General features: G+C 32.5%; 35 protein-coding genes (1 of these 35 running past the window's edge). 3 read left to right on the top strand and 32 right to left on the bottom strand.

The annotated features are described in order from the left end of the window. Both BLT70_RS00175 and BLT70_RS00170 read right to left on the bottom strand, forming a co-directional pair. On the bottom strand, nt 1–290 hold the 5' portion of the coding sequence (locus BLT70_RS00175) for a sulfatase (protein ID WP_091889873.1). 1,135 nt of this gene lie to the left of the window's left edge; 290 of the gene's 1,425 nt are visible here — the first part of the coding sequence; it begins with the start codon at nt 288–290; the stop codon falls past the left edge of the window. Nucleotide 291: 1 nt separating this feature from the next. Further along, the gene (locus BLT70_RS00170; RefSeq protein ID WP_197678377.1) at nt 292–1,698 is read right to left on the bottom strand and encodes a sulfatase; all 1,407 of its coding nucleotides are present in this window, start codon (nt 1,696–1,698) and stop codon (nt 292–294) included. A gap of 456 nt (nt 1,699–2,154) precedes the next feature. On the opposite strand from BLT70_RS00170, the gene BLT70_RS00165 reads away from it, so the two are divergent. Together BLT70_RS00165 and BLT70_RS00160 are read left to right on the top strand one after the other, a co-directional pair. Then, complete coding sequence (locus tag BLT70_RS00165; protein WP_172824367.1) at nt 2,155–3,099, top strand: LamG-like jellyroll fold domain-containing protein; 945 nt, start codon at nt 2,155–2,157, stop codon at nt 3,097–3,099. A 528-nt stretch (nt 3,100–3,627) separates the two neighbouring features. Then, nucleotides 3,628–4,629 (top strand): leucine-rich repeat domain-containing protein, encoded by a 1,002-nt coding sequence (locus BLT70_RS00160; protein ID WP_091889866.1) that lies wholly within the window; start codon nt 3,628–3,630, stop codon nt 4,627–4,629. Between the two features lie 600 nt (nt 4,630–5,229). Here BLT70_RS00160 and BLT70_RS00155 read toward each other — a convergent pair. From BLT70_RS00155 to BLT70_RS00060, 20 genes are all read right to left on the bottom strand, one after another. Continuing rightward, nucleotides 5,230–6,348, bottom strand: a complete 1,119-nt coding sequence (locus BLT70_RS00155; RefSeq protein ID WP_157691804.1) for a glycoside hydrolase family protein — start codon at nt 6,346–6,348, stop codon at nt 5,230–5,232. A 55-nt stretch (nt 6,349–6,403) separates the two neighbouring features. After that, complete coding sequence (locus BLT70_RS00150) at nt 6,404–8,062, bottom strand: hypothetical protein (RefSeq protein WP_157691803.1); 1,659 nt, start codon at nt 8,060–8,062, stop codon at nt 6,404–6,406. A 195-nt stretch (nt 8,063–8,257) separates the two neighbouring features. Next, on the bottom strand, nt 8,258–10,597 hold the full coding sequence (locus tag BLT70_RS00145; protein ID WP_091889858.1) for a glycoside hydrolase N-terminal domain-containing protein: 2,340 nt from the start codon (nt 10,595–10,597) through the stop codon (nt 8,258–8,260). A gap of 47 nt (nt 10,598–10,644) precedes the next feature. Beyond that, on the bottom strand, nt 10,645–12,231 hold the full coding sequence (locus tag BLT70_RS00140; protein ID WP_091889855.1) for a ThuA domain-containing protein: 1,587 nt from the start codon (nt 12,229–12,231) through the stop codon (nt 10,645–10,647). Nucleotides 12,232–12,249: 18 nt separating this feature from the next. Further along, complete coding sequence (locus tag BLT70_RS00135; RefSeq protein WP_091889852.1) at nt 12,250–13,758, bottom strand: sulfatase-like hydrolase/transferase; 1,509 nt, start codon at nt 13,756–13,758, stop codon at nt 12,250–12,252. 785 nt (nt 13,759–14,543) lie between these two features. After that, the gene (locus BLT70_RS00130) at nt 14,544–16,211 is read right to left on the bottom strand and encodes a glycoside hydrolase 43 family protein (protein WP_091889849.1); all 1,668 of its coding nucleotides are present in this window, start codon (nt 16,209–16,211) and stop codon (nt 14,544–14,546) included. Nucleotides 16,212–16,297: 86 nt separating this feature from the next. Then, nucleotides 16,298–17,368: a glycoside hydrolase family protein gene (locus BLT70_RS00125; RefSeq protein WP_197678376.1), complete on the bottom strand. Its 1,071-nt coding sequence runs from the start codon at nt 17,366–17,368 to the stop codon at nt 16,298–16,300. A 25-nt stretch (nt 17,369–17,393) separates the two neighbouring features. Then, nucleotides 17,394–18,218, bottom strand: coding sequence for an alpha/beta hydrolase-fold protein (locus BLT70_RS00120; RefSeq protein ID WP_091889843.1), 825 nt, complete (start codon nt 18,216–18,218; stop codon nt 17,394–17,396). Nucleotides 18,219–18,224: 6 nt separating this feature from the next. Beyond that, complete coding sequence (locus tag BLT70_RS00115; protein ID WP_091889840.1) at nt 18,225–19,679, bottom strand: sialate O-acetylesterase; 1,455 nt, start codon at nt 19,677–19,679, stop codon at nt 18,225–18,227. A gap of 38 nt (nt 19,680–19,717) precedes the next feature. After that, a complete protein-coding gene (locus BLT70_RS00110; protein ID WP_157691802.1) occupies nt 19,718–22,252 on the bottom strand; it encodes a hypothetical protein in 2,535 nt (844 codons plus the stop codon). Between the two features lie 171 nt (nt 22,253–22,423). Beyond that, nucleotides 22,424–23,890: a GDSL-type esterase/lipase family protein gene (locus tag BLT70_RS00105; protein WP_091889833.1), complete on the bottom strand. Its 1,467-nt coding sequence runs from the start codon at nt 23,888–23,890 to the stop codon at nt 22,424–22,426. Between the two features lie 12 nt (nt 23,891–23,902). After that, nucleotides 23,903–25,159, bottom strand: a complete 1,257-nt coding sequence (locus tag BLT70_RS00100) for a DUF6786 family protein (RefSeq protein ID WP_197678375.1) — start codon at nt 25,157–25,159, stop codon at nt 23,903–23,905. A gap of 10 nt (nt 25,160–25,169) precedes the next feature. Further along, on the bottom strand, nt 25,170–26,750 hold the full coding sequence (locus BLT70_RS00095) for a sialate O-acetylesterase (protein WP_197678374.1): 1,581 nt from the start codon (nt 26,748–26,750) through the stop codon (nt 25,170–25,172). Between the two features lie 9 nt (nt 26,751–26,759). Then, nucleotides 26,760–29,339 (bottom strand): GH116 family glycosyl-hydrolase, encoded by a 2,580-nt coding sequence (locus BLT70_RS00090; RefSeq protein ID WP_197678373.1) that lies wholly within the window; start codon nt 29,337–29,339, stop codon nt 26,760–26,762. Nucleotides 29,340–29,456: 117 nt separating this feature from the next. Then, nucleotides 29,457–30,509 carry a family 43 glycosylhydrolase gene (locus BLT70_RS00085; protein ID WP_091889830.1) on the bottom strand — a complete coding sequence of 351 codons (1,053 nt, stop codon included), beginning with the start codon at nt 30,507–30,509 and terminating at the stop codon, nt 29,457–29,459. Nucleotides 30,510–30,622: 113 nt separating this feature from the next. After that, nucleotides 30,623–33,088 carry a glycoside hydrolase N-terminal domain-containing protein gene (locus BLT70_RS00080; RefSeq protein WP_091889827.1) on the bottom strand — a complete coding sequence of 822 codons (2,466 nt, stop codon included), beginning with the start codon at nt 33,086–33,088 and terminating at the stop codon, nt 30,623–30,625. 4 nt (nt 33,089–33,092) lie between these two features. Then, nucleotides 33,093–34,943, bottom strand: coding sequence for an alpha-L-fucosidase (locus BLT70_RS00075; protein ID WP_091889824.1), 1,851 nt, complete (start codon nt 34,941–34,943; stop codon nt 33,093–33,095). A 112-nt stretch (nt 34,944–35,055) separates the two neighbouring features. Next, nucleotides 35,056–36,543, bottom strand: coding sequence for a hypothetical protein (locus BLT70_RS00070; RefSeq protein WP_157691801.1), 1,488 nt, complete (start codon nt 36,541–36,543; stop codon nt 35,056–35,058). A gap of 133 nt (nt 36,544–36,676) precedes the next feature. Beyond that, the gene (locus BLT70_RS00065; protein WP_091889818.1) at nt 36,677–38,761 is read right to left on the bottom strand and encodes a Sip1-related alpha-galactosidase; all 2,085 of its coding nucleotides are present in this window, start codon (nt 38,759–38,761) and stop codon (nt 36,677–36,679) included. A gap of 69 nt (nt 38,762–38,830) precedes the next feature. Continuing rightward, entirely contained in the window at nt 38,831–39,916 is a 1,086-nt protein-coding gene (locus BLT70_RS00060; RefSeq protein ID WP_091889815.1) for a glycoside hydrolase family protein, read from the bottom strand. A gap of 512 nt (nt 39,917–40,428) precedes the next feature. On the opposite strand from BLT70_RS00060, the gene BLT70_RS00055 reads away from it, so the two are divergent. Beyond that, nucleotides 40,429–41,736 carry an NAD(P)/FAD-dependent oxidoreductase gene (locus BLT70_RS00055; RefSeq protein ID WP_091889812.1) on the top strand — a complete coding sequence of 436 codons (1,308 nt, stop codon included), beginning with the start codon at nt 40,429–40,431 and terminating at the stop codon, nt 41,734–41,736. A 105-nt stretch (nt 41,737–41,841) separates the two neighbouring features. Here BLT70_RS00055 and BLT70_RS00050 read toward each other — a convergent pair whose 3' ends face one another. The 10 genes from BLT70_RS00050 to BLT70_RS17205 form a co-directional block, all read right to left on the bottom strand. Then, nucleotides 41,842–43,212, bottom strand: coding sequence for an alpha-L-fucosidase (locus BLT70_RS00050; RefSeq protein ID WP_091889809.1), 1,371 nt, complete (start codon nt 43,210–43,212; stop codon nt 41,842–41,844). 19 nt (nt 43,213–43,231) lie between these two features. Further along, nucleotides 43,232–44,776 (bottom strand): sulfatase-like hydrolase/transferase, encoded by a 1,545-nt coding sequence (locus BLT70_RS00045; RefSeq protein WP_231962761.1) that lies wholly within the window; start codon nt 44,774–44,776, stop codon nt 43,232–43,234. Nucleotides 44,777–45,170: 394 nt separating this feature from the next. Then, nucleotides 45,171–47,141 (bottom strand): sulfatase, encoded by a 1,971-nt coding sequence (locus tag BLT70_RS00040; RefSeq protein WP_091889802.1) that lies wholly within the window; start codon nt 47,139–47,141, stop codon nt 45,171–45,173. A 255-nt stretch (nt 47,142–47,396) separates the two neighbouring features. Then, entirely contained in the window at nt 47,397–48,419 is a 1,023-nt protein-coding gene (locus BLT70_RS00035) for a family 43 glycosylhydrolase (RefSeq protein WP_172824366.1), read from the bottom strand. 20 nt (nt 48,420–48,439) lie between these two features. Next, complete coding sequence (locus BLT70_RS00030) at nt 48,440–49,513, bottom strand: hypothetical protein (RefSeq protein ID WP_091889796.1); 1,074 nt, start codon at nt 49,511–49,513, stop codon at nt 48,440–48,442. A 41-nt stretch (nt 49,514–49,554) separates the two neighbouring features. Further along, nucleotides 49,555–51,327, bottom strand: a complete 1,773-nt coding sequence (locus BLT70_RS00025; protein ID WP_231962759.1) for an FAD-dependent oxidoreductase — start codon at nt 51,325–51,327, stop codon at nt 49,555–49,557. Between the two features lie 139 nt (nt 51,328–51,466). Continuing rightward, a complete protein-coding gene (locus BLT70_RS00020) occupies nt 51,467–52,447 on the bottom strand; it encodes a family 43 glycosylhydrolase (protein WP_197678372.1) in 981 nt (326 codons plus the stop codon). An 18-nt stretch (nt 52,448–52,465) separates the two neighbouring features. Then, complete coding sequence (locus BLT70_RS00015) at nt 52,466–54,832, bottom strand: PDZ domain-containing protein (RefSeq protein ID WP_091889790.1); 2,367 nt, start codon at nt 54,830–54,832, stop codon at nt 52,466–52,468. Nucleotides 54,833–54,865: 33 nt separating this feature from the next. After that, nucleotides 54,866–56,461: a sulfatase gene (locus BLT70_RS00010; RefSeq protein WP_091889787.1), complete on the bottom strand. Its 1,596-nt coding sequence runs from the start codon at nt 56,459–56,461 to the stop codon at nt 54,866–54,868. Nucleotides 56,462–56,471: 10 nt separating this feature from the next. Then, the gene (locus BLT70_RS17205) at nt 56,472–57,614 is read right to left on the bottom strand and encodes a glycoside hydrolase family 97 catalytic domain-containing protein (protein WP_302847816.1); all 1,143 of its coding nucleotides are present in this window, start codon (nt 57,612–57,614) and stop codon (nt 56,472–56,474) included. Nucleotides 57,615–57,671: the final 57 nt, after the last annotated feature.

Here is a 57,671-nt window from a genome sequence, read left to right as displayed (position 1 = left end):
CTAACGGTATAAATACCGTGTCTAGGCGTATTTTGCCCACTAATTAAACACGCTCTACTAGGCGCACAATTTGCTGCGGAAGCATACCCATTTGTAAATTTCAATCCACTTTCTGCAAGTTTATTAATGTTGGGTGTTTCGTAAAAAGTACTTCCATAAGTTTCGGTATCCATCCAACCTAAATCATCTACATTAATATAAATGATGTTTGGTTTACTTTCTGATTTCTCCAAATTTTGAGCATTGCAAGACAATAGCCCCCCTAATAATAATACATATAAATACTTCATTTTATTGTTTTTTTTCTTTATTTAAAACTTGTTTCATTTTAGCAGGATCTGAATACAAAACTTCTTTATTTTCCATTAATCTTTGATGAATATGATAGGTAACATCCATCCAATTTCTTGGTTCTCCCCATAGCGGCTCCATCATTTCAGATTCCCAGTTTTTTAAAGCTTTGTCTAGTTGATTAAATTCTTTTGTATTCGAATTTTGTAGGTCTTTCATTTCACCTAAATCTTCTTCAACATTATACAAAGTTGCTCCGTAATCTTGCAAACGAACCATTTTATAATCGCCAACTCTTGCTCCTGCCTCTTCTAGTTTTCTCCAGAATAATTGCGTATGCGGATCTCCCTTTTTTTCTCCTTTTAAGTACGGCAAAAGATTAACACCATCTAAAAGTAAACCTTCCTTTTTTTCGATATTTGCTGCCGCCATAGAAGTTGTAAAAATATCTAAAGAAGAAGACAAACCATTAAAAGTTTGACCTCCTTTTATCTGAGCTGGCCAACTTATCACAAACGGAACTCTATGTCCGCCTTCAAATTTGTTTCCTTTCCATCCCTTTAATGGACCACCAGAAGAAGTATTATTTGCTGCGCCACCATTATCACTTAAAAAATAAATAATTGTGTTATCTGCAATGCCTAACTCTTCTAATTTATTTTGAAGTTTTCCAACGTTTTCATCTAAAGACCAAGTCATGGCTGCTAAATACTGTCTAGGATGATTTTTATATTTCTCTAAATCTTCCTTTTTAGCTTCCATTGGTGTATGAACCGCATTGTAAGCTAAGTACATAAAAAAAGGATTGTCTTTATTTTCTTCTATATATTTTACAGATTGATCTCCTAAAACATCTGTTAAATACCCATCAAATTTTACACGTTTTCCGTTATGTTGTAACATCTTTGCTTTACTCGGATTTTCATATTGAAAATACGATCTACTTCCGGTTTCAAAACCATAAAACTCATCAAAACCTCTTTGGTTTGGATGATCAGAATTGTCTTTTCCTAAATGCCATTTACCCAAAGCCATGGTTTTATAACCGTTTTCTTTAAAAACATCTGCAATAGTTACAACATCATCCGAAAGACCAATATCTCCAGAAGATTTATCACCAGTATCATTGGCTTCAAAACCAAAACGTTGTTGGTATTTTCCGGTAATTAAACCCGCTCTACTTGGTGCACAAACTGTTGCGCTTACATGTGCATCCGTAAAAATAACACCACTTTTTGCTAATCTGTCTATATTAGGTGTTTCTAGATCTTTACTTCCCATAAAACCAAAATCTGCATAACCAGCATCATCAATTAAGATGACAATTACATTTGGTTTTTGCTCTTTTTGCACTGCATTATTTGTATTGCAAGACACTAAAAATCCGCATAATAATAGTATAAACAAGGTCCTCATTTTAAAAAAAATTTAATAATTCTGTATAAACAAGATAAAAGTTATTGGCTTTCTTACTCAAAGCTAATCTAGCTTAAAATAGCATAAAAACAGTCTTAGATTGTTACAACAAAGGAGTAAGAATGTTACAATTCTATTAAAGAGATTAATAAAATTCATATAATAAGACCATCAAGTATTTATACATAGAAAAATGAAGACGAAAATGTCTGCCAAAAAGATTCTGTAATGTTATTAAAAATAACTTTATATAAAACTTAAAAGAATAAAACTTTTTAAAAAAAACTTAAAAAAATATAGAAGTAAGAACTTAAAAAAGTCTTTAATTTTGATACAAATGCAACATTTACGCCCCTTTTCCGAACCATTATTCTCTATAATTAACATAGATTTTAAAGAACTTAGCAATGTAAATTAATTACTAAATTATTTAAATCTTAAATGAATATGAAACAAAAAACTACTTTTTTTAAATTAGCACTTATAATAGCTCTATTCTGTATTACAAGACATAATATAAATGCACAAACATTAGAAGCACATTACAAATTTGATAGCAGTATTACTGATGAAACTGGTAATTGGAATTTAACAGCTACAGATGAAGATAATTCTATTACGTATGAAATGGGACAAGATGGAACTGCCAATGGTGCTATAACAGGATTTGATCGAGGAGATCTTTTATCAACCGTAACTAATTTTCCCATTAGTGGAGATGCGAGTAGAACAATGACTGCTTGGATTAAATTAATAGCATTAACCCCACAAACTGCAGTTGTAGGAGGTGGAGAAAATTCACCTGGTAAAAAATGGACTTTTGGTCACCAAGGTGCAAAAGTTAGAGCAGAAATTAATGGTAAAGGAATGGGAGTAGGTACCCTTGAAGTTGATGTTTGGCATCATATTGCTGTTGTTTGGGATAAAGATAACTCAACAGTTCGTATTTATCAAAATGGAGAGCTAAAAGGTTCTAATACCACTTGGTCTACAAATACAACAGAAGCTCCATTATTAATTGGTAATGATTACAATGCCGATCCTAAAAATAGAGGTTTTAACGGTGCTATGGATGATGTTCGTATTTATACAGGTGCAGGAGATGATGCTTTTATTAAAAGCATCTATGATGCAACATTACTTAGTGTTAATGATAATATAGTTAAAACTTCATTAAATGCTTTCCCTAATCCAGTAGTTGATTACTTATCTTTTTCTTCTGATAAAATTTCATCTGTTGAAATTTACAACATATTAGGAGCTAAAGTAAAATCTCAAAAAGTTAATAACAAAAGTATAGACATGAGTTATTTATCTAAAGGAGTTTATATGATTAAATGTAAAGATGCTAACCATCAAAATATTGGAACTATAAAAGCTATAAAAGAATAGTATACATAGAACAACACATATAAAGGGAGTGATCAATTTTAATTTTTTACTCCTTTTTTTCATTTAGTAATTTTTCATAAAAAAAAGAAAAATAATTCTTTTAAAAATTTTTTACTCTTAATCTCTATAGTTTCTTATTCGCAAACAGGTGTTATAATTATAAAGCCTAAAGAAGCAAATCAAAATGTAATTTTTGGTGGTGATAATAAACTAACATTTAAAGCCTGGGCAGAAGGCAATACCAATAGTGTATCTAGTAAATTATTTAAGGATATGTACTTTAAAATATTAAGAGCTCCCATATTTACTTTACAAGACATATCAGATTAAAAGGTTCTAAAAACGTTTTAAATTTCTAATAAAATTTATCAAAAATCTTTAACAAAAATAAACAGTATACCTATTACCGATAGATTCAAAGAGAAATGCAACATTTTTACCCACAAACCGAAACCTTTGTACTCTAAGAATAGTATAGTTATTTGTAAATTTAAATCATAATATTATTAATTTAAAATTAAATAAATCATGAAAAAAACATTACTATTATTTGTTACGTTATTAACCGTAACGTTAACAAACGCACAACTTGTGTTAGGAGACACTTTTGAACAGGGTATTTTTAAGTACCAAGTTACTACTGCTGAAGAAGCTGGATCACCAAATACAGTTAGTCTTACAGGAACGGTTGATGGAGCTACAATACCTGACGCTTTAGTTATACCTGCAACTGTAACTGAAGGAGGAATAGAATACGCTATTACGTTAATTGGTAATCGCGCATTTTGGAAAGCTACAATGACATCTTTAGTTATAGAAGGAAATGCTACATTAGATTCACAATCATTTAGAGCTTGTCCAAATTTAAAAACAGTAGATTTACCTCTTGTTGCTAATATTGGAATTCCTCCTGCTATAGAAGGTGGTAATGAAATTGGTTTAGTATTTTGGCAAAGTACAGCTCTTGAAACAATAAATATGCCTCAAATGGAAAACATCTATGTTGGAGCTTTTAACGGTTGTTCTTCTCTAAAAGAAATAACTTTTCCTTCAACTGTAACTTATATTTCTAGTGCTAACCAAAACATGTTTAAGGGATGTAATAACTTAGCAAAAGTAAAGGTAGAATACACGACATTTATAGAGCTAATTAAAATAGAAGATGGTAATATATCAATATTTAATGATCCAATAAATAATGCAAATGCTACTTTATCTGTACCAGAAGGTACATTAAGTACTTATCAAGCAGCAGATGTTTGGAAAGATTTTAATAGTATTACATTAGGTGTAAATTCTCCAGAAAAAATAACTTTAGGTTCTTATCCAAACCCAGTTGTAGATTTCTTACATTTTTCATCAAACGATGTTTATTCTGTAGATATTTATAATATTTTAGGAGCTAGAGTAAGTTCTCAAAAAGTTGTTAATGACGTAGACATGACCAACCTTAAAAAAGGAGTTTATATTGTAAAAGCTAAAAACGATAAAGGTTTAAATATCTCTTCAATTAAAGTTATTAAACAATAAATTAATATTCTTTTTATAAAAAAGGGAGTAACTTTCTAAAAGTTACTCCCTTTTTTATTTTTCTACATCTAGTCCTCAATAAAAAAATTATAAATTATTTTAATTCATCATTTTAGAGACAATAGGTACAAGAGCCAAATAATTTCCGTTGTTTTTTTGGAGTAAAATTAAGCTCCCAAATTTCATATTTATATCCTCTCTTGGTTTTATTTACTCGTAATTGGATAACTCAAACACATCCTAAAACCAAAGTGCTTTCATCTTATTTACTGAAGCTTTGACTTCAGAAAAAAGCAGTAATACATTCCGTTTTTATGTGCTGGTAATTTTAAAACAATATCAGTAATAATTCCATTCTTAATTGGAGTTAGCTCTTGTTTTTCAAGTCTAAAACACTTAGGATTTCGACTAAAATATCACTCACATTTTTCTTAATTTGTTCTTTTTTATCGCATCCAATAATTAAAAAAATACCAAAAAGTAAGAGGAATGTAAATAAAATTTGTGTTATTTAAATTTTCATGATTATAATTACTACTTAAAAAAGAAACACTCTATCTCATAATGAAATAAAGCACCTAAATTCTTTATTCTACATTTTTATTTCTGATATTTTAACACATAACTGTTTGATCCATTACTACCATCTAAGGCAACACCACTAGGACAATATAGATATTCAGGTTCATTATTAGCATCCATTAACAACTGGGGTCTTTCAAATTTCACATTTTTACCTCCATATCGGATATTAGCTCCTTCTGGGAACACTCCATTAAGATAAAATTTCTGGTAATTGTGAAATCCAGATAATGGTTCTGCATCAAATTTAAGTCCGTCTTCTGATGTCCAAAGTAAACCACCACCTTTTTCTAATATTCCATGATTGTCTGTGGTCATCAAACATATTTTATTTCTCCATAAAAAAGCATTACCATCCTCTATTCTAACATTGTTGGTGGTAATTGGGTTTGGTTGAATAACATAAGGACCTTCTAAAGTATTAGAAATTGCAACTCCCATGCTTACTTTTGCACCTGTTCCTTTAGGTCCTGCCATGGCTTTAAAATACAAAAGAAATTTTCCGTTAGGATGTTTTATCAAACTAGGATTATTTACCCCTAAACCACTATTAGCACACCAAATGCTTTCATCTTTTGGCGGACTTAATAAAGGGTTATTTTTATTAGGAACTTCTGTCCAAGGTCCATTTAAATCATCACTAACAAGCATCCCTATTCTTTGGCTAGCTCCATGATTTTTAGCACCATCATTGGCAATAAAAATCAATACATATTTATTATCAATCTTTTTTATACTTGGATTATGAAAACCTACAGCATTCCAACTTCTATCATTTTTTCCTTTTCTAACGGTTTCTACAAACTCAAAAGGACCTTCTGGTTTCTTAGCTACATAATGTGCTATTTCACTGTTATATCTCCAAGCTTTTTTAAATGGTGTTGCTGATGACCATCTTGCAGAAAAAAGGTGTACGTTTCCGTCTTTATCTCTAATAGGGGAACTTCCCCAAACATCATAACCTGGTTCATTTACCGCTTCTCCAATAAACTTCCAGTGGTCTGACATGGCAGTTGGAGTTTGTATTTCTTTTTGAAAAATCTCTTTATTTTCAGATTCTTGGTTCTTAGTTTTTTTCACTTGACAAGAAATCATCAACATTGAAAGTATGATGATGCTTACTATTATTTTTTTCATTATTGATTTCATTAAAAAAGTATAAGTATATAATTTGAAATAAATGGTTCCGCATTTATTCTGTTATTTTAAATGAAACATGGGTAAATGAACCTGTTGTGATGTCTATAAGAAATTGATTTTCTTCTACAGGTTCTATAACAAAAGATTCTCCTTCAGGTTGATCATCGTCATCCCATTGTGTTACACTTATATTACCATCAATTTTAAAACCATCTAAAATACCTACAGGATATTCTTCGTAAAAAGGTGGTATAAAAGTTTTACATGGACTCACAGTGTTAATAAAAAACACATTTACTTCATTACCTCTTATATAGGCTCTACTATGAAGTTTCTCTCTACTCAGTACTTCTTCTCCATCATGATCTAGCATTCTTATCGGCTGTGAACCAATCAATGCTTCGTTATATGCTCTGGTAATATAATGCCTAGGTGCATTACCACCAGATAAAGGATAATCCCACCAGCTTACTAAATCTAAACCAAGATCTGTCCAATCAAACATACAGCCAATAGCAAGTTCAGAAGTCCAAATTTCTCTATCTTTTTCGTAATCAGAACTACATCTAAGGGCATCCCAATGCGCTTCAGTAGCCCACGCCTCACGATGTTTATCACTTTGAGACAAATTATACTCGTATACTAGATCTGAATGATTATTTTGATTATGGTGATTCAAATAATAGTGATTTCCAAATACGTCATAGCTATCTTCTCCATTAATGTTATATAAATCATCAAAAGATCCAGATTCACCTAATGGTTTATAGAATTCTGGAGCCACAACTTGTGGAACCACATAACCAAGTCTTGCAGTTCTTGCTCTTAAAGTATCTACAGCTATCGTAAAATCTGTAACATCCATCCTAGCAGCTTCTTTATCAAAAGCAACATAATTTATTTCGTGTCCATGTTTATGCATAAACTCAATATAATCAACAATCAATTGTGCATACTTTTCAGGATTAGGCACAGTTGGTGCTTCTGTTGTTACCCAATCAGGAAAATACTCAGCTTTATCGTTTGTTAGAACTTTTAAACCTAAAAAAATCATAAAAGGTTCAGTACCGTAATAAGATGCTTTCGCATTTTCTATAGATTTTAAAAGAGTTGCGTAAACACTTTCTACCACCTTTCCTTCTTCAGGATGTCCTCCATAAGCATCACCACAATATAATGGAACTCTAAGTCCATTCATTTTAGCTTGACCTTCACCTTGACCAAAAGCTCTTTCTGCATTACTGATATTACCTAAAGTTCCAGCATTATGATTTAGATCTAACATATGATATTTTGTAACCCTACCAAATTTTTCAAGTGGAGATATGGTTGCTTTATTTGTATACGCCGTCTCTTGATAATCTGTAATTTCTACTGCATACTCTTTAAAATCTTCACCTGCATGAAGTCTAAATTTTTCTAGAACCTCCCATTTACCAATTCTTGTTTCTGGTTTAGGGGTTATCATAGAAACATCTTCTGAATATTGATAATTTACAGATGAAATTTCTAAAGGATCTGAAATATTGGGTAAAGAGATGCGTTTATTTTCATTATCAATCACTCCAATAGATTTTCCTCCGGATGTAAGTGTAACATCAAATTGAATAAAATTCAATTCAACATCGTTTATGATTTCATTGTCAGAATCAGAATTACTACAACTTACATATAGTAAAACGGTCATTAGTAAAAAAGTAAAGTTTTTCATAGTTAGTTTTAAATAGTTGATTAGTATTTTATGCAATTTACCTAAAACCCCCACAACAAATAGGGTACCATTGTAACAACAAAGGGTTGAAAATGTTACAATTAATCTAACATTAAAATAAAACACCCGATAAAACATTTTAATGATTAATCAGGTGTTTTTATAATCTAAAGAGAAAAATATGTATCGAGTGTATTAATAATTAAACTCTAAAACTTCTCCTTTTGTAGTTTCAATTTCCTTTACATCATCTTGATAACGTAGCTTTAAGGTGTTTCCTAAATTCGATTTTATCACTAAAGTTTTTAGCTTTCCTAAATCCCAAGTGATATCAATTTCAAAACCTTTTTTAGCCACGATTCCCTTAATACTTCCAGACGCCCAAGCAGTTGGTAAAGCAGGCAATATATGAACCTCATCATTATGACTTTGCATCAACATTTCTGTTATTCCAGAAACAACACCAAAATTTCCGTCAATCTGAAAAGGAGGATGCACATCTAAAAGATTAGGTAACGTAGACTTTCTTTGTAAGGCTAAAACATTTTCATATGCTTTGTTCCCTTCTAATAAACGTGCATAAAAATTAATAACCCAAGCCCTGCTCCAACCTGTATGACCGCCTCCGTGAGACAATCTTCCTGCTAGTGTTTTTTTAGCTGCTTCAAATAATTCTGGGGTTTTAGATTTTGATATTTGGTTTGATGGATGCAACGCATATAAATGAGAAATATGTCTGTGTCCTGGTTCTGCTTCTTCTAATTCTTCTACCCATTCCATCAATCTACCATCACTACCAATTTTAAGTGGTGGCATTTGTTGTATTTTACTTTTTAAGATGTCACTAAATTCTTTATCAATATTTAAAATTTCTGCTGCTTTTATACAATTACGAAACAATTCAAAAACAATGGCACGATCCATTGTTGGTCCCATATTCAATGTTGCCTTTTTACCCTCTTTGGTTAGAAAGTTATTTTCTGGAGAAATAGAAGGACCTGTTACTAAAAGTCCTGTTTTAGGATCTTTCACCATAAAATCAACAAAAAACAACGCAGCTTCTTTCATAATAGGATACGCTTGTTTTTTTAGATATGCTGTATCTTCTGTGTACTCATAATGTGTAAACAAATGCTGACAAGCCCACGCAGCTCCCATAGGCCACATTCCATATCTTGCTTTTCCAAAAGCAGCAGTTGTAAACCAAGGATCACTAGTATGGTGCGCTACAAAACCACGTGCATTGTAGGTTTTTTTAGCGGTAATGCGTCCCATTTCTCTTAAATTACCAATGTATTCTAAAAATGGTTCATGACATTCTGCAAGATTAGCCATTTCTGCCATCCAATAATTCATTTGAACATTGATGTTGGTATGATAATCAGAATTCCATGGTGGCTTAAATCCAGTTACCCAAATTCCTTGTAAATTAGCGGGTAAATTACCAGGTCTAGAACTACTTATTAATAAATAGCGTCCAAATTGATATTGTAACTGCGTAAGATAATTATCCTCTGCACCTTCTTTTACTTTTTGTAATCGAACATCTGTCGGATACTCATCTCCTTTGCTATCTGATAACTTAAAAGAAAGTCTATTGAACAAAGCTTTATAATCAGCAACATGTCTATCTAACAAGTCATCATACGAAATTTTTGCAATGTTCTTTAAAATGTTCTTTGTCATTTCTTGAGGATTATCCCCTCGATAATTACTTGCAGCTACAACTTTAACAAGAACCTCATCAGCATTACTGATTACTAATTTCCCCTCTTTTACTTCTGATGTTCCTCCTTTTGTTTTAAAACTAACAATAGCGTTAAATTTAACTCCATGACCATTTCCTGCATGTTCAGAAAACTCAATAGTATTTTCTGATACAGTAATTTTAGTTTGCTTATTACGTTTTACCCAAGAAGAGATGTTTATTTTTCCTTTTTGATCTGCCGTAAATTTATAGACCATTGCTTTATCAGGAAAACTAGAAAAATAGGTTCTTTTAAAGTTAGTTCCCTCACTTGTAAAAGTTGTGGTTGCTATCGATTTTTGAATATCAAGTTCTCGTTTGTAATTGCTTACTGAATCTAAATTTGCTGTTTCAACAAATAAATTAGCCAACATTTGATAGGTGTTTTTTCCTGAGGGTAACCTGTTGGTTAAAATTTTATCTTGCACCATTGCTTCTGCCTCCAGATATTTCTCCTCAAAAAGCAGTTTTTGAATAGCAGCAATATGTTTACCAGCATCTTTTTTATCTCTATTGTAGTCTTTTCCACCTGTCCAAATAGTTTCTTCGTTCAAACAAATAATTTCTTTTTTAGGTGTACCGTAAATCATGGCTCCTAAATTTCCGTTACCAATTGGTAGACCTTGATTCCATTTAGTAGTTGGTTGATTGAACCAAATTTTTAAAGGAGACGCTTCTTCTACTTCCTTTTTTTGAGTACAGCTAAAAAAAGTAAAACCAATTAAGATTATGTAAGCAAACTTCTTTAATAATTTATTGTGGATATATATCCAGGGTCTTTTCATCATGTTTCTTTGTTTAGTTGAGGTGTGTTTTAATTTATAAAGTTGATTAATTAGTTGATATTATACTTGTTTTTTAAATGATCTGAGAGTGTCTTTAATTCTTCATTGGAAAGCGGTCTTTCAAAAATTAAAAAACGAGCAACCTCGCCATCAAAAGATTCTGCTCCAGGATGATTGGTTGCATCTCGTTCTTGACCAATAACCATCTTAGATGGATTAGCTTTAGTATTAACAGGAAATGATTTTTCTACCAATGCCTTGGTTGTGTTTACAAACAATTCCATTTTTACGGTTCCTTCTCCTGCTCCCATTCGTCCCATAACCAAATAATACTTTTCTTTTATTAACGTGTCATTATCTATTAACAACGGACTATCATCATTCCATGTTCCTTTTTGTAGGCCATTTCTAGAAGACATCCAAACTTGGTTTTTTATATTTACACCAGCCCAAAAACCTTCATATTGCCCTTGCTTATTAAGGTTCGTATTACGTAAGTTGCCAAAAAATGAATTCACTCCTGGTTTTCCTTTTACTTGTTTAAAAACAGACATCACAGAAAACCAAGTATAGCCACTTCCTTGGATTAAATGATCGAAAGCATCTTCTTGATGATTTACCAATTCTTGTCTGTGAAAAACTACCGAATTATGTCCATTTAATTTTGGTACATTTAGCTTTAACTGAGGTCGTCCAGAGCCTTTCACTTTTCTACCAATATCTTGTTTTATAAATTTCTGAACCTTATTAGCAACGGAATTACTCCAAGAGCTTACTTTATCTCCATCTTCAACTAACACTTGCTCATCTGCATTTAAATCTAGCAAAAGTCCTTCAGATAAAGGCAAACTTGCAGTATTATTAGAAGCATCGGCAGCCCATTTAATACCTTCCTCTACCAATTTCCGAAAATTGAAATCAGCATATATTTCTTTTGTATGTCCTAAAGAAGTAAAAAAAGAACGTCCGCCATCATAATTTTGATACCACGTAAAAGGATGATCTCCTCCCATTTTTTGAGCTCCTTGGTAAGAATTTTCATCTACAGATAAAAGAACTTTTACATCATTACGAGGATTGTAAGAAAAACGGTGCCATTCGTCTTTTACTACCCATCCTTTATCTAAGTGTTTTGTTATGGTGTTTATTGAATCTTCTACAACCAATCTAGCCGATTGCACTTTTGGGTGATCTAGCAATTTAGTTCCTATAAATCCTTCATACCAATTTTGAAATTCGCCACCTTCATTCCAAATAGCTCCAGCGCAATGTATTCCTACAAAACCACCACCATTTCTAATATATTTTTGAAGTGCCAATTGATTTTCTTTGGATAAAATACGTCCTTTATTCCCGCAATTATTATTAAAGATAATCACATCAATAGATCTTAAATCTTTTCCATTAAAAATAGATGCATCAGCAGTAGAAACTATTTCCCAAGTATTTTTTATTCCTAAATCTTCAATTAATTTTAAACCTGCCTCTTTTGAGGGATGCACAAAACCATTATCTCCATAAAAATTAAGAACCTTTATATTATTTGGAGTTAAATCCATTGTTTTATGCTGAGAAATCAACGAAAGATTTGCAGTTAAAAAGAATACAAAAACGAACAGTTGTTTGTGCCTTATCATTACAATACATCTTTTAATTTAATGTTTACTATTCTCTGAAGTCTCTTTGTTTACTATAGGCATTGGAGCTACATCATTCATAAAATTATGAAAGGATTCTTTTATATCTTCAGGATCATTCATATGTTTTTGTAATCTCCTATATTCCTTAAATAATTTCTTTAACACCTTTTTATACTGCTGTTTATTCTCCGCTAAATCATACTTTTCTAAGGAATCGTTCTTCATGTCATACAATCGAACTTTATTCGCCTTTGGATACAAAATCATTTTATAATCTTCTGTTCTGTACATTCTTTGCGTACCAAAATAGGCGCCATAAACAACTGGATAAGTACTTTTATTTACCTTTCCTGTTGCCAAAGGGATTAAGCTATTAAAATCAATTTCTTTCGATTTTTTTACACCAGCAAGTTCTAATGTAGTTGGCATAATATCTTGTAAATACACAAAGGCATCTACTTCTTTTCCTTTTTCAAGATTGGGACCTGCAATAATCATAGGCACTCGCATGCTACTTTCATACATGTTTTGTTTTCCCATAAAACCATGATCTCCTACTGCAAGTCCATGATCTGCTGTAAATATGATATACGTTTCTTCTGCTTTTCCTGACTTTTCTAGTGCCTCTAGAATACGACCTATTTGTGCATCCATATGGCTAATTGAAGCATAATACTCTTGTCTATTTACTTTTATTGAATATTTCGTCCTAGGAAAAGGAGCAAGTCTTTCATCTCGTAACTTACGTCCTGCACCAGCGTATTCATTATAAGGATATTCAGAAATAAAATTCTCAGGAACTTTTATGTCACTTAACGGATACATATCCACAAATTCTTTAGGAGCTTGCCTTGGATCATGCGGTGCATTAAATGCTAGATACATAAAAAATGGCTTTTCACTAGCTTTTGATTGATTTAAAAAAGCAACACCATTATCTGCCAATACTTCACTCCAATGTTTTCCTCCTTTCCAAAAACCGCCTAGTTTTTTATCATACGGAGACCAAGTGTCTGGTTTGTCTTGCTCAAAACTACGCGCATATCTCAGATTGGTTTGACTCGCCATACCTCCTCTAATATCTTTCGCATAATCAAAAATATGCTTAGGGTTTACTTGATTTACATGCCATTTACCAGATATATACGTATCGTAACCAACCTCTTTTAAATATTGTGGCCAATACTTTTCTGGTTTTTTAACGGCATCTCCTTTTTTAGATTTAGAATAAGTAGCCGCTTTCCAAAGATTTGCTCCAGTAACCAACATGGTTCTACTAGCAATACATACTGCCTGACTGTAAGAACCTTGATTATAGGTTCTAGTAAAAGAAACACCATTGTCCATAAGACGATCTAAATTGGGTGTTTTAACCGCACAATTATCCAAATTCCCAATGCTATTGAACATTAGGTCATCTGCAAAAATAAAAAGAATATTAGGTTGCTTTTTTTGTTGCGCTTTAACAGTGAAGCATGCAAGTAAAAAGAATAAAACTCCTACAAACGAATGTTTTTTTACCATATGATGATTTTTACTCAAAAATAGACAAAAGTAGTTATGTCTAAGAAGCTAAACCGTATCATACTTAGTATAAAAATGTTGCATTTAGCAAAAAACAAACGATAATCGTCCTTTATCAACTATTCAGTTACTATCAAAGAAATAGATTAAAATAAAAATTGCAAGTACACTATTTTCCTATAAAGTCTACTGACCATATTTAAATATCCTCATCAATAGGTATAAAAATAATATCAGAATTATCTTTTTTTTATGGTAAGATAGAGAACCATTGGTTGATTATTTTCTAAATAAACAAACAGGCGTTCCATGCGATTGGAAATTAGAAAACCTCCATCTTCTAATTTTAATTTCTTAAGACTGAATTCATAATTTTCTGCTTTTCTCCAATACAAACAATCTTTAGAAGTCATTAACCCAATATAAGAATGCGGATTAAAAACAGCATAAAAAGTAACTTATTGTTCATCATACCACATAGAAACATCTTCGGTATCTAAATTTCCTATCACATTTCAAAAGGGCCTGTTGGTGATGTGTAAATCGCAATGACCATGTTTCTAATAACATGTACACCACTTTCGATAATAATCTTATGATTTTTTATTCATGTTGTATAGTTTAAGTTATGTTTCTAGATATCTGTGTCGCTAAGTTAAGATGTATCCTTATTCTCGAGACCAATTTCAATTAGTAAATATCTCAAAACCACTTTTAGATCGTAAATCAGCAGTTAAGCCATTACCAGCTTTCAAGTTCTTTACATTTACAATCCAATCCTAAATTTATTCATACTCATACTCAAACCAATCGATATCCACGTATCCTGAATCTTCTATATCGTTCCAGCAAAAGACGCCTAATCGATCACCAGACCAACGTCCAAAGACCAGCTCGAATTCAGGACCAAAGCGCTCAAAATTCTTGTTATCATAGCTATATTCGAAAGAGGCGCTATTACCACTATTGGTAGATTTAAAATAAATAATAGCTTTCTCAATGCTAGGGCCGTCTATCTCAGTTCCCTTATCATCCATAAAAAAGAGATTTCTATTTCCTTCGGCATCCATTTTAACACCAATGAGATGGCTTACTCCTGCAAAACGAGCATATCCAGCGCGTTGTCCTTGTGTCATTCCTGATACATCAAATTTGGCACTGCTAATACCTGCTTTCGTGCCCATAATACGCTGACTTAAGGTATTAGAAGCCCTCCAAAATGATGACGCCCCTTTGTGATAATAATAGTTGCTCAATGGTACCAAAGTGCTAGCTTTAAGTCTCAACCAGCCCGTACGTTCGGTAAAAGACCAATGTGAGTCACGTGGGTTATGGTTCCATTCCCACTGATGTCCTAGTTCGGAGGAAGAAAAATCGTCTGAGGTTTGTATTTTTAATTTTTCAGGTGCTATTATATTAGGCATTTTGTACCTTCTTAAAGGTTCTCCAATGCCATCCTTGTCCATATCCTCTCCTATGATAGGCCAGCCATTTACCCATTCTACAGGTTGTAGACATTGTGGTCTTCCCTGAAAAGGGGCATCTATGTTCTGAATTAACTGATGAAAGTACCACCACGAGCCATCTGGCGCCTGGTTTAAAGATCCCTGGCTGCAACTGCGCTCAAAGCCATTTCCTCTTTCAAGCAACACTTTTTTGTCGTAAGGACCATAAATGCTATTGGTTTTTGAGCGTAAGGCTATTTGTTTACGGTCTTCTTTATCTCCATCAGGTGTCATAGACCATTCCGATAAGAAGATAAACCACTGATCATTAATTCTATATATTTTAGAGGCTTCAGCTCCTGGACCTTTATAGAAGACGGTGCCTTCATCTTCTAAGCTCAATCCGTCCCAACTCATTTTAAAGATGGCATTCTTATACAGGTATTTATCTTTGTCTTCTTTCGTTCTGCTTCGACCTATATTGGCGACTAGCCAAGCTTCTTTGTTTTCATCATCCCAGAACACACTGGGGTCATCTGCCACCTTCTTTTGAGATATCATCTTTGTGGGTGTAGTCCATTGGCCGTAAATATCGTCGGTCGTAGTAACAAACAATCCGTGGCTAGGATCTATCACATAACAATACCAGGTACCTTCATGGAACGCTAGGTCTCCAGCCCAAACCCCTCGTTTGTAACCAGCCATCCTATCCCAATTATATTCCTTACCCCAACTGATACTGTCATAAACATGATTAATAATTCTCCAGTTGACCATATCGTAAGATTCAAGAATGATCATCCCGGGGGAATTATGTTTCTTAGAAGATATCATGTAGTACTTATTGCCATGACGTACTACATCAGAATCTGGATAGTCGGCATTAAGGATAGGGTTTATAAAAGTGCCATCCCCTTGGTCACCAAATGAGTGAATTGTTTTTTTTTCTTCGGTACCTTTGCAGCCAAAAACGATAACAAGTAATACAAGAAATCTAAAAATCTTCATTTTTCAATAATTTATATAGAAGTGTAATATATTTTTATTTGAACTGTTTTAGTGAATATATTCGGGGCAACAAGCCCAGAGGATATTTACCGAGTTTTAGATTTATGTAGTGGAATAAATATCGTATAAGAATCGTCTCCTTTTTTTATAGCAAGACACAAAACTGTTGGTTCATTATTTTCTACATAAACAAACGGACGTTCCATACGATTGGGAATTAGAAAACCTCCTTCTTCTAATTTTATTTTTTTACGGCTGATTTCATAATTCTTAGCTTTTCCCCAATGCAAACCATCTATAGAAGTCATTAACCCAATATAAGAATGGGCATGAAAAACAGCATAAAAAGCAGCTTGTTGTTCATCAAACCACATAGATACATCTTCTGTATCTAAATTGCCAATTACAGGGTTGGGTTGAATTTTAAAAGGTCCTGTTGGTGATGTAGAAATAGCAATTGCTTGGTTTCTGATAAACTTTTTCTCATTGGGTTTATCTCCTTTTACAATTAAGTAATACTTACCGCCTTTCCCTTGGTCAATTGCAGGATTCACAGTGATGTTAGCTATGGGACCAGATGGTTCTATTATAGGTGTTTCCATTCTTTTCCAAGGCCCATTTATTGAGCTTGCAACTGCTACTCCGGTTCTTTGATTTTTACGAAGCGTTCCTCTATCTGTATCTTTTAACGATTTTGTACTAAGCGCAACCAAATCATCATAAGTAAATTCCTTACCACCCAAATTGGTTGCAATATAATAGAGGTAATATTTGCCTTCAAAATATTTAATTTTAGGATTGTGAGCCGTAATTTCATCCCAATTTCCTTGACCGCTTCCTTTTAAAACGGTTTCCTTGTATTGCCACGGTCCTGTTGCTGTTTTGGATTCTGCATGTGCAATTTCCGAAAAAGTGAGCCATCCATTAAACGTATAGGCTCTTTTCCATCGAGAATAAAACAAATGATATTTTCCATCTTTTCCTTTGATAATTGAACCGCCCCAATTGTAATACAAAGCATCACGAAAAATACCGTCTTTCGGCAAAGGCTTCATCATTTTATGGATGTCTAGACTGATCTCTTTTTCTTGTGACACAGCATTAATAGAACAACTTAACAATACAGTCAATAAAAGTTTTACGAGGAATTTATTCATGTTTTTATGTTTTTACGACTTATTTTTAGTTTTTATGCTGACTAAAAAGCCAATCAACCAATGCTGGATTTTTCCATGCCAATTCGTACGAATTATGACCAACATCTTTATAAATGGTTAAACGAGCTTTGTGTTTTTTAAAACGAGTTAAAGATTCAATCATCTCTGTAGAACCAGCAAGTGGCACTGTAGGATCTTTATCACCATGAAAAGCCCAAATAGGAATTCTCTTTATTTTTTTTGCCATCGAAGTATCACCTGCTCCACAAATAGGAATCGCTGCAGCAATTATTTTAGGATATCGCATCACAAAATTCCATGTTCCGTAACCTCCCATAGACATTCCCATTACATAAACACGTTTTCTATCTACAGAATATTCCTGAACCACTTTGTCAAAAATTTCTTTGGCTAATTTCATAGGATCACTTTCTGGAATATCCTTGAATCGATATGAACCCTCTTTCCAAGGTACATTTACCCACTGTTGTTTTTTAGGGCATTGTGGCATTAAAATAATACTTGGATGCTCTTTTTGTACCTGTACATCCATCCAACCTGCAACCCAAGGTCTTAATTGTTTTAAATTGTCATTTCCTCTAGAACCTGCTCCGTGAAAAACTAAAACAATGGGATATTTTTTCTTAGGATCGTAATTGTCTGGTAAAAACAATCGATAAGGCATTTTTGCTCCATTTTTATCAGTATAAACAAAAGCTTTTGTATTTTTTTCATAAAAAGCTTGATCATGCTGAGAAATCTCATCATCAGAATCCTTGTATGAAATAGCTGTTTGAGAATAACTGAATTGCGTCAACAAATAAAAAAATACTACTATTAAATTTTTCATCACTCTTTAGTTTTTAACCTGAGTTGCATCGGTCCAATTATCGGTTCTAAAAGAAGATGCTGGTAAAAGGTTTGTATCATAAAGAGTTCCATTAATCCAATTACGCCACGCATATCTAACAGCTACAGGATTTGTTACTTTATCACTCTTCACTAAGACTTTTCTCCTATTCACAAATTTTGATGTGGCAGGATAAAATACTTTATCTGCTCCTGCAATTTCAAAACCTGTTAACCCATCATAAGCATACAATCCTAACTCTGCATTTTTAAAACTCAAAAGGATTCCTCCATCTTTTTTCTCTAGTGATTTATAAATTGGACCAGCATAATCTACAGTCTTGTAACCATAAGTTTGATTTAGAGCATTAAACAATAACCTGTCTGCCACTTCTTTCTTTTTTGGTGGATGAATACTTTTTTCATCACCAATATCCATTGTAATGGCAATTCCCGAATTCGGAATTAAATCTAAACATTGCAATTGTGCTTCTCTAATAAATGCAGTATTATCATTGGTTTGAAATACATCATTGTTATCGTATAAATAAGGCGCAATTTGTACATAATAAAACGGAAATTCTCCAATTCCCCAACGTGTTCTCCAATCTTTTACCATTGCTGGAAATAACTTTTTGTAATCATTTGGTTCACTACGATTACTTTCTCCTTGATACCATAATGCTCCTTTTATAGTAAAGGGAATTAATGGTTTTATCATTGAATTGTACAATACTGTAGGATTATATTGTGCTCTTTTTTTAAGGTCTACATTCTCTAAATCTACTTTTTTATAAGTATTCAACACTTCTTTACTCATCCAAGCTTGCACAATACTACCACCCCAAGAAGCATGAATCAACCCTACTGGGCAATCTAAAACTTCTTGTAATTGCTTACCAAAAAAATAGGCAACTGCACTAAAATTTAAAACACTTTCTGGAGAAGCATCTTGCCATCCAGTAAATTTATCAAGTTTTTCTAAAGGTGTTTTTGAAGCCACTTTACCAACACTAAAAAGACGTAAATTTTTATTATTTGATTTTACTGTAGCCATAAGACCTCCATAAGTTGGTTGACCATTATAAGATGCTAAAGGCTGGTACATATTAGACTGACCTGAACACAACCAAACTTCACCAAACAAAACATTGTCTAATAAAATATCTGAATCTTTACTGTTTATCTTAATAAACTGAGGTTCTTTACTATCTGTTGTTTTTACTTCAATTTTCCAATCACCATTTTTATCAGCATTAAAGCTTAATTCATCTTTTAACCAAGAAGTTTTAATGGTAATTTTCTCACCAACATCTGCCCAACCCCAAAGCACAATTGTAGTGTTCCTTTGTAAAACCATGTTTGATGATACAATAGCAGGGAGTTTAACTTCTGCCTTAATTGATTGTTGAGATAATAAATTGAATACAATTGTAATGACAATTAAAATAACTTTTCTCATTTGTTCTTTTTTTGATTTATACAGAATAATATTTATTATTACTCATAACTATATTTTATAAATTGATACCCAGCAGGATTGTTTATTTTAAAATTCAACGCACCATTATTGCCAACGGTTTTTTCCGTTGAAACACCCGTTTCTAAATTAGTTAAAGTTAGCCTTTTATTCTTTAAAAAATGTAGTGGTATTTTTTGTTCAACTTCTTTATTATTTAGTTCTCTAAAGACCATTAAATATCCTGATTTTTTTTCTAAACTATACCATTGAAATCCAGACCAATTAGCATTATTTGGTTCGCTTCCTATTGCAAAAACATAGCTATCATACATCTCATCTCTATACTTTTTATACGTAGCCAATAAGGGTTTTATTTGATCTCTAGATTCTTGAGAATAATTATGTGTTTCCTGAAAAAACAACGGTGTTCCTACCAATCCTATAGCAACAGCATACGGATCATTATGAAGATAAGCATCACTTACCTTTCTGTTGGTCATTCCTACATTTTGAATAGAGGTTTGAAACTTATTAATATTAGTATACTTAGCAACATGCCAAATATCTCGCAATACTAAATAAGGAATATAAACCACATTTTCTGGTTTGTCTGGTTTTCTATTTTCTAAATAAATACAACCGTATTCTCTAGCCCAAAAAAATCCAAAACGTGGCGCATTTTCGGTTAAATCCCAATTAACACGCACTTTATGATTGGTATATTTAATAAATTTTCTAACTTTTCCAATTAATTTATCCATGTTTTCATGGTTTCCTAAACGGGCAAAATCTAATTTATACGTTACAAAACCAGCCGTGTCATATTGTTGTTTTAGAGCTTCATACGTTACAGGCATTGCTGCAGCCCACAAACCAATTTGCACGCCAGTTTCTTCCGATTTTTTTATTACATTTTTCCATCCTTCGGGATACCAATCTGTTCTTAACAACCAATTTTTAGTTTGCCAACCATCATCTATTTGTTGAATATCGATTCCTAAATCTGCCTGAGATTCTAATTCTACTAAAATATTAGCTTCTTGCGAAGCCTCTTTATTTCTACCTGAACCCCAAGTGTTTGCTTGTAAATAAATATCTCTTGTAGGATCTACCGGATAACGTAAACGATCAAATTCTTTTAATGCCAGATCGCTTCCTTCTTGTCCTCCTACATACGCAATAGCCCAAGAAGCCCAACACCATTTATATTCTTCCGAATTTATTTCAGAAGGAAACAAAGCCGTTCCTGTATTTTGAATGCCCTTTTTAGTAACGATAAATTCTCCTGTATCCACACCGTATTGGTTGGCACATTTATGTGATTCTTTTACCATTAAAACACCTTTACCATCTTTGTCGACACGTATAATATTACTCCAATTTACTTTTTCTTCCGTTTCAATACTTTCGTTAAAAGTAGCTTCTTTTATGATTGGAGTTTCTCTTTTATTTCTGTGTTGAGTATCATTATAATAACCAATATGGGTACGAGTTGTACCTTCTGTATTTATTGGTAAACCATCTACTCTACCAGTGGCAAGCATTTTTTCGCCTTGAATTTCTTCACCACAATCAAAATACCCAATCAAACTATAATTTTCTGGAGATGCTTTTCTAAGTGCATCAACACGTTTCGCTAGGCCATTTGTTATTGTTATTATTTTTTGTGTTTCTTCATAAATAAAAACTTCTGCAACTTTAGCTACTTCACCATCAATTTTATCAAAAAAGATACGACAAGTGCCGTCTAACAAGGCTTCCGAAGGTAAATCTACCAAAACTGTTTCAAATAAATCTTTGCTATTTTTATAGTCTGGTAATTTTACATTTGCAACTACTTCTTTGTTTATTTCTCCATCAACACTGGTAACTCTTACTTTTTGTCTTATTCCTTTCCCTTCAAAATCCCACCAAGTAAAACCTAGTTTGTATTTCTTTTTACTATCCAACCCTTTGGCATGTAATTGAACAGATTTTTTATCTAAAATAGTTGTTGTTATATATCTTTCGGCAACTTCACCTGCAGCATAATTGTTTTTATTTTTTCCTAAAACAACATCAAAAACAATATCTTCTCTTAATTTTGCATCCGAGTTTTTAATATACTTTTCTGCTTCTCCTTTAATAAATAACTGTGTACGAATCCCTGTAGCATTTGGATATGCCCAAATAACATATTTAATTGATGTTTCTATTGATGGGTATTCAAACTCAGCAATTACTTCTATATGTTCGGACGTAAAATTTTCGTCATTTGATTGACTGGCTGTTAAATTAATCAGATTTCCTTTTGTATTATTATCAATCAACCCATAATAACTCCAATCTGCATTTAACTCGTTGTTATTCTCTATATAAACTTCTCCTGTTAATCTATTTTTAAAGGCATTGGTTATTAAACCTGTGTTTGTTAATTTCCAGATTCTCTCTACTTTACCTGTATTTACAATGAGTTTATCTCCTTGCGAACTTACGGAAGCGGTTTCTAAATTAAAATTTAATGTTGGTAGTTCTTTTTGAGCCCAAGAACTCATAAAAACAAACAATAAAATACTATTTATGATGTTTTTCATTTATATAATTATTTCAAATATTTTTTATTTCAATACGAATGAAATATGTAAATCCTTTCTTTTATATCATTGAGGTACCTTAACTTGTAACTTCATTTTCTAAATTCGGACGATACAAACTTAGCGCCTTGAAACTCTTTTTTAAATTGTCTTGTAAAACAGAAAAATGTATTATTTAATTTTTTTGGCTATTTTTTTGGCTAAAACTTCATACCCTTTTTCGGTAAGATGAACACCATCAACCGTATATTTATAGGCTTTTTTCATTAGTTTATTTACATCTAAAAGTTCAACATTTTCCTTTTCAGCAACTTCTCTAATTGTAGGAATTACCCAATCATATAAATGTTCTATACGCTCTTTAACTTTAGGATCTCTACTTTTTTTATGTTCGTAAATTGGCAACGGAGTTAATACGTATATTTCTGCATTTTCATTTTTACGTTTATAAGCGTTTATCAATTTTATATATTGACTTTTAAACTCTTCTTGATATGTTCCTTTAAACTCCGTTTTTCTATTTTCATCTAAACACCACTTTGCATTAGCGTCGTTTGTACCAAACATAATTAAAACAACATCTGGCGTAAATTTTAATGAATTTTTATATTCCTCCTTTTTAAAATAAGGATGATTTGTGCCATCAAGTAATGTTGCGCCACCTCTACCAAAGTTTTTTACTTCGTACTTGTTGCCCAGTTTTTCTTGTAAAAATTTCGGATATGTTGCTTCAGTATTACTGTCTCCAACACAAGCCACCTTTTGTATGTTTTCTGAAAGGGTTGGTTTTCCTTTTAAGAAACCTAGATTTTTTAAAAATACATCTGTTTTATAAGCTGTTAAATTGAAGTATTTATTACCCGCTCCTTTTCTAAAAAAATCGCCATTAAAAAATCCATGATCAGCATCTTTAATCGCAACCAATTCACATTCATTACCTGCTTCTTTCATCAATCTAGTAAAACGTTCTGCATTTTCAAAAGGCACCGTTTTATCTTTTGTTCCATGAAAAATTAACATTGGTGGCATATTTTTTTTCACCTGATGCGTTGGTGAAATTTCTGTTTCTCTACCTACCACTTTTTCATGACCATAACCCTTTTCTGTAGTATCTGAAACAGGATTATAAGCAACTACTGCGTTAGGAACAGAACTTACTGATAAATTCTCAGTAGTATTTTCAAAACCATTTATTACCGCTGTAGTTAATGCAACATGACCACCGGCAGAACCTCCACTTGCAACAATTTTGTTGGGATTTATATTTAATTCTTTTGCATTTTCACGAACCCAACGAATAGCAGATTTTCCATCTTCTACACACTCAAAAGGAGAAGTGCCGTGTGTCTTTTTTATTCTATATTCTGCAGAAATTGCTAAAATACCTCTTGACGCAAAATATTCACTTTGCTGATAAAATTGTTTCGGATTTCCACCTGTCCAACCTCCTCCAAAAAAGAAAACAATTGCCGCGGTTGGTTTCTTAGATAATTTAGGCTTAAAAACATGCAGATATAAACTATCTCCATCAATTACTTTGTATAAAATTTTACTATCAGGAGAAATATCTTGCGCTCTTACTGTAAAAATTGAACCAATTAATAATAAAAGAATAATTACAATGTATTTAGATTTCATTTTGTATTTTATTTATTTGAATGCATTTTTTATAGCACTTGAGTTTACCCCAAACACTTTTTTTATAATCGGATTTAGATCCTCTTCACTTCCTTCTAAATGACAGGTTAATTGTATATGTGTTCCACTTTCTCCGACCTTTAAAGACATTGCTGATGAAGATGTTTCTAATTCGTAAAAAGGCCCTAATGGTTTTTCTCCCGGACTTGGTTCTCCATCATTATAAGCGTTAATTACATCTCCTGCAAAAGGTTCGTCTTGAATTTCCCACATAGAGTTTACATAATCGGTTACTTTTTCTGGTTTGTTGTATTTTACAATGGTTAAAATTCCGTTTTTAGAGTCGTAAGAACCTGCAACATCTTTTGCTCTCATTGGAGACAAGCCTATTTTACTTCTGTATTTTCCGTCTCCACTAAAGTAAATAATAGCATCCTTAACAACCAAGCGATCTGCTGGTACTTTACCAAAATAAGTGTCATTTACAGGAATTCCTAATTCTGAAACTTCTCCTGAAATATAAGGAATCATAATCGTTGTATTTGGGGAATGGTTATACATACCCAACAACCAAATAGAAAGTAATCCTGTTTCTTTTTTCCAATCAGCATCACCTAAATTAGTAAGTGTATTTTTAGTTTGGTAGGCAACAGCTTTAATATTATTTCCAAGTGCATAGATACCAAGTTCTTGTGAAATCGCTTCTTTTGATAAAATAGAAATTTCACGTTCAATACCCATATCAAACTGAAAACCTGAATAATTTTTTAAAGAAGCTTTTTTTGTAAACACAACATTGCTTGTCGATTGTTTTTCTACATCAAAATGTTCTAAATCAATCAATCTTGGTGTGTACCAATTTTCTAAAGTAAACTCATCTCCTTTTTTAAAAAAAATGGAATATTGTCCGCCTTCTGGCCCCAACCAAAAACGCTCTTCACCACCAAAAACATTAATGTGTTCTAAAGTATCTTTTGATTTAAAAAGTTCCTTGTTAATCCAACCATAGCTTCTACCTTCATTTCCAAAAGCAGAACTCGTCATTACGCGCCCTTGAAGAGCGGCAGCTATTGCTACTTTTGACTTTCCAGAAGCATCAGACAACTCAATAATTGATGTGTAATCTTTCATAAAAGTTACATCCTTATGATAAGTATTAAATTTTACAATTTCTGATGTTTTTAGAATCTCCTCTTTTTTGTTGTTTTTACAACTCATGACAAATACTGTTACTATAAAAATTGATACAACTACTATTCTATTTTTCATACAGACACAATTATGGTTTAAACGAATCTGTTCTAAAAGGATAAGCGGGTAAATTTGCTTCATTTTCTAGATTCACATCAGGTTTACCTGTAAAGGCATACCTAACATATAAAGGATTTTCTAAACTAGAAGAAGTTAAAATGACTCTTTTTCCTTTAATTGTTGCTTTCGCAGGAAACCAACGATTCGCTTCATCTGCCAACCAAAATCCTGTTGGACTTTTACCATCAGTTGTTTTTAATTTTTTTGCATTTTTAAAACGTACTATTACTGTGTTCTTTTTAATTTTTACTTTTTTTAAGGTAGGTCCTAAAGCTGTTATTTTTTCTCCTAAAACATCTTTACGAGCTAACAAAGCTAATCGTTTACCAACCGGTAATTTATCTTTAGGATGTATGTTTTTGTAATCACCAAGGTCAATGATATTTGCAACAGAAGTATGAGGTAATTCAAGAACTTTTAATTGAGATTCTCGCATCCAAGCCCAAGAATGTGCATTGGGCGTATTTGCTGCTATATTTTTATCCGTTTTTAATTCTTTTCCATAACCAGGCAACATCACCACTAAAAAATGTAAGTCATCATTGTCCCAACCTTTTCTATAACGTTTTACCCATTCTTTTAAAACATCGCCATATTTTAACATTCCAGAATTTCTAGAAAACCAAGGTTCTTTTATCATTCCATGCATAGATTGCGTATTTCGTTCTCCTTGATACCAAACGATACCCTTACAAGCATATGGCATTAATGGATGCATCATAGCATTATACAATATATTAGATTGTCTTCTTAAAAAAATATCATCTTCTTTTCCCCAAGGTTTTTTCCCATTTAAAATAGCCGTTATTCTGTTCTTCGTTTTGTCATCTGCATCAAACTCCTCCATCATTGTTTTAAAATGCGGCACCGTTTCTACCATATCTTTAGGCATCCAAGCTTCTAAAGATGAACTTCCCCAAGCAGTTAAAATAATACCTACAGGAACGTTGGCAGATTTTTCTAAAAAATAAGCGAATGAAAATGCCACTGCACTATTAGGATAATTTACTTCCCAAGTACCTTCGCAAGTATCTTGAGGTTCTAATGCCACCGTGTTTTTTACTTTAAAACTTCTTATATTTTTTGCTGATGGAATTAATTTCTTTACTTCTGGAGCTCCATTTACAGAAAATTGCATGTTCGATTGCCCAGAACAAATCCAAACTTCACCTACTAAAACATCCGATATTTTTATCGTTTTTTTATCCATCGAAGATGATACTAACATGGTTTTAGAATCGAAACTTGCTTTTAAAGCATCTAATTTTACGCTCCATTTACCATTAGAATCTGCAATAGTTTGTTTTTTAGAATTTGCAAATTTAACGGTAACCGTTGTTCCGGCTGTTGCTTTTCCCCAAACGGGAATTGGCACATCGCGCTGCAAAACCATGTGGTCTTTAAAAAGGGAACCTAATTGAAAAGGAATATTATTTGTTGATTTACCCATTGCTGTTGTTTGTGCAAAACTACCAACTCCTATAGATAACAAGAATAGAAACCCAACAAAACGAATGGAAATATTGCAAACTCTGAATGCTCTTTTCATTACTTTAAATTATTTAAGGTTGTTTTTAATCATAAAAGTTTCTGATGTATTTTCATCGACTGTTTTTACTTTTCTAAAAGAAACAGTTCCGAAATCATTTAAAGTAAAAGATTTCAGTTTTACAGAACCATTTAATACAGTAAATACTGCTTTTTTTGATTTACCATCATCTGAGATTGTTACTTTTCCGTACTGATAACCGTTAGACCAGAAATAAGTCCCTGGTTTTGCCGTAAAATTTATAGATTGATCTACTGCTGAATAATGAAAACCAGTGGTAGCCAAAACACTTCCCCAAGCCATCATACTTCTCGCATAATGATTACCAAATTCCGCTTCGTTAAACGGACTTCTTTTTTTACCATCGTAACGATCTCTTACATCTTGCATGGTTTTAAGTCCTATTTCATTTTGATTTTCATACAACATACTTACCGCTGCTGTGTACTCAAAACCTGTCATTACCTCTGTAAAATAAGGAAAAGGTTTGTCTGGACGTTCTCCTGGATACGCTGCCATTAACAACGCAGATTCATCACCTAAAGCATACGAACGCATAAAATTAGCATGCTTAGACATATTTTCTTTGTGGTTGTATTTTATAACTGCCTTATTGGTTTTCTTAATATTTTCTTCTTTAGCTAAATAACCAAAATCTAAGATGTGCGCCATAACCTGACCAACCAATTGATCTACCAAAACACCTTTTCCTAATTGATAATCTGGTGTTGTTAAATCTTTGGTCCCCATCCCCATCATTAAACCTTTGGCTAAATTTTCTTGCACCATAGGTGGCTGTATAAGCTGTTCGTAATATTCGCCATTAAATAAATTCTCATCCATCCACTTAGAACCATTTTCGTACAATTTTTTACAAGTTTTAGCAAAAGATTTTTCTCCCAAATGTTTTGCCATTTTTTCTGATGCTTTTAATGCACCCAAATACCAAAATCCCATTTGAGGGTTTGGCCCAAAATATTCTACATCCATAGTATTGTGCTGAGAACCTTCCATAACACCATCTTTATTAGCATCCCATCCACCCTTAATCCAACTAAATTCTAAGGCTTTTTTTACCATTGGCCAATGCTTTTTTAAGAAAGCATCATCACCAGAAAGTTGCCACTCTCTATAAAACTGCATAATACTTCCCATTTGTCCATCTGCAGCAGCTACACCATGTTTTTGTGCAGATGTACTTAGTGGAAGTTCTATTCTAAAACTCATCAATCCTTCATCAGTCGTAGCATAACCAAACTCTGTATCTCTCATAGTTTGTGCTATTTCACCAAAAAGAAAAGGTGTGGTTTGATCGTAATTCCAAACATGTGTGCATGTTCCCAATCCTCTACCTACATTATCTGCAGTGCCTTCCCAACCTAAAAAATGACCTTCTTTAGTTCTAAAACCTAACTGAGTTCTTAAATGTGCTAAATTAAAAAGTGAAGCTTCTTTTGTAATTTGAGGAATATCACTTGCTAAAAATGTATTTACAAACGTTTCTGTACCTTTTTCTAATGCTGCTAATCTGGTTACGATTTGTTTTGCTACATCCCAAGAATCTTTATATTTACTCGCATAAAAGTTACCTACATTTACTTTTTGATTTCTCCAAGCTGGACGATTTGGAAAATGCCAAGTGATAAAAAAACGAATGTCTTTTTCTTCACCAGGAGCCAAAACAGTTTTCACAGCAAGAGAACCTACAGGAGCATCTGCATTAAAACTTGGTCGTTCTTCTAGCAAACCATCATCTGTAAAATCATCCCAAAAATCTAAGGTTGTATCTCCCCATTTTTGAGGAATCCAGTTGGTACGATACGAAATTTGTTCTTTACTATTGGTTGCCAAACTAAAAGTCCCCCATTGGTAGCTGTTTTTATCAACCCCATTTGAAGTATAATGAATTCCCTTTAAACCATCTTGATCTTTAAAGGTGTTTATATTTTTGATGGTTTTACCTCTAGTTCCATCAAAACCAATAATATTCTGAACAGTACCAGCTAAAGAAACTGTAATCGATTTATTTGAAGTGTTTTTTACTTTATAGCTAAGAATCGCTGTTGGAATGCTACTGTCATCTACATTTCCAGGAATAAGTGGATTAAAAGCACCAACCGTTACAGCAACTGGCAAATCTTTATCCTTTAAAAATACTTGCCCAAAAGGATAAGCCGTTTTAAAAGTAGCTTCTGCAAAACGAGGCAAACCATGGTTAGCTCCAATAGCTCCTCTTTCTCCTTCATAATAACGATCTGACATGGGTCCTTCTAAAAGTACTGCTTGTGCTTTTTTTCCTTCTTCTTGAATATTGATTGCAAAAAAAGCAGATCGGTTAGATGGTGGTCCTTTAGGTATTATTGCATTAAATCCCTTTGCAGGAAAACTCATGATTTCCCAATTTTGTATTGCACCGTTTCCTGTTAATGAAACTGTACCTGTACCAATACCTCCAACAGGCATAGCAACACGTTTTAAATATTCTCCTGTATAGCTTTTAAATGTTGGCCATTGGTTTTGCTGAGCATTCGCATAAGCAAATACAAAAAGTAAGATTGCTAAGGGATAAATGGTTTTTATATTTTTCATTTATTAGTTGTATAAGTATTCGTTATGTTCATTGTTTAACAAAGGTCTTTAGTTACTTAAAAACCGATTAACTTTTCCGTCAAAAAATTTATTTCATTGAGGTATCTCTTATAGAAACTATTGTACCATATTGTGTATTTCATATCGTAATAAATGGGCTTCACCTTTACTTTGTCTCATAGAAATACCCCAACCAGGAGCCTCATTCGTTCTATTTCCATCTTCTAAATGTGGTCTGTACAAACCTGGAGCCATAGGAATCTTTTTTAAATTCTCTGCTGTAGAATTAAATTCTAAACCATCTTTTGCCCAATAAATAGATTTACTTAACGATGTTAAAGAAGCAACGCCATCATTATGATTCCAAATTAATACTTCATGTCCTTTTCTTATCAAAGGTTTAGCATATTTCTGAAAAGGTCCTATAGGGTTTTCTGCGATAGCCACTCCCATCTGTGTATGTTTTGGTCCATCTTTTCCATGTTCTATACATCTACCTTTATAGTACAACCATATTTTACCTTCCTTTATTAACATACTCGCATCATCTACTCTATAACTATCAAAATCAGAAGGCACATCACTATGCGCAATTACAATATTCTTTTCAGGTCTTATAAAAGGTCCTTCTGGACTATCGGCAACAGCAACACCTATTGCCGTAAAATCAGTTGTACTGTTACCTTCAAACTCCTTTTTTAAATTACCAGGTGTTGGCTGAACTCCTGTGTAATACATATAATACTTTCCTTTAAACGCTAAAATATTTGGCGTAAAAACCGAATGGCTATCAAAGGTTCCCTCAGCACCTAATCCTAATGCCAAGCCTTGTTCTTGCCAAGTATGTCCTTCATCTTCTGAAGTTGCGTACCAAATAGTTCCCCAATAACCAGACCTTACAGGCTTGTCCATACGCGTGTACCAGATGTAATATTTGTTTCCAACTTTAATAATATCACTCGGGTCTCTTCTGTTGTAAACAGTATCTTTTCCAATTCCTTTTACTTCTGAGTATGAAAAACTTATTTTTTTATCAGTCTTTATCTCTTGAGAAACCTCTGTTTTTGTTGCTGATTTATTCAGTTTTTTATTGCCACATGCAATAACTGATACTATTGTTAGTATTGCCATTGACACATAAAAACATGTCATTTTTATATTGTGCTTCATTTTAGGTATTGCTTTAATATTTATTGATTTTCTTGTATTGCTTATTTAATATTCATTTTGATGTTTGCAAAAACACTAGCAACAAAAAACTTGGTATTCATTATTTATTAGTTTTAATTGCTTCTCCAAACCATTGACTCTCCTTTTTTAAGACTCAATAGTTTACTTAATTTTCCTTCACTATAAACTCTAAACAACCCATTTGTTTTGGCATGAATAGTCGCTTTTACTAATTCATCTTTATTCCATTCTAAATCTACCTCTAAACCTCCACGAGCTCTTAAACCTTTCACACTCCCTTTAGACCATGCTGATGGTAAAGCAGGTAATAAGTGCAATATATAAGGGGCATTTGCGATGGATTTTTGTGGAATTACCGGTATAAAATGTTTCTTATTTTCTGAATTATTTTGATAAGCAACAAAAGCTGCCTCCTGAATGTTTTCAGCGTCATTATTTACACTTCTTATATGACTTTGTAATAACATTTCACATACTCCAGCTGTTCCTCCAAAATTTCCATCAATTTGAAAAGGAGGGTGAAAATCGAACAAATTAGCATACGTTCTTTTAGCCGTTAAAAACTGATAAAACTGATAGGCTTTATCTCCATTGTGCAATCTTGCCCAAAAATTGGTTTTCCAAGCCGTACTCCAACCTGTAGAAATATCTCCTCTATGTTTCATTGTTACCAATGCTGCATTAGATAATTCTGGAGTTGTTAAAGGAGAAAAATCTCGTCCAGGATGTAAGGCTATTAAATGCGAAATATGTCGGTGATGATCCGTTGGACTATCCCAATCTTCTGGCCATTCTTGTACCTGACCGTATTGTCCTATTTTTTGAGGACTCAATTTAGGAATTGTTTCTTGTATTGTTTTTCTAAAAGCTTCATCTCTATTTAAAACCACAGATGCTTCTATGTAATCTGTAAATAAATTTAAGACCAATTGTTGCTCAAAAGAAGCACCATAAGCTTGTTTATTTAGTTTTCCAAATTCTTTTACCAAGTAAGCATTTTCTGGAGACCAAGTAGGATATACCACCAATGAACCATCTTTCCATGGAGCTAAAAATGTTACATAAAACTCGGCAGCTCCTTTTAAAATTGGATAAATTTCTTCTAGGTATTTTTTGTCTTTACTAAAAGCATAATGTTCAAATAAATTTTGACACAACCACGCTCCCGATTGCTGCATTCTTCTACCATGTTCGTTTGGAGCTGTGAATCCAAATACATTTCCATTAAGCCCCATGCTCCAACCTTTTTCTATACCAAAAGATTCTTTTGCCGTATGTTTTCCAGATGCTGCAATTATTTTTAGATACGCTACATAAGGCGAAAAAGAAATAGGAAGATTTGCGGTTTCTACCATCCAATAGTTCATGGCTAGATTAATGTCTGTATGATAGTCAGCATTCCAAGCTGGTTTTAAATGCCCATTCCATAAACCTTGCAAATTAGAAGGTACTGCTGCTGTACGTGAAGAACTTATTTGTAAATAACGCGCATAGTTAAAATATAGATTTTCTAATTCTATGCTAGAACCTTGTTGAATCAGTTTATCTGTTGTTTGGCCCGATGGTATATAGTCCAAATTAAACTGACAACGATCCATCAGACTTGAAACATCTTTTTGATGACTCTTTTTTAGTTTTTTATACGCAACAGCAATAGCATCTTTTATTGTTTTCTTAGAATCTGCTACATAATCACGTCCTTTAAACGTTGGATAAACAGGCAGATAATCTGTATAAGCAGATACATAAATTTTAACATCCGAAGCATTCTTTATACTTAAGGAACCATCTTTTTGAGCAATAACTCTTGCTTTTCCGGCATCTACAAAAATTCTTTGCATAAACTCTACAGGATCTTTCTGCATAGCAGCTTCTCCTTGTAATAAAATCTCATTTCCTTTTGCTTCTAAGTTGGTAATTTTATGCAAAGAGCTTACGTGAATAGTAAGATTCATTTTCCCTTTTTTGGAAGTATAACGAACAACTACCACATCATTTGGGTAACTAGAAAAATACTCGCGAGTATATTGAGCCTTTCCAATAGTGTAATTTACCATTCCCACACCTGTATGTATATCTAAAGTACGACTGTAATTACGAATATCTTTCGGTTGATGACCTGTTGCAATAAACACATCTGTAAAAGGTGCATAATTTCCCAATGGTTCTTGACTACTTAGATATTTTGTGGCCATGGCTTCCATACTATTTTCGCCAGTACCATAATTTTCTTCTTCGTATGCTTTTCTTACTTTATGGAAATTTTTATGCGCTCCTATTCTTACCCCAGATTGCGCAACCGAATCTAAACCACGTTTGCTGTTCATCCACAAGGTAATTTCATTCATCATGATATGCTCTTGTGCGATTCCTCCAGAAAACATGGCTCCCAAGCGTCCATTTCCAAGAGGTAACGCTTCTTGCATATATCCATTTTTTCGGTAATCTTGTCTTTGTTCTTTTGTAAACGGACTTGCAGGCTTATCATAACTCAATAAAAACTGAGCATTGATTTGTACTGAAAAAAATATAACAAATATGAATATACTGTTTCTCATTTTTTTAGTTTGGCACTAGAGTTACATCTCTTAACATCATTAATCCTTGATGTAGTTTTTTAGCTTCTTCGCTTATTTCAATTGGTTTTATAACTAACTGATAACGTCCTGATTTTAATACTACTTCCCCAAGCGTAAATGTTTTATAATCTACTCTTAATGGTGATTTTTTAGCCTTTGGATTGTATTCAACTTCTTTTACAGTATGCTTAAAATTTTGTCCTGCGATAAACAATTCAAAAGCACCTCCTGCTACCAAACTAGCATAGGTTATTTCTAAATTATACTTTCCGTTTTTTTCGACTAATAAATCCCATGTTACATAATCTGATTCTTCTGTCCAACCTTTTAAATTTTCTCGCTGAGCTCCAGATCCCGTTCCATAATAAAAATGAAGTTTTTCACCATAAATGTTCGCAAAACCTGCAGGTAAAAAATAGCTTCCTTCTGCAACTTGCCTCATCGCTTGATTTTTTTTGATTTCCTTTTTTAAAGCTCTGGCTGCATTATCCACAATAGGAGTGTCCATCAATTCTATTTTAATAACATTCGCCATTTTATAAGGTGGTATAATCGGGAGTTTTACCACAACATCATTTCCTTCTCTATTGGTTGTTATTGACTTGTGCGCTTTATCTGCCAAAAAACTTGCTGATTTCACCGCTGTTTTAAGTCCTGGAATATGTAATTCTCCATTCTTTGGCCAATCAAAAACCTGATAATACAGCGTGTTCCCTTTTTGTGTACAAGTTCCCCATTCTAATAAATAGTGAGGTCCTTTATCAGATCCATATATAGATTCTCTATTTATTTGAAGCCAATTTCCCACCTTTTCTAATTTCTCTACACTAGTTTCTAGAAACTTTCCTTCAGGAGTAGGACCTAGATTCATTAAAAAATTTCCTCCTCTAGAAGTGGCATAACATAAATTGTAAAGTGCCCAATCTGCTGACTCAGATTTATTGGTTCCATTATAAAACCAACTACCATCAAACTTTGCACAAGTTTCCCAAGGTTCACTTTGTGCTCCTATATAGGGAGAAAAATTCTCAGGAGAATGATGATCTCCTTCACCTCTTCTTCGTTGACCAATACGATTTGCAATTACCGTATTCGGTTGTACCGCTCTAATTAAATCACGAAATTCCGTTGCGCGTTCTACCGTCCAACTATTTACCCATTCACCATCAAACCAAACACTAATCATAGGTCCATAATTGGTTAATAATTCTTTCACCTGCCCCAACATAAATTCATGGTATTTTACATAATTCTTACTACCAATGTTTTTTGTATAATCTGGATGATGTATATCCCAAACAGAATAATAGACTCCAAACGGCATGTTTTCTTCGGTACAAGCAATAGCCAATTCTTTTATAGGATCTCGTTTAAAGGGAGTTTTTTCAATTATATTAAAATCAGTTAATTTAGAATCAAACATAGAAAAACCTGCATGATGCTTTGCTGTAATAACGATGTATTTAAAACCTAAACGTTTTGCTATAGACACCCATTCTTTGGCATTAAAATCTACAGGATTAAATGCATTTGAAACCTCACTTGAAATTTCATATTCACCACCAGCACGCTGTGGACCCCAATGTATAAAAAGACCATATTTAGCATCCACCCATTTTTGCATTCGCTGTTTTTTTTCATTCTTAGTTTCTCCCGGAAATCCTACTACAGGCGATTCTCCAACTTGATAGCGTGCAAACCAGGGATTCTCTTTTTTTAGAAAAGCAGATTTTTCTAATGGATCTCCTTGATACAACAAGGCATCTATAGTCTCCTGCCCTACACAGGATATTGTTATTAAAAAGATGATGATATTTTTTATGCTTTTGATCATTTATTTTATTAAAATTAAATACGTCCTATTAGTATTAGATTGAACCAATTTTCCTTACTATAATTCTTAAACTTAAAGTATTTTACCATTTTTTTAATTATATAAGGATATTTTATTTCAGTTTCACAGAAATTACATTAAATGAAACAGGAGCTAATTCAACCTTTAAAATGGCATCATTTAAATCATTATACGCTACTTCTGAATATACAGGAGATTTATCTTCAGGATGATTCCCTGAAAATGATTTTATTGTATAGTTTGATTGTAAATTAAATTTTGAAGTTTCCAGATTTACAACTTCTGATGTATCATTTTTATTAATTAAAAAAATATTCAAATTTTCATTTGATTCGTCAATACTAGCATAGACTCTTATAAAACCATTTACTCGTGGAACTTTCACAAAATAATCTAACAAATTTTCGTTAATAATCTTAATAACATCACCTCTGGGTTCTCTATTGTTATCAAGATCAAGAATGTTATATGGAGCATTCTTTTCTGGTCCTTCCCATGGTCCATGCGTATTCCAAACATATGTGGCTTTTACATCTTCAAAACTGCAAGCATTCAACAACATTTCTCCGTAGGCCAACCCACGAAAGATGTCATCACTATCTGACTTGTCCTTCCAAGGACGTGAATTCATTTCAGTAACATGTATTTCCGTATCGGGAATGGAAGAATTGTTTACAGCATTTTGGCATTTTTCTACATTATTTATTAAATTATCATCAGCATTTTTCCATCCTTCGTAATCTTGATTTCTCCAATCATATTTATATAAATAGTTGTGCACACAAATAAAATCAATATTATCAGGGTCATGCGCTAAAAGTGAAGCGTGCCAATTACCAAGCAAACCAGGACCAATCATAATTGTAGGGTCTACATTTTTCATCGCAGTGGCAAAATCTGTATAAAGTGCTTTGTATTCTTCTTGTGAAATTAAATCTGAATGATGATCTACTTCATTCCCCAAAGCCCAGCGCTTTACATTATAGCCTTTTGTTACATTGGCATATCGAACCCATTCTATGGCAGATTCTTTTAATTGTTGGTATGTAGGTCCGTTTTTATATTTATAAGAGAGAATATTAACGACCACCATTGGTTCTGCATCTACATTATTACAAATAGAAATGTATTCGTCAAAATCCATATCTTTTATAAACTCACCCGTTGCCTGATTTACAGCCCAATCCCAAGAAGCTGGAGCTTGAGAAGCAGTAGCTATTTTTGGAGTCAATGTATTTCCCCAATCGTTATCTGCATCCCATAAATAATTGTCAGCTAAATGACCGTAAGGAAAACGAATATATTTTACACTCATCTCTTTCATAGCATCCGTAAAAGATGTTTTTCTGGGACGCTCAATATCTGAATCTAATAACCAGCAAGAAACAACACCTCCCGGATTTTTTGAAACTGGATGTGTTCTTACAGAGGTATCTATAGTAATTATTTCTATATTCTGTTCTAATACCTCCTGCCCTTTCGTTTCATTTACTGTAGAACAAGACACTAATAGTAATAATATTAAAACTAATAATGCATTCATCTTAATTAAATACAATCTATATAATACTGTTCTCATTTTGATTATTTTTTCAAACTTTAAGTTATTAAGTATATCATTTGAAACTTTACAAACATCACCAACTCTCTGTAATCCTTATTGGTTAAAAAATCATATTTAGCATCTATACATTTATGCTTTCGTTATTTTTTTATTCCTCTATTAAAATTAAATACGCACTATTACTGTTCGGTTTAACCAATTCTCCTTGCCATAATCCATTCTTTAACTTTTTAAACTCAAAGTTTTCTGAAATTGGTATCTTTCCATTAGACCATAATAAAACTGGTCCGTCTTCTTTCATTTTAATTTTTAAACTTTTTTTATTCGTTTCTAACAAATCATAAGTAGCTGCAGATAAATATTTATCTGGATTACCAATAACCGACCAACCATTTTGAATTGGACTCAACTGAAAAAGTCGTTCTTTTCTTGAACTTAACGTAAATTGATAATCATCTTTTAAAATACTTGCGGAACCTGCATCATGATCGTACAAAATAATTCCCTCTTTAGGAGCATTCCAAAGTCCTTGATAAGGTTGTATCATACTCCCTGCAAACTGATAATCTTTTAGAGAAATAGAAGCTTTCACTTCTTTTTCACCCTGATTTAAATTAACAGCCATAATAACTGCAGATTTATTTTCTATAGGCGCAATTACGCTAAATGCTTTACCATCAAAATACGGATCTTTCATCATACTTTGTGGCAAGGGAACTCCTGGTGCAAGTGTTCTAATAATTTCTCCATCCTTATACATCAATGGTTTTAAGTACGTATCATCTATGTTTGTAGTTTCGTCAGATAAATATATTGGTCCGCCAGACATGGCTCTACTAACCGCCATTAAGCGTGCTGTTTCTTTAAAACTTGTATGAAACATATCTTGGTCAAGCCAATGTAAATGCCCCAACCAAAAAGCATTTGTAAAATTTTGTACAATGGTAATATCTGTACGATCCATAGTGGTTTTATAATCGACACTTCCACGAATTACACTACTGTATCTTTGGTTAAATACATTAAAATTTTGCTGTGCAATACAGTTTAAAAGATGTAGGTTTTCATCGACACAATTTTCTTCTAAAGCAGTATTGTTAAGATGTACTCCGTAAATAGCATTTTCAGACCCCTTGTTATAAAAGTAATTATCAGATTGAAAATCTACTTTAATAATATCAAAACCTGCTTTTTTTGTTACTGATGTCATTTCATGATAAAAAGCATCCGCAGATTTTTCTGAAATCTTCGGCATAAACTTTACACTTTTACCATACTTTACTTTAACAATATCGTCTTTTAAATGATCCATGGTATGGTTTGGTGAAATTCCTTGCATATATCCTTGCATATTTCTCCAAATTCCCATCCATTTTATTTTATCATCTTTCTGACTTGTAATAGGTTTCCATCCGTTTGGAAATTTATTTTTATCGGTACCAAAAGACAATAACTTCCAGTTTTCTTGGTCTAAATAACCATCATCTACCAACACCCATCTAAATGGAATTTCACTCTTTTTAATATCAGAAATTGATTTTAAAATAATTTCTTCATTAATGTCTTTCTTAAAATGTTCCCAAGAACACCAACCTAAATATTTAAAAGGTTCTGGGTACGTTTTATCTGAACGCCAATTTACGTTGCCTTTTACTCCTTCTGCATTTTTTGCCAATTCCCAAACTTTACGTGTTGCTTCATAAGGATTATCTGATTCCGCATAAGCTAAAAGTGGAGCACTTATCTGTTCTGTTTTAGTACCGTAAGTGGCTGTTCTTAAAAAAATTTCATTGTCATAAATTGCAAAAGTATTTCCTATTTTATTAGAAACTACAGGCAATAAGACAAGATATTTACCTGAAGCATTTTTTAACATTAAGAAACTTCCTAAATCTTTAAACCCATCAAACCTTGGTTTTTCTTTTTTATAACTATTCAACTCAGAAATACGATCAAACCAAATAGGTTCTACCCGATTTCCAGAAGCTAGTTTTTTAGAAAACGGACGGTAATAAACTCCTTTTTCAAAAGGTGCTAAAACCAATTTAATATCCGCAATAATACCTTCTGTATTCGGAATTAAATCTTGTTTACCTAAAGTTATTAATCCTTCCTTCGGAAACGTTTTTAAATCTATTTTCTTCGGAATTTCATTAAAATTAGATTCGCTTTTTTTAACTTCACAAGAGATTAATGTGAGAGTTAAAATAAGAATACCAAGAATATGTTTCATACAATTTCTATTTATGAAAATAATGATTTTGATGGATTAACAACAGTTAGCCATTAAGATTCTTCATTATTATTCAAAACTAATTTTAAACACATGAGAACTACTTCCATACCCAGATTTTGTTTGCACACCTGTAGCAAGGTATAAATAAGTAGGTATCCCGTTTTCAAAAAGAAGTTGTGCACGTTCTAAATGTCCGTCTTTTTTACCTCTATAAGAAACGGCATCTTTTAAATGTTCTTTACCTACATAATGTTGTAAATCTTCGTAAGCACGTTTTGTGTTTTCTTTTGGGAAAGATAATCCGTCTGCAGATTTCCATAATAATCCACCTCCTCTATTACCTAAAGCACCTCTAAAATCACGACTAATCATATACACAGAATCATTCATTGTAAATGCATAAGCATCCTCAAGCGGCATTTTTTCTTCCGTAACTCTTATTGGATTGTGTACATAAGGTCCTTCTACATTATCGGCAACTATAAGTCCGTAAGAGTATACATATCCTTTAGGTTCTTTTCTTACAACAGATTTATGATATAAATAATATTTGCCTTTGTACTTAATTAATGAAGGATTAGAAACCCCTAATCTTGCTGTATAATTCCAAACCGAAGAGTCTTTTGTTTGACGTAAAATGGTTCCATCTGCTTCAGCACCTTTTGCGGGTCTCCAAGTATCATTTAAGTCATCTGCAACCAACATTACAATTCGTTGTGTTTTTAAATCGTCGTTTTCATTTACGATAAAACAAAGTTGATATTGACCATCTATATTACTAATTGTTGGATTGTGTGGCGAATTAAACAAACCGTTTTTATCCTCTACCGCAACACCCACATACTTAAAAGGGCCTTCTGGTTTATCTCCTACATAATGACCAATTTCACAGTCTTTATACCAACCATTAAAGTTTGGCTGTGTATTTGTGGGCCATTGTGCAGCGTATAAATGTATTTTACCATCTTTTCCTTTTATTGGCGAAGATCCCCAAACATGCATTCCTTCATTTTCAGCAGCACGACCTACATATTCATATTTTATATTATCTGAATACACAATTTCGGTTTGCTCATTCTTCTTCTTTTGAAAGATGCTACAAGATGTAAATACAAGTATTGTTATAAGTAAGGTTAGTTGTCTTAATTTCATTTTTTTTCTATTTGTAATGTGAAATTTGCTTTTAATTTATATCCTCCAATTACTTTTTAATAAAACAGAGTTAAAATATAAAAATACCTATTCTCTTTTTATACGATGGGGTCATTTTGATTACAGTATAGGGTAATTATGTCTCTTTATCAATAAAAAAAAGCGTTCAAAAGAATAAATCAGAGATAAAATTGGTTATTTTTTAAAAAAATCATCATTTTTACTACAAACATGACAGGCACAATAAACCAACTTATTTTATTTGTTTACTACTGACAAGAAACATTTAACGCGTTTGATTTAAAAGCTGGTAAAAAAATCACTTTTAAATTTCCAAAATAATTTAGTTCTCATCGGGTACAAATAGCATCTACGAATAATTGTAATGCTACTTCATGGTTTGTGTATCCATGACAATTTTTAAAAAAGAATATTTCATTTATACATTAATTTTTATAGTTTTTAAATATAACTGTTGTAGTTTTACTCTACAAAAAAAGTTTTTATAAAAAATGAATATTCCAAAAGTAGATTTACCTAGAGTAGTGGTAGTTGGTGGTGGTTTTGCAGGTTTAAATCTGGTAAAAAAATTAAGAAAATTGCCAATACAATTAGTAATGTTAAACAAGCATAATTACCATGCTTTTCAACCATTATTATATCAAGTATCTACTTGTGGAATAGAGCCTGACTCCATTGTGTATCCACTTAGGATGTTTATTAAACGGCAAGAAAATTTTTACTTTAGATTAGCAGATGTTAAAAGTGTTGATCCTGTAAATAAAATATTAACAGCAGATATTGGTGATCTCTCGTATGATTATTTAATTATAAATACAGGAACAAAGACAAATTTCTTTGGCAATAAGCAAATAAAAAAATATGCTATGCCGATGAAAACAATTCCACAAGCATTAAATTTACGTAGTTTAATTTTACAAAATTTTGAAAAGAGTACTATTGTTGCTTCCAACGAAGACAAAAAATTCTTATTAAACTTTGTTATTGTAGGTGCTGGACCAACGGGTGTAGAATTAGCAGGTGCAATTGCCGAATTTAGACAAGGTGTTCTGCCTTCCGATTTTCCAGATTTAGACCCAGAGCTAATGCAAATTCATATTTTAGAAGGCGCCGATAGAGTTTTACCTCCAATGAGTTTAAAATCTTCTCAAAAAGCCACAGAAGCGTTAAAAAAATTAGGTGTAAAGATACATACCAATACAATAGTAACAGATTTTGATGGTGAATTAGTTAAAACCAAAGACGGAAAAGAGTTTAAAACCAGAACTTTAATTTGGTCTGCTGGTGTAACTGGTAATTTATTAAACGGATTTCCTGAAACAAGTTATAATTCTAGAAGTAATCGTTACTATGTAGACGAATTTAACAAAGTAAAAGGGTATGAAGATGTTTTTGCTTTGGGAGATATTGCTTTAATGCAAAGTGAATCTTACCCTAATGGTCATCCACAAGTGGCGCAACCAGCAATACAGCAAGCTAAATTACTTTCAGCTAATTTTAGTAAAATATTGAAAGGGAAAACAAATCTTAAGCCTTTTAAATATAATGACAAAGGCTCTATGGCAACCATAGGTAGAAACAAAGCAGTTGCAGATATATGGAATTTTCAATTTAGTGATTTTATAGCTTGGTTAATTTGGATGTTTATTCATTTAATGTCTTTAGTAGGTTTTAGAAATAGATTGGTAGTCTTTTTAAATTGGGTATACAATTATACTAGTTACAATAAAGCTTCAAGGCTAATAATAAGAAGGTTTAGTGTTAGTTCTAGACGTGTAAGAACAAATTCTGAGTTATAAAATTAAAGCCTCTAAAACTTATATTTTAGAGGCTTTAGTTTATTTTGAAATCTAAATTAATTGCATTTTCTCAGTAGTTTTTGTTCTCCCTTACATAATACGAGATTAATCATTTAAAAATATTTCAATTACAGGAATTTCTAAATTAGGTTTCGTAACCGGTAATTTTAAGTTTATATCTCCTTCTTCCATTTCTTCTTTTCCCCAGGCTCCATGTGTTTTTCCTATTCTTATTTCTGATGCATCATGTAAAAACTGCGCATATTTTATTCTGCCTTTCATTCCTTTCATTAAAAAATTCTGAATAGGATAATCTAGTAAATGCACATACAATCGATTTGTTTTAGGGTTATACGTAAGTAACGAATTAGCTGGAGTAACAAACCCTTCAGGAGCTTCTGTACAACTATAAATAGCTCTAGAATTGTACTTCATCCACTCTCCCATATCTTCTAAAGCTTCATCAGCACGATAATCAAACGTACCTCTAGCAGTTGGACCAACATTTAATAAAACATTACCTCCTTTACTTACAGATTCAATTAATAAAGTTAATAATTGCTTGTTGTCTTTCCAAGTATGTTCATCACGATAATATCCCCAAGAACCCGAAAAAGTTTGACAAGTTTCCCAAGCTACTTTTTTACCATCTACTTCTGGCCATTTTTCTACCTTAAACTGCTCTGGAGTTGTAAAATCCCATCCACCAGCATATTCTTTTAAATCTAATCGATCGTTTACCAAAATTTTTGGTTGCAGTTTACGAACCATTTTCATCAATTCTACAGAACCCCAATCTTCTCTACCTTTTCCAAATTCTCCTGGATACGAAAAATCTAACCATAGTAAATCTACTTGTCCATAATTAGTCAGTAATTCATTTACTTGGTTTTTAAGGTATTTTCGATATACGGCAATATCACGATTTTTATTCAACTTTTCGTATTCTTTTTTATTTTTTGCTTTTATGACATGTCTACTATCAATCGTAAAGTCTGGATGATGCCAATCGATTAAAGAATAATAAAACCCAATACCTAAACCTTCGGCACGAAAAGCGTCTACCCATTCTTTAAGAATATCTTTCCCATATGGGGTTTTTGTAACGTTGTAATCAGAATAGTCAGAATCAAACATACTAAAACCTTCATGATGTTTTGTGGTTATAACGGCATATTTCATTCCGGCAGCTTTGGCTTTTTTAGCCCATTCTTTGGGGTTAAATAAGTCTGGATTAAATACATCAAAATACTTTTGATAGTCTTCATCTGAAATACCTTCTCGTTTTTTTACCCACTCATGTCTTGCGGGTTGTGCATATAATCCCCAATGAATAAACATTCCGAATCTAGCTTCTTGCCACCAAGCCAAACGCTCTGCTTTCTCTTGTTCTGTTTCATCCCAAATTTTTTTTTGAGAAAAAGAAGAGAAACTTATTGCTACAGTCAATAATAAAATAAGATGATTTTTTATCATGATTTTAAATTATAATATGTTACTTTTTTTCAATACTAATAGTGCTTTGGTTAAATGTAAATACCCCATTTTTAAAATCTCCATTACAGGCTTTTAGCATTTCTTCTTTAAGAAAGTTTACTTTTTTAGAATATTTGTCAGTCAGGTCATTTTCTTCACGATAATCCTCTGGTAAATAAAATAATTCGAAAGCGTTTTTAGGTAAATGTGATCTTAGTTTCCAACCTTCTTTGGTTATAATTGTAGGCCCTGTAAAAGAAGCATACGCTACAAAATCATGTTCTTTTTTGTTACCTTTCCCTATCATTTCATCATAAAAAGACAATCCGTCTGTTTTAAAATTCCCTTTATATCCGGTAACATCGGCAAAAGTTGACACAAAATCATAATTAGCAACTAATAAATTACTGGTTTGTCCTTTCGCTATTTTTTTAGGCCATCTTGCAATTAAAGGTGCTTGAATGCCTCCTTGCAAATTGCTTTTTTTTAACCCAGCTCTTCCTCCATTACCGTTAAACACATCTCCTCCTAAATCACTATAAAACTTGTTATTTAAATCATCAAAACGTTTGCCTGTTTTTACATTTTTATAAGGCTTATAAACACGACCTTCTTGCGTATAATAAATTTCATGACCGTTGTCTGATGTAAAAATTACCAAAGTATTTTCATCAATACCTAAGTTTTTTAAATGCGCCATGATTTCTCCTACATTATCATCTAACATTTTTACCATAGAAGCATACTCTTTTTCTATTGAAGTTAATTGCTTATTGTTGGCAAAATCTGGATGAATAGCAGGTATAGAAACTGGTCCATGTGGCAATTGTGTAGGAAAATATAAAAAGAAAGGTTTGTCTTTATTTTTAGTAATAAAGTTTAATACATTATTCATAAACAAGTGCTGAGAATAGACCGTCTTTCCTTCCATATTCCAACGCTCCTTGTATTTTTGTGGAGTTTCATTTTCTATTGTTTTTCCACAATCTGCACGTGTATTTCCTTCAATATATTCCATCTCTCCATTTCTAAATAAAAAAGGAGGATAAAAACCATGTGCTCTTACGTGATCTAAATATCCGTAATACTCATCCCAACCATGTCTTATCATTTGCTGATGTGAGGTAGAGAATCCCCATTCTAATTTTCCGAATTGCCCAGTTGCATAGCCTTGTTTTTGAGCCACTTCGCCTAAAAAAACAGCATCTTTATTTGGTGGCGTTAATGCTTTATTTAATTTATCTTGAATTTGCTGATTGGTGTAGGTACCATTGCTTATTTTTTTATAAAAAGCTCCTTTGGAAATTTGAAAATTAGTAGGATTACAATCACGCAACCCTGATAGTAACGAAGCTCTTGAAGGTGCGCAAACCATACCTGAATATGCATTTTCAAAAGTAATTCCTTCTTGGGCTAATTGATCTATATGAGGTGTTTTTATGATTTTTTGTCCATAATGGCTCAATAAACCTTTGCCTAAATCATCTGCATAAATTAAAACAATATTAGGTGGGGTTTCAGCTGTTTTTTCTTGAGCATTTATTGTGTAAATAGATGTCAACATCAACAGAAAACTTATTTTTAGGATATTTGGCTTCATTTCTTTATTTCACGTTCTTAATAATATTTATTTGATTACCAATTAGGTTCTAACATTTTTTTATTTCCCTTGGTAAATTTTCAGTTATTTGGTATCAATTAACAACCTCTCCCCAAAGATACAAGTTATACTTCCGAAACAAATATTTTTACATTTCAAGTAAAACCTAGTAATTAAACCCTTGACTACCTCGTCGCCACTATTAAGATTAGTTATTAAATACTTATCTTATAATTTCTTTCAAATTCAATCTTTCAATAAATCCTCCTTTTGTATTCATTACTCTTTGCTTCCCTTGCCCCCTCATTGACTTTTTATAAAATGACTAAATAAGCAACACTTTTTAAGTGTGTTCAATTTAATTAGGCAATGTAGGTGCCCAATCTTTAATTCTTTTTTTCTGAGTTTTGATAAACTTATTCGTTGATTTAGAATCAAACAATTGACTCATTGGTAATTCTCCTAGATTAATAAGAATTCCTCTAGCTAAAAACTTAATATCTTTATTTTTACCATGCTCTGCAAGGTATTTGATATCATCTGTAAATGGGGCAACTCGATTTCCTAATTCTTCTAATGCGGAAAGAGACAATTTGTTTCCTTCTTTTGCTTGCTCAATCAGCATCGAAATTCCTTTTTCTGGTTGACCTGCTAAGGCAATTGCTTCTGCAGCTGTTGCTGCTACTGAATGCCACTTGTCATCACATGCCATTAGTAATTGATTTGGAATACCTTTTAAATTACCATGATATGCCATAGTTGTTAATCCGGAAGTTGCCCAAAAACGGAATTCAGGTCGTTCATGTTTTAAATATTTCAGGAACATTTCTTTATCGGAAACCTTACCTAAAGATGCTTTTTCAACCAAATCATAAAGCTCATTAAAAGGATAATTTTCTGTTCTTACCCATTCATAGAGCGAAATACCTCTACTTACAAATTCATCTCTTACCGCTTTTGGAAAAAAACCTAAATCACGAGTTTTTCTAATATGCGAAGAAGCTTCCTTTCTTAAAGTTTGTAAAGTTTCTGCATAAGCTAAATCATCCGCCAAATTATTCATATTCCAAGGATCCTTTTTCGAATCAAACAATGCTTCGTTGGCTTTTGGTTCATAATAAGATTTGTATTCTAGTTCACATTCTCCTTTGTGATATAAATCATCCCAAGTATTCTGAGACGGCATTCCCCATTGAAATGATTGTTTTAAACCATGAACTTTATAAGGTGTATAAAATTTTATGTAATGAAAGGCACCATCATTAATTGCACGAGATGGATCGAAGTGAATTTCTGTATTTGTTCTAAAGCTATGAGCGTAAGTACGTTTTTGTGCATCAGGTCCCATAAAAGGTTTTCCTTGCATGTGTTCAGGTATTTTAGCTCCCGTAACATTTAATAAAGTAGGACCAAAATCTACAAATTCTACAATCTGATCACTTTTTTGACCTTGTTGAGCGGGCAATAAATGTTTCCATTTTTCTGGCGCAGAAATGATTAATGCCGAACGAAAACCAGTTTCATAAGGAAAAGCTTTTCCTCTAGGCAAACTACCTCCATGGTCTGAAAAGAAAAAGATAATGGTATTTTCTAGTAATTTACGTTTCTTTAAATCATCGATAAAAAACCCAACCCATTTATCGGCATCTTGTACACCATCTAAATGTAATGCATAATCCGCACGCATTTCTGGAATATCTGGCACATGAGATGGAAGATCCACATCTTTCGGATTAATTCTTGATGGTTCTCTATTATCTACAGATACAGAAGTAATACGACTCATATGAGTAGTCATGTTATTGAATTGCGCAAAAAATGGTTTCCCCTTTCTATCTGCATCATTATAACTAACATTGGGTTTATCATCAGATAGGTAACCACTCATTTTATCCCAAACCAATGGATAGTATTTCTTTTGAACTTCTTTGGTGATATTGTAATCGGTTTTACCGGCATTTACACAAAAATATCCCTCTTCACGCAAGTACTGAGGAAAAAAGTATTGTTGTGGTACAATATGACCATTTCGATGCCAATCGTTACCGTAAGTAGTAGCATACGAACCACTTATTAAAGAAGAACGAGCAGGAGAACATTGTGGGCCATTGGCAAATGCATTGTTAAAAATTACCCCGTTTTTTGCTAAATAATCTAGATTAGGCGTTTTGATTGTTTTATTACCATAAGCAGGAAAAAGATAAGGGGAAGTATCCTCTACAACCAAAAATAAGATATTAGGTTTGTCGGCATTTTGAGCCTTACTACAAAAACTAGAAAATAGCATTAGCAACAGAGCAAACTTCAATTTGACTTTACAGTTATTCATAATTTCTTAAATATTATATTAATTCTTTTTTTAGTTATTGATATTCTTTAATCAAAAAAAACAAAGTATAAATCTACTTATTCCTTCTTCATTAAAAGGGGTTATTTTGACTATTAACATGGGTAAAATTGTTGACTTTTAATAAAAAAACAGCTATTTACATAAGAATTCTCATCTACAAGAATGATAAAATTCACTTTCTTTTCGATTATTTAATCAACAAAAAAGTGTGCTTATTATAAAAAAGCTAGGTTATTATTTTTTAATTGAAGTTGATAGTTGCCAACTATCTTGCCATGAAATTGACATTTCACCTTCAGAAAAATCAATGGGCAACCAAATATATCTTCCTGTTATTGGGTTTTTGGGTTTCCAAATATCAAACATTGCGATGTAAGTATCTTTCTTTCCCTGAACAAGGATAATATAAGACGCTTGTCCACCAAACGTTTTTTCTATACCTAGATTATCCACAGGATTATACCCTTTACAAGGATTTCCGTGAAAAGTCCATGTTCCTAAAATACTTTCTGTAGTATGATAACGAGCAGGATTAGGTTTCCAACCTTTTGACCCCGACCCTAACATATGATATATTCCGTTTCTTTTGATAATTGCTGGTGCTTCAGAATGTACTTTTACACCTTTACAAACTTGGTAATCACCTTCTGGGAAATAATAATCAGGATCCATTTTGCCAATAACAAATGCCTTATCGGGCTTACGAACTGCTAAATGGTAAAGAATACCATCATCATCTTTAAACATAGAAAAATCTCCAGAACCTTTGTTGGTTCCTCCTCCTCGAAATTTGTGATGATACGTAAATGGTCCATTTGGCTTATCACTTACAGCTACTCCTACATAATTACTATCATATCCAACTCCCTTTAAGTATAGTTTAAAATAAGCCACGAATTCCTTGTTTTTAGAATTGTAAACTACTTTAGGTCTTTCTAAAATACATCCGTAAGCTAAATCACTTTTTTCATCTTTATAATTTACGGTTAAAACAATTCCCTCATTTTTCCAGTTTACTAAATCTGTCGAAGAATAACAATGTATACCACCATCAGCAAATTGAGCTTCTGATTTTCCTTCTAATTTATGCTCTCCGTACCAATAGTAAACACCTTTATTAAAAAGAACACCACCACCGTGGGCGTTGATACTATTTCCGTTAGAATCTAACCATACTTTAGCTGGTCTTATTTCTGTTTTAATCTTCTGTGCTTTTAAAAATTGGTTTCCGAAGATTACCAATAAAATGCAAATCAAATTTATTTTTTTCACGTTAATTATTTTCTGTTTTTCAAAAATTCTTTGAGCAAATAACTATATGTATATTTTTTATTTTTACTTGCTTTTTTTAAATTCGATTTACAAGAATTACTTATAAATTTTGGGCTATCATTTAAATAATTTAAATAGAATTTCAATTGATTTTTAGACATGCTATCTACATATTTTGATAGTATTTCTGAGGCATTCTTATTAGCTGATTTTAATCGATGAATCAACAATGTTCTTGAATTAATATCTATTAAAGGAAATTTATTATAAAATTGCTCTGTTACGAATTCTTCGGATAAAACATCCTCAGGTATCTTTTTTAAAATATACACTTTAGTTAAAGCATCTGAAGTTTTATATATGCTGATAATTTGATTTGAATGTTCTTTATATGCAGATTTCTTCAATTGCTTTAAAGCATACATCTGATAATCTTTATAAGGGGTTGATAAAAAGTTATGAATAAGCTTATCAGAATTTATCGTTTTTAAATACTCTTCCATCTTTTCCTTTACTTCGCCATGTACCAAGTGCCAAATTGTATAACATGAGTACAAACCGCCTTTAACAACAGCTTCTTTTATTTCTGTTTTTGTCGCTCCAGAAATTGCATCAACATCATCTGAATAAATATTTGAAGAAAAAATAGGTACTTTATCTATTAAATCAGACATTTTTCGTCTTTTAAGAATCGAATTATCATCTAATAATAATTGATGCAATTTGGCGTAATCTTCTTTCTTAAAGTGATGATGTTCGAACTTTGTCAATGGATATTCAGGAGGAATACCAAACCCTACATAATTACCAAGTAAATTCCAATACACTTTAATATTCGCTAATTTGCATTCTCCATCTGCACATACTGATGTTTCTATCTCTGAAAAAAACAATTTAGGTACACCTTTGCTATCAGACAATAACCTTACTTCGTAATTTATTTCAGAATTAAATATAGCATCTAAAGACTTGACTTCAAATTGAAAAACAGATTCGTCTTTAGCAATGTCTTTCCATTCATCATTCATGCTAAAAAACATGGGTTTATAATCAGATTTAATTTTATCCTGAAATCCCATGAAAATAAAGATGATTGTAATGAATGGAAATATTTTATACATTATTGTTGCTTCTCTATTAAATCTAAATATTCTTGAAGATGTTTTGTATACACCTCTCTTGGAGTACTATTATATTTCTTACAGATTACAGCAGCAAGTCCTACAGCAGCACCCATTTGACCTGTTGTAAGCATCACTCTTGGTCCGCCTAACCCAATATGAGAACAACTAAAATTTCTACCAGCCATAAATAAGTTTGTTATATTTTTTGAATACAAACTTCTATAAGGAATGTAATATTTGTTGCCTTTATAAAACAATGCTTCTGAAAGAAAATCGGGTTCTTTATCATCTTTTAAATTTCTTTGATAATGAACATCAATAGCTCTTTTTTCTTCTACAACAGCATCTTTAAATTTGGTGTGATTCTTTACATCATTAAAAGTATAAATATGATCACCAATTAACCTTCTAGACTCTCTTTTTCCTAATAAAAAAGAAACCCATTGCAATTTATAGTTCTTGTTCTTATCTAATTTTTTTGCATTTGCAAACGATCCATAAATAGCTCTTAACATATGATCTCTTATTTCTTCTCCATCATGTATTTGATGAAGATCATTTCTAGAAAACTCCCAATACCACTCACCAGCAATCGCTTTATGCTCTTTAGAAACATCTGCTGCCCATGCTAATTCAGGAAAAACTTGTGCTTCATTTGTTTTTTTATTTTGCCAAAGTACTGAAGATCCCATCACAAAATCATCAGGTTCTTCCGGACTCCAAAGTTCTCCCCATTTATCCCAAGATTCGCCATAAGTTTTTGAACTTTCTCTACCATAAGAAAATTCTGCTCCAGCCCAAAAACCAATCCAACCATCACCTGTTGAATCAACAAAACGTGGAGCTTTAAAACGAATTCTTTCTCCTGTTGATGTGTTTCTTGCATCAACATATTTAATAGTATTATTTTCAGATTTAGCATCGTACGCTCTCCAATCTAAAAATATATCAATATTTTTAAAACTCTTAACATTTTTATCGCGTTTTTCTTGATCATATTTAGCTTTAAACGATCCATTAGGATAATGCTTTGTATCAATCATTTTTAAGATACGTTCATACTTACCATAAATACCTAAAGTATGCACGCGTACTTCTTCACTCGCATTACCACCCAACATTGGTCTGTCATGTATTAAGGCTACATTTAATCCTTGTTCTGCTGCAGAAATTGCGGCTGCACAACCTGCAAGACCACCACCAGTTATTACTAAATCGTACTCTTTTTGTTGTTTAGGAATTGTAGTTTCTCCTAATTTTGTTTTTCTCCAAGAAGCCAAATTAGTTTCTGCCTCTGTTGGCATTTTTTTAGATTGACTAAAATAGATTGCATCACATCGACCATTAAATCCTGTAAGATCTAACAATTGAATTTCAACATCAGAAGATTTTATTTTGACTTTCCCTGCATATTCCCACGTCCAACCAGTAGTAACACCAAGTGTTCTTTTTAGTGTCTTACCATTAACAGCTATTTTGAATTGCCCAGGTGCATCCCAATTTCCTGGAACCCAATTTTTAGTTCTAGCCCAAACATGATACTTTCCTATTTTTTCAAAATTCACCTTAGTAACAGCATTAGAAACAGGATTTCCCATACCATGAGCCATTAAATATGGTGACCCCATTTGTTCAACAAATTGAGGATCTACAACCCAACCACCTTTATCTATAAAACTTTCAGTTTCTATTAATACATCTTGTGCAATACAATTTGAAGACACAAGATATAGACCAATAAATAGAATTAATTTAAATACTTTCATCATAATTTGACTTTTATTTATACACAAACCAAGAATTTGAGTTACAATCTCCACTCGATTTTAATTGTGCCCAATGCGCACTAAATCCTTCTGGGAATTTATAGGTTATTTTTAAAAATATCTTTCCATTTTATTTTATTATCTATTTTTTTGATTTATCAGAAACTTCCTTTAAATCAAATCTTTCAAGATATTCGATTCCTTTCTTCATCACCCTCTGTAATCCCCATTCAATTAATTTACCTTTTCCATTATCTGTAAATGCTTCAGGACGATAACCACCAGGAGCTAGCGGTACATTTTTATTTGTAAAATTGTGTGTCTTTTTAAAATTGAAACCATCTTCAGCGTACATAATTGACTTCCTAACATTCTCAGGCCCTTCTTTTCCAATCATTGTAGCAACTCCTTTTCCTTGTGGCCAAACTAATACCTCATGACCACCTTTTACAACAGGATTATTCTTATATTTTACATACGGACCTTCAGGTTTATTAGCAATAGCAACGCCCATTTTAGTTTCTCTTGGTGATTTTCCCCATTGACGTCCTTTGTAATACAACCAAAACTTTCCATCTCGGACAATAATACTAGCATCATCAATTCTGTGGCTATCAAATTCAGTAATATCAGTACTCGGAACCATTATTGGATTGCCAGAAAACTTTGTCCAAGGACCATCGGGAGAATCAGAAATCGCGATTCCTATTCTTGTTTTTGATTTTTCAAGACCCTTAGTTCTATATGGATTATTTACCCCTGAATAAAATAGATAATACTTATTGTTGGCTATTAAAATACCTGGCGTAAAACAACCTTCATCGTCCCAACTACCTTCTTTTCCGGGAGGCAATACTTCTGCTTTTTCTGTCCAAGTAAATCCGTCAGGAGAAGTAGCATACCAAGTAGCCCATCTAACATTAATACCAACTTTCCAATACCAAACATAATACAATGAACCTACTTTTATAATATCACTAGGATCTCCACGTTTAATTCCTGCTTCAGCATCTAACCCTTCAATAGGTGAATATGACGATGTTACCAATTTTAGGTTTGATTGAGAAAAAGAACTGCCCATTCCCAAAAACAACATACTTATTATTACTACAAACGCATTCATTAGTCTAAATTTTAAAACTTAAAAAAAAGTATTTCTTAATTTTATTTCAATTTCTTTTTGATCTCTAATAATTATGACCTTGACACTTTCTTTAGAAGAGTTTTTCTCAAAAATATCTAAGAAATTCAATATGTTTTTTACTTTTTTATTTGCAAAACCAACAATAACATCACCTTTTTTAAGTGCTGACTTAAACAACTTAGATTTTTTATCAATTTTTAAAACAATTACACCCTCTAAACTATGTGTACCAAAAGAAGATTGCTCTTCTATCGTTTCTATTTCTTTAAGGGTTGCACCCGACCATTGTTTGGTTTTCACTCCTTCTTTTAATGATGATTCAATTTTTAAAGTAGGAATTTCAGGTTGCTTTGCAATTGCTTTTAACGCTCTTTTTTGAACTCCAAACTGATCCATAGGAAAATTTTTGAAGCCAATTTTTAAGGCTGGTGAATCATCACTCACTGTAAAATTTCCTGATTTAGGATTTATAAATAACGGATTTCCAAACACACTATTTGCATCTGTATGATTGCCTTGCGCTTTTAACAAAGCGGCTTTGTTTGGAAACAAATTAGAATCTATCTCTTTACCCCAATCTTTAATACGGATACCTGCATATTTCTTCATTACAATATTATTTGTAAACACATCTCCACTATTTAAAAACCACACATGTGGATGAAAAGTATTGTTAACCATAATATTATTGCGGACTGTTCTGTAATAGCCTTCACGTAATTTAATACCTCTATTTAAACATAGATTATTATAGATTTCATAATTAGAAGAACCATCGTCTAAATCGATATCCCAACCATGATCACATCGGAATCTATTGTTTCTAATAATGGTGGTGTGCATCGCATCCCACAAAGGCATTTTACCATTTTTTGAAACTAACTTACTCGATATTTCTCTATCTGGATACCAAAAACGATCACGTCCCCAAGAATTAAAAGAACCATGATCACTTGTTTCTAAAACGGTATTAAAAACATCGTTATACTCTATAATATGTCCTCCCCAAGTACCTTCACTAACATTAATTCCTGCACGAGGCACATCATAAATGCTATTGTTTTTTACATGAATTTTCATTGCCATAGAAATCTGAACTCCTGCAACTTGTTTTTCAACACGACCAATTCTATGAATTAAATTATTTTCTACAATACTATTAGACGGATATAACTCATTTTTAGGCCCAACAAGGGTATCCATATCTTCAATAGCCACAGATTTAAAATAATCAAACGAGGGAGAACGCACTGCCGAAGCATCACCTACAAAAGAAATAGCCGAGGCACCAGAATCATGTATATGATTTCCTGTAATTTTTGTATTTCTATTGTATCCGCTTACAAAAATTACGTTACCACCAAGGTTTGTAAATTCACAATCCTCAATCGTCATATTTTCTGTAGCATCAAGCAATAAAGCTCCTCCTCTATAAATAGTCCAATCGCTTCGTAAAAGAGGTTCGTAAGTTTCCATAAAAGTACGAGAGGTGTTTTCAAACTTAATTCCGGTTATACTTACATTTTTTACAGGATTTTCTAAAGTTCCTTTAATCTCTATTAAATGTTTTAAAACAGTTACTTCTATTTTAGCTTGATTGATGTCTAAATCATTATTTTTAAAAATATATAGTTTATGGTTCTTTTTATCAAAATACCACTCTTTTTCACTATCCAATTCTTCAAAGATGTTCTCAACCATTCTATATTTCAAATGCATTTCTGATGGACGATTATTTTGATGACCTCCTATCAAATTTAATTCTCCATTGTCTTTTACACCCGTAATTTCATAGTGAAAGCCACCCCAACGTCCGCGATGCAAAGCATGTACAAAACCACCTATTGGGTTTTTCCATTTAGCTATGCGTTCTTTATCAATTGCATCAGCAGCAGAACCCTGCCAATAACCTCCATTTTCATCGTAGTTAGGATATCTAGCTAAAATTTGTTTTTCTCCATTGATATAAAGCTGATTAAAATCTAAGTTTTCATCAATAGTAGTTACCAAAATATTGTCAGAAAATTGCTTCCATTTCGTTTCAATAACTTTAGAACCTTGTATAGATACTTTATCAGCACCTACTCCAATAATTGAGAGGTTATTTAATTGAGAGGTTATCTTTAAGGTTGAAGCCAAATGATATTCTCCTTCTAAAAGATGTATAATAATTTTATCATTTTCCTCCTTTTTAATTGATTTAGCATTTTCTAGAGCTTTTTCTATTGTTTTAAAAGGAGTCTCTTTCGCTCCATTATTTAAATTATTTCCTACTGGACTCACATAAATATCTATATCTTGATTTTGACAACCGAAACAAATAATTACCAATAAAGACAATAAGTAAAAAGCTGATTTTCTCATAACATTTTTTTGTAGAAACTTATTTTAAAATTTCTATTTCTTTACCTCACTACCCCACCAATCTTTATTTGGTTGCCAGTTAGGATCTAACATTTTTTTACGTTGTTTTTCTCGTCCTGGTAAATTATTGGTTTTCTGGTTCTCTAACCACTTTTTACGTGCTGCTTCATCCCATTCTGGATCTACTTGTGCATAATGCGTATTCATAGATTTTAACCAAGTTAATAGCTGAACTTCCATTTCTTTTGCTCTTTCTGGTTGTGCATTTGCAAGATCATTTCGTTCCCCTATATCCGTATCTAAATTGTACAATTCTGCATGTAAATCTTCCCAGTAATAAATCAATTTCCATTTTCCCTTTCTAATAATAGAACTTGGTTCTCCACCTTGATTTCCGTAATGCGGATAATGCCAATACAATGGTCTTTCATCTATCTTTTCTCCTAATAATAATGGTTTTAAACTAACTCCATCATTATGTGCTTCTGGTTTTAAAGGTAATCCTGCTAAATCTAATAAAGTTGGGTATAAATCTACCCCAGAAACAGGTACATCTATTTTTGCGCCGCTTTGTTTTATCCAAGGAACATCTATAAAAAATGGAACTCTAGTTCCGCCTTCCCACTGGTATCCTTTTCCTCCTCTTAAGCTTAATTGATTGGTTGAGTAATTATCACCAGAAGTAACCCCACCATTATCTGATGTAAAAACAACAATGGTATTTTTATCTAAATCTAACTCTTTTAATGTTTTTAACACGGTGCTAATGGCATCATCTACATGTTCTATTAAACCTGCATAAACAGGATTGTCTTGGTATTTTCTTGCCGGTAAAACACGTTCCATTTCAAATCCATTTTCATGAATTCCCATTTTTTCTGCTTTGTTTCTATACTTAGTCCACTTTTCTTTAGTTGTTTGAATTCCTCCATGAACTGCATAAAAAGATAGGTATGCAAAAAACTGATTATCTTTATTTTTCTTAATAAACTTGTTCGTTTCGTTGGCAAGTTTCATGGATAAGTTTAATCCTTTTTCTTCTGGTAAATTTGGTAAAAAAGGATTCTTATATGGAGAAAAATATCCTCCACTTGGCCCTCCTGCATCGTATCCACCAATATTAACATCAAAACCATGGTCTGTAGGTAATGACCCTTGTGCTTTACCTCCTAAATGCCATTTCCCTGCAAAAAAAGTAGCGTAACCTTGCTCTTTAAAAGCTTCTGCTATTGTAGTTGTGCTTGTATCTAAATGATCTCTATATTCTGGTGGTAATAATTTTGTATAACGTTTACGTTCTTTCCAAGCTTGCCCACTATTTCTTTTTCCTTCAAACTGAGTTATACCGTGTCTTGCTGGGTATTGTCCTGTCATTAAACTTGCTCTAGAAGGGCTACAAACTGTACAAGCGGCATATCCGTTTGTAAAAACAGTTCCTGTATTTGCAATATTATCAATACTTGGGGTTTCATAATATTTACTACCCATGATACTTAAATCTGCATAGCCTAAATCATCCACTAAAATGAAAAGAACATTTGGTTTTTTAGAAACTTCCTGTTTTTTTTCTATTGTCTTACAAGATGAAAACAAAAAAATTATTGCAATTATTGAAATTATATTCTTCATGTTTTTAAATTTAATTTATTGTTGGTCTAATCCACATACAATGTCCTCCACCTGGAGCCATTACTGCTTTTATGACATCTCCTTTTTTAACGATTCCTTTTTTTATTTGATATACTTCTGGATTTTCTATTCCGTGTGTTTTTTCAGTGTCTTGATAATACGTAACATTGTATGTTTTTCCTTCTTCTAAAAAATCTAATTTGATCTCTAATGTTCTTGCCTCTTCATTAGTAACAGAGCCTACAAACCATTCTTTCTCAAATCTTCTTGCTGTAGAAATATAGCTTCCCATTTCACTGCTAAGCACTTTACTTTCATCCCATTTACCTACTGGCATTTTTTCGATAAATTCAAAAAGGTCTGCTTTTTTATTATAAGATTCTGGTGCATCCGGTAAGCAAACCAATCCGCTATAAATAATCAATGTTCTGGCGACCTCAGAAGTTACTGTAGAAAAATAGGTGTTTTTCTTTTTAGGCCCTTTTAATCGATCTCCTTTATTAATCCCTATCAAATCGAAGTTTCCATTATTCATATCTAACGGACCTTGAATAGCATTTACTAAAGCCATTTTTACAAATGTTTCTGGTGTAAATGCTTTTCTAGAGTCTTGTTGTGCATGACAATATTCTCTAGTAATTGCATTCGGAAAAGTTCTTTCCATACCCGTAAAAGGCACCGGTGAATCATGAAAATCTACTAATAAATGATTTTTTGCACTTTGCTGAATGGCATCACTTGTAAAAGAAACATTATTTCCCATAAAGCCATATTTAATACCACTCATACCTAAAGATGCAAAATGAGAAAATAACTCATCATCACCAAAATCACCTTTATGTCGATCATAATACAAAATCAATTTAACTCCTTTTGTTTTTGCATATTTAGAAACTTTTTCTAGGTCTAATTTTTCTGTAATTTCAAAATGTCCTTTGGTTACTTTTGTATACCAATTGGCATCAATTAAAAAATATTGAATGTTTTTTTCTACCGCAAAATCAATAAATCTAAGGTAACTTTTTGTATCAACTCCGTAAATAAAACCATCTGCTGTTTTATAATTATGCACTCTCCAATCCCAGAGTGCTTTACCTGGTTGTATCCAAGAAGAATCTTCTATTTGATTGGGAGTTGCTAAATTAAGTGGCACCGTATTGGTTACTAAATCTCCAATTTTATCTTCAACCAGAATTACTCTCCAAGGCGT

This window comes from Polaribacter sp. KT25b (assembly GCF_900105145.1).
GTDB lineage: Bacteria > Bacteroidota > Bacteroidia > Flavobacteriales > Flavobacteriaceae > Polaribacter.
This window is presented reverse-complemented; position numbering and strand designations above follow the sequence as displayed.

Coding starts and splice junctions, on each gene's coding strand:
- BLT70_RS00110 (WP_157691802.1), bottom strand. CDS start 22,252: ATGAAAAACATCATAAATAGTATTTTATTGTTTGTTTTTATGAGTTCT.
- BLT70_RS00150 (WP_157691803.1), bottom strand. CDS start 8,062: ATGAAAAACTTTACTTTTTTACTAATGACCGTTTTACTATATGTAAGT.
- BLT70_RS00095 (WP_197678374.1), bottom strand. CDS start 26,750: ATGAAAAGAGCATTCAGAGTTTGCAATATTTCCATTCGTTTTGTTGGG.
- BLT70_RS00080 (WP_091889827.1), bottom strand. CDS start 33,088: ATGAGAAACAGTATATTCATATTTGTTATATTTTTTTCAGTACAAATC.
- BLT70_RS00125 (WP_197678376.1), bottom strand. CDS start 17,368: ATGAATAAATTCCTCGTAAAACTTTTATTGACTGTATTGTTAAGTTGT.
- BLT70_RS00075 (WP_091889824.1), bottom strand. CDS start 34,943: ATGATCAAAAGCATAAAAAATATCATCATCTTTTTAATAACAATATCC.
- BLT70_RS00090 (WP_197678373.1), bottom strand. CDS start 29,339: ATGAAAAATATAAAAACCATTTATCCCTTAGCAATCTTACTTTTTGTA.
- BLT70_RS00015 (WP_091889790.1), bottom strand. CDS start 54,832: ATGAGAAAATCAGCTTTTTACTTATTGTCTTTATTGGTAATTATTTGT.
- BLT70_RS00060 (WP_091889815.1), bottom strand. CDS start 39,916: ATGAAATTAAGACAACTAACCTTACTTATAACAATACTTGTATTTACA.
- BLT70_RS00145 (WP_091889858.1), bottom strand. CDS start 10,597: ATGATGAAAAGACCCTGGATATATATCCACAATAAATTATTAAAGAAG.
- BLT70_RS00115 (WP_091889840.1), bottom strand. CDS start 19,679: ATGAGAAAAGTTATTTTAATTGTCATTACAATTGTATTCAATTTATTA.
- BLT70_RS00040 (WP_091889802.1), bottom strand. CDS start 47,141: ATGAATAACTGTAAAGTCAAATTGAAGTTTGCTCTGTTGCTAATGCTA.
- BLT70_RS00160 (WP_091889866.1), top strand. CDS start 3,628: ATGAAAAAAACATTACTATTATTTGTTACGTTATTAACCGTAACGTTA.
- BLT70_RS00120 (WP_091889843.1), bottom strand. CDS start 18,218: ATGAAAAATTTAATAGTAGTATTTTTTTATTTGTTGACGCAATTCAGT.
- BLT70_RS00155 (WP_157691804.1), bottom strand. CDS start 6,348: ATGAAAAAAATAATAGTAAGCATCATCATACTTTCAATGTTGATGATT.
- BLT70_RS00065 (WP_091889818.1), bottom strand. CDS start 38,761: ATGAAACATATTCTTGGTATTCTTATTTTAACTCTCACATTAATCTCT.
- BLT70_RS00050 (WP_091889809.1), bottom strand. CDS start 43,212: ATGATAAAAAATCATCTTATTTTATTATTGACTGTAGCAATAAGTTTC.
- BLT70_RS00105 (WP_091889833.1), bottom strand. CDS start 23,890: ATGAAATCTAAATACATTGTAATTATTCTTTTATTATTAATTGGTTCA.
- BLT70_RS00135 (WP_091889852.1), bottom strand. CDS start 13,758: ATGGTAAAAAAACATTCGTTTGTAGGAGTTTTATTCTTTTTACTTGCA.
- BLT70_RS00055 (WP_091889812.1), top strand. CDS start 40,429: ATGAATATTCCAAAAGTAGATTTACCTAGAGTAGTGGTAGTTGGTGGT.
- BLT70_RS00030 (WP_091889796.1), bottom strand. CDS start 49,513: ATGGGATTTCAGGATAAAATTAAATCTGATTATAAACCCATGTTTTTT.
- BLT70_RS00165 (WP_172824367.1), top strand. CDS start 2,155: ATGAAACAAAAAACTACTTTTTTTAAATTAGCACTTATAATAGCTCTA.
- BLT70_RS00010 (WP_091889787.1), bottom strand. CDS start 56,461: ATGAAGAATATAATTTCAATAATTGCAATAATTTTTTTGTTTTCATCT.
- BLT70_RS00070 (WP_157691801.1), bottom strand. CDS start 36,543: ATGAGAACAGTATTATATAGATTGTATTTAATTAAGATGAATGCATTA.
- BLT70_RS00025 (WP_231962759.1), bottom strand. CDS start 51,327: ATGATGAAAGTATTTAAATTAATTCTATTTATTGGTCTATATCTTGTG.
- BLT70_RS00130 (WP_091889849.1), bottom strand. CDS start 16,211: ATGAAGATTTTTAGATTTCTTGTATTACTTGTTATCGTTTTTGGCTGC.
- BLT70_RS00045 (WP_231962761.1), bottom strand. CDS start 44,776: ATGTTGACATCTATTTACACAATAAATGCTCAAGAAAAAACAGCTGAA.
- BLT70_RS00100 (WP_197678375.1), bottom strand. CDS start 25,159: ATGAAAAATAGAATAGTAGTTGTATCAATTTTTATAGTAACAGTATTT.
- BLT70_RS00140 (WP_091889855.1), bottom strand. CDS start 12,231: ATGATAAGGCACAAACAACTGTTCGTTTTTGTATTCTTTTTAACTGCA.
- BLT70_RS00020 (WP_197678372.1), bottom strand. CDS start 52,447: ATGAATGCGTTTGTAGTAATAATAAGTATGTTGTTTTTGGGAATGGGC.
- BLT70_RS00085 (WP_091889830.1), bottom strand. CDS start 30,509: ATGAAGCACAATATAAAAATGACATGTTTTTATGTGTCAATGGCAATA.